Consider the following 57,671-nt stretch of genomic DNA (forward strand, 5'->3'; position numbering starts at 1 on the left):
TGCGCATTCTAGAGATCTGAGCCGCGCCGTCAACACTTAATTTCAAAAAACTGTCATATTGCGTTTGTTTGCTTATTCGGTGTGCGATCTGTTTTATTTTGCATCAGATCTGGCGCAGATCGGCTATTTAAAGGATTGGATTTTATTGCTGATGATGGACATTAGTCGGACTTACTGGTCACAGTGCTTTCTTTGCCAGCATATTCCAATGGCGCTTCTTGCTTCAGGTATTTATCGATAGCCTGTTTTGCTATATCGCTAAGTCCCGTATTTTTAAGCTCGTACACTGTTCGTTGTGCAAATGCATCCTCGGCTTGCTGGTAAAAGCGTGTTTGTTTCAACAATTGCTGTAGCTCGCCGCTATCAACCAGTTGTTTCATACCGGCCTCTATCCTTTTAGCTAATTTAGTATTTGTCTTATTAACGTAGAAGAATAATGGATTGGGATAAAAGAGGAGATGATGCGATTCTATCTTCAGGTTTTCAGTTACATCACTTTGCAATTCAAGGGTTGCTTCGTGTAGTGCACGGGGGTAAGCATCTGCATAACCATTGCGCACCGCTCTGAAACCAGCACGATAAGGATTTCTGCTTACTGAAAAATGATTGTCTTCAAGAATCAGTGTGTCCGGCCAGTCCGGTCCCTGCGTCAAAACTAAATTACGCAAACTGTCCAGTGAGAGTGTTTTTGAAAAACGCGCATCGGTCTTTTTAACCATTAGTACCCGATAGCCGTAGAGCCCACCGATAACAGGCACTGGTATCGGTCGGGCACGCGCGTCACGCTCGGCATTACTGATCATCCATATAATGTCTGCGATGCCTTTTTCCAGATTCAGAAGCTGGCGAGTCTGAACTGTTGACTCGCGCTGCGCGTGCAACTCAAAACTACCATAGCTACTTTCGGTGAGTTCCAGCGCACGCGTAAGCACCTCGACAATGTAGACGTGAATTTCGTTGGTGGTGCTCACCTCGCTGGGAATATAAAATTGATGATGGTCTTTTTGCGACGGTGCAGACGTCGCCTGCGCCAGCGAATTGATGCTGCTATAGGCGATTCCCAGTACTATCCATATACCGCGCAACACTTTCATTGTTTACTCTGTCAGCCCGCAATCAAATGAACTTTCTCTTATTCAGATTAGTTCACTTCATACACCGCTGCTAAACAAAATTGTGTTTTTTTAAAAGGAATCGTTATAAATGGGTATGTCTTTGAAACGTGGTAGCCAGATGTGAACTGACGATATTTATTGTCCGTACTGCAATTGCCTGTTTCATCTCGCTGTGCTCAGCCATTTGATAAGCGCATACCAGCATATAGCTTAATGTTTGAAGCTTTGGGATCAGCCAGGTGCCTGAGGCATCATCCAGTTCCAATAGAATCTCTGCGATATCAAATGCACAGCCAAGATAAGGAATAGAGTCAGAATAACGGCCGGCATTAAATAAATACGTCCCTTGTTTCTCATCTCTGGCAAGAAAATAAACGGCCTCATTGGGATTGCTATAAACCCAGTCTGCATGTTTGTCACATAGATACGTAGCTTGCATATCAAAATCTCCGTGATTTTGTTTTAAGTTAGTCCATGCCTCGCAAACATGCAAATAAAAATCATTATCATTTATACATATTGAGCAGCAACCCACCCTGAGCTCCATGCCCACTGAAAGTTATAGCCGCCAAGCCATCCGGTTACATCGACAGCTTCACCGATGAAATATAAGCCTTTGACGTTTCTGGCTTCCATGGTTTTAGATGACAATTCATTGGTATCCACCCCACCCAGTGTTACCTCGGCGGTGCGATAGCCTTCGGTACCCGCAGGCTGGATGCGCCAATGATGTAACTGGTCAGCAATGTTCTGTATTTGTTTATCATTGAGTTGCCTTAAGGGTACGTTTGGCAGATCGAGAATTTTGACCAATGTGTCGGCAAAGCGACGGGCAAAACAGGTCGCGATAAAGTTTTTCAGCAAGACATTAGGCTTTGCTTCTTTTTCGGTTTTAAGTTTTTCAGCAAGATCTTCATTCACATTTAAATCAAGTTCTACCGGCTGCCCGTCCCAATAGGAGGAAATTTGTAAGATTGCCGGCCCTGATATGCCCCGGTGTGTAATCAGCATATCTTCAACGAACGAGGTGTCGTTGCACGATGCACGCACCGTCTGGGAGATACCTGATATTTCTGCTAACGAAGCTTTAAGTTCCGGCGGTAAGGTGAAAGGAACAAGACCAGCTTTGGTGGGCAGTACGTGCATGCCGAACTGCTCGGCAACTTTATAAGCAAATGGCGTTGCGCCCAGCTTTGGAAGACTAAGTCCGCCGGAAGCTATCACCAATGATTCACACTGATACTCGCCCTGGCTGGTTTGCAGCACATAACCTTCAGCAACCTTCTCAACGTGTGTAATTTCACAACGGGTAGTGACTTTAACGCCCCCCTTCTGACACTCAGCAAGAAGCATCTCGACAATATCCGAAGCGCTGTTGTCACAAAAAAGCTGACCGAGTGTTTTTTCGTGATAAGCAATCTTGTGATCATTCACCAGTCCGATGAAGTCCCATTGCGTGTAGCGGCTTAAGGCTGATTTACAAAAATGAGGATTTTGTGAAAGGTAGTTTTCCGGTGCAGCATACATATTGGTGAAGTTACACCGCCCGCCGCCTGACATGAGTATTTTGCGTCCGACTTTTTTGGCATGGTCCAATACTTCGGCACTTCTGCCACGCTGACCAGCCTGCGCTGCACAGAAAAGCCCCGCGGCTCCTGCACCAATAATAATGACGTCGCGCTTAATCACCCTGCTACCCCTGTATTAATCATCGCGCCGATTATACGCAGGGAAGCAACGGAACAAAACGCCTTTAAGGAATAAGTCGGACGGGGCCAGTCCCCGTCAGGCTTGCTCACTCATATAGTTCTGAGACCAGGACAGAAGCTCTATCCGGTTACGAGAGTGCGTTTTTCTGAAAATACTATAGATATGCGTTTTTACAGTATTTACAGAAATATGTAGCTGATCGGCAATTTCCTGGTTCTGTGAACCCTTAGACACCAGCTCAATAATCGTTAGCTCACGTTTGGTCAGCTTCGGATGTGCTGTCGAATCATTGGGGCGACTCGCACGAGTATTAGAAATAGCAGGACGACGAGCATACTGACGCATTCTGCGTAATGCTTCATTGATTGAACCGCGCTTAAACCATACGTCCATTTTATCTAAACGACGCACACCTTTAAGTAGCAGTTCGGGTGAGTCAGAGGCGTAAAACGTACCTTCGACACCCGCAATTATTGCCTCACATTCATCCAGTTCGCCTGGCTGAAGATTAAACAACACCCAGCGAGCATTACCATTACGCTGATAAAAATCGCTGAGCTTATTAATCTGTGTTGCGGCGTCATAGAAAACCAAATCCTGATTGGAGGTTTCCGGTAACGCCTCGGTGCTACCCAGTTCGATTACATCATAACCGCAGGTATCCAGCAGCCCTTTGAATAGATTAACATTTGGATCCGGCTGAACATCTGAATAGCAGGACGGAGAAATTAGGTACACATTGAACTTTTGGCCCTTTGCCATAAGTACAACCCTCCATGGCCCAGCGAAATAGAAGAACGTCAGACTGTCCTGACTGACTCGAATGCGCGCTGGGTATAGGTTTACAATACGTGAAGTACTGCCTGACCTTCACCTCGGAAAGTTTCGTTATTATTCTTCGATTCTAGCAGAGTGTGTTTACTGCACCAGAAATAAAACATTAAATTTATTTCGTCTGCTAAAAACGTATTATAACGAAAGCCTGAGTGTATACGCCACAATCTCAGGCTTGGTTTAATTAAATTACTGGCTCAGAGGCTGTCCAGCATTGTCTGTGCGTCCGAAACGTCAAAACGCCCCGGATCCTCAACGTTAAGTTGTGTCACAATACCGTCTTCAACCAGCATAGAATAACGCAGTGAGCGGGTACCGCCGAACGTACCGGTATCCATATCCAGCCCGATATTTTTGGTAAAAACGGCGTTGCCATCGGCCAGCATAATGATTTCATCTGCATTGCTGGCTTTCTTCCATGCATCCATCACAAACGCATCGTTGACCGAAACACACATTATTTCATCGATCCCCTTGGCTTTCAGTTTATCGGCCAAAGCAACATAACCAGGCAGATGCGCTTCTGAACAGGTGGGGGTAAAGGCGCCGGGCACACCAAACACCACCACTTTCTTATCGCCAAACAGTGCATTGGTGTGCGGGTTGATAAGCTCTCCATCCCTGATTATTCCGAACGACACTTCCGGTAAGGAACCACCTACATTCAACATGATTTTCTCCTGATTATTTTATGTAAACATCAAAGCGATGTTTTTTACTGGCTATTGCCATTGACGGCGTTATGTCAGCAAGGCATGCCGCACTGTTAGGCCGTTTCACAATCACCCGCTTTTTAGCCAGACCGCGGGCCGGCGCTAACAACTGGTCAGCGTCCGGATCATCGCCCAGCAAATGCTGAAACATCTTCATTTCTTTTTTTACTGCTGCCGCTTTTTTACGATGCGGAAACATGGGATCCAGATATACCACATCCACATCGGGTGTTTTCCAGCTTGCCATAACCTCAATACTGTTACCGTGTACCAGCGAAAGTTTTTCGGCCTGTGCCGGGTCGGTCAGCGCCAGCCGGCGCAACCCGTCTTCCAGTAAGGCAGCAACGACCGGGGATCGTTCCACCATAATGACTTCGCAACCCAGAGAAGCCAGCACATAAGCATCTCTGCCAAGCCCTGGTGTTGCATCTAATACAGTAGGAACATTCTGCCCCTTCAGTCCTACTGCTTTAGCAATAGGTTCCTTTTTACCGCCGCCGTGCTGTCGACGATACTGAATATCACCGGCCAGAAAATCAACGTAGACACCCTGCTGTCGTGGTTGTTCGTTATCTTTAAGTTGTAGCAGATTATTGTCAATTACCAACATTAACCCTTCGGGTAAGGTTGCAGCGACGGGCAGTGCCCATCGAGACGCTATTGTCTGCGCCAATTCTTTTTCTTCGCCACTGGCATCGGGTGATAACCATAAAGGCACCGATTCAGGCATGACCATACTGCTCCTTATCGCCAATCCAGCGGTTGATGATAGCTTGCGCATGTGAGGGATACTCGCGCCACAGACGTTCTGCAATATCCTGCACCTGCGGTATCAGCGCCGCATCACGAACCAGATCCGCAATGCGTAGCTCTGCGATACCGGTTTGACGTGTGCCCATTAATTCTCCCGGACCACGTATTTCCAGATCGCGCTGAGCGATATAAAAGCCGTCGCTGGACTCTCGCAAGACGCCCAATCGCTGGGTTGCTGTTTTTGACAGCGGGCTTTGATAAAGCAATACACACTGGCTTTCCACTGCACCACGCCCCACCCGACCGCGAAGCTGATGAAGCTGCGCCAGCCCTAATCGTTCCGGGTTTTCGATAATCATAATACTGGCGTTAGGGACATCCACCCCCACTTCAATGACGGTGGTAGCAACCAGCAGATCAAGCTCGCCCTCTTTGAACTGCGCCATAACTTCCGCTTTTTCAGCCGGCTTAAGGCGGCCATGCACCAACCCTACGCGTAAATCAGGCAGCGCGGTTTTTAAGGTTATGGCAGCATCTTCTGCCGCCTGACACTGCAAGACTTCGGATTCGTCGATCAGCGTACAAACCCAGTATGCCTGGCGCCCATTTTTACAGGCTTCATGAACACGGCCAATGACATCCTCTCTGCGGGTATCAGGCACCACCACGGTTGTCACGGGTGTCCGGCCTGGTGGTAATTCATCAATGACGGACGTATCCAGATCTGCGTAAGCTGTCATCGCCAGCGTTCGTGGTATAGGCGTGGCCGTCATAATCAGCTGATGAGGAAAGCGGCCCTGCGCTTCACCCTTTTCTCTCAGGGCCAGTCGTTGATGCACACCAAACCGATGCTGCTCATCCACAATAACTAACGCCAGCTGCTGATAAGTCACATTAGGCTGGAAAATAGCGTGGGTGCCCACCAGCATCTGAATGTCGCCGTTGGCTAAACGCGCCAGCACCTGTTCCCGCACTTTTCCTTTCAGCTTTCCGGCCAGCCAGCCCACTTCAATACCCAGAGGCGACAGCCATTGACGAAAATTATTTGCATGTTGTTCAGCAAGCAACTCTGTCGGTGCCATCAGCGCGACCTGATACCCCGCCCCGATTGCTGATAATGCAGCAAATGCTGCCACAAGGGTTTTGCCCGAACCAACATCGCCCTGCACCAGGCGCATCATGGGCTGCCCGCGCTGCATATCTTGTTGGATATCTGCCGTTACTCTGGCCTGAGCACCTGTGGGTTCAAATGGCAGTCCCGCTAACAGTTGCTGAATCAGTCTGTCATCAACGGCAATAGCAATACCGGGTTGCTGGTCAGACACCTGCCTGACTTTCAAAACGCTAAGATGATGGGCGAGCAATTCTTCCAGTATAAGACGATGCTGTGAGGGGTGTTTTCCTTCTTCCAGCAACACCAGACCGGCATCCGGCGGCGGCCGATGGACCAGATGCAAGGCATCTTTAAGTGAAACTTGCTGCGCATACATCCCCTCTGGCAACAGGTCAGCCACAGCGCCTTTATCAAGCAATGCCAGCGCCTGCTCGGTAAGGTTACGTAACGTTAGCTGCTTCACCCCTTCTGTGGTGGGATAAACCGGTGTCAGGGTCGGTGAATCTGGCCCGGCATCTTCTTCGATAAGGGCAAATTCGGGGTGCATCATCTCCAGGCCCCACTTGCCGGTGCGGATTTCACCAAAACAACGCACCTGATTGCCCGGCGAAAGCATGGTTCGCTGCACTGCGCCAAAATGAAAAAATCGCAACGTGATGGTGCCGGTGCCGTCACTGACTTTAACCACCAGCATGCGTTTTTTGCCGTACTGGATATCCGCGCTTTTGACTTCACCCTGAATGCTGACATGCGTAAACGGGCGACAGCTATCTACAGCGTAAACCTGCGTTCTGTCCTCGTATCGGGACGGCAAATGAAACAGCACATCCTGAACGGTACGAAGGCCTATTTTCTCGAGCTTCTCAGCCACCTTTGCCCCTACTCCTTTCAGGGTAGTAATCGGTGTTCGTGCCAGAGACTGCATATTCAGTTTATCGTCCTGTTTTACATGGTTTAAAACGTTGAAAGTGTAAACCACCCGATAGCTAAAGGCGAGTCGCATCCACTATTAGTCAGCCTTTGTTATTTTTAACAAAGTATTTACGTTTTAAGGCAATGCAGTTGCCCGAATCACTTACCGCTTTAAGGTATACCAATCCTCATATTATCTGGTGTAGCAATGAAAAAAATTCTGCTCGCAGCCGCAATCAGCTCAACGTTCACAGCCATAACGTCATTTGCTTCCGATGAAGCATCCCCTGCCATATACCAGGATACGTCTGTCGAAATGCAAACCCGGGTAAAAGATTTAGTCTCCCGGATGACGCTGGAAGAAAAAATTGGCCAGATGTACAACGATGCACCGGCAATTGAACGCCTGAACGTTCCGGCTTACGATTACTGGAACGAAGCGCTGCATGGTGTGGCTCGCGCCGGACAGGCCACTGTATTTCCTCAGGCTATCGGGCTAGCGGCCATGTGGGATGATGAGATGTTGCATACTGTTGCCACCGCAATTTCTGATGAAGCGCGCGCCAAGTATCATTTTTATCAGCGTGAAGACATTCGTTATCGCTACACCGGGCTGACCTTCTGGTCCCCCAATATCAATATTTTTCGTGACCCACGATGGGGGCGCGGTCAGGAAACCTACGGCGAAGACCCATTTCTTACCGGCGAGCTGGGAGTGGCGTTTATCAAAGGCTTACAGGGCGACAATCCTGACTATCTGAAAACAGCCGCCACAGCAAAACACTTTGCCGTTCATAATGGTCCTGAGATCAGCCGCCATTCGGACAATTACGTGGTATCAGACAAGGACCTCTACGATACCTATCTGCCAGCGTTTAAGAAGGCGGTTGAAGAGGCGGATGTTGAAGCCGTAATGTGTGCCTATAACCGTGTAAATGGTATGCCCGCCTGTGGCAGTGACATGCTGCTTAAAGAAGTGCTTCGCGATGAGTATGGTTTTGACGGTCACGTGATGTCCGATTGTGGCGCGATTCGTGATTTTTACGATCCGAAGGCGCACAACGTGGTAGAAGCCCCTGCGGCTGCGGCAGCCTGGGCAGTGAAAAGTGGTACCGATTTAAACTGCGGCACGGGCGCACTGAGTACCTTCGCCAATCTTGGGTTTGCCGTCCAAAAGGGGCTCATCGACGAAGCGCTGATTGATCAGGCCGTCGAGCGGTTATTTATGACGCGTTTTAAACTTGGCATGTTCGACAGCGATGACAAGACAAACTATGCCGCTATTCCTATGGATGTGGTTGGCTCTGACTCCCATATGAAACTTACCGAAGCCGCCTCGGCCTCATCGCTGGTGCTGCTAAAAAATAACGGAATTTTGCCACTGACTTCGGATAAAAAGGTTGCTGTTATCGGGCCTAATGCCAACAACGAAGATGTATTACTGGGCAATTACAATGGCATTCCCATTAATCCGGTGACACCGCTACAGGGTTTAGAGACATACCTGGGCAAAGACAACATCACCTATTCACCGGGCAGCGCCATTATTGATGATATCTACGGCCATGCTGAGATTCTGGACAGCCGGGTACTGTTTCATAAAAAAGACGACGGATCGCTGGCACCCGGCCTGACGGGAAAATACTACTCGCTCGCGCAAGGTCAGATTTCTGATTATACCCAGCTGACATTCCCGGTTACTGCCAGCGACCAGCCGCAACTCACACGTATTGATAAAGCGATGGACTTTTATTTCGAGCGCTCGCCTATCGATGACAGCGTACTGGGAAATTTTGGTGTTATCTGGGAAGGGGTAATACAGCCTGAACATGATGGTAAATATCAGTTTGATAGCGATGCACAGATTAAGATAGACGGCAAAACAGTCACCGATACTGTTGCGCTCAAGGCCGGAAAAACCTATCCGATTACCATCAGTATGCAATTTGCCGACAATAAGGTAAGTAATACCTCTGCCATCACCCGAAAACAGTTTACCGTTCGCTGGGTTAATACCAGTGAAGATTTACAGCAGCAGGCCGTGGGCGTTGCTAGTAACGCCGATGTAATTGTTGCCGTGGTCGGTATCACGCCGCGTATAGAAGGCGAAGAAATGCCGGTTAAACTGGACGGGTTTAATTATGGTGACAGAACCGACATTGATTTACCTGACGAGCAGCAGGCGCTACTTATGGCCCTGAAAAAAACCGGCAAACCGGTAGTGTTAGTAAACTTCTCCGGTAGTGCCATGGCACTGAACTGGACCGATGAAAACGTGGATGCAATTGTTCAGGCCTTCTACCCGGGCGAGGCCACAGGCACCGCACTGGCAAAAATACTTTATGGTGAGAGTAATCCATCGGGTCGCTTACCGGTCACCTTTTACCGTGACCTTAATGGGTTTGCTGACTTTGATGATTATGCCATGGACAACAGAACCTATCGCTACTTTCGCGGAAACGTGCTCTATCCTTTCGGACATGGACTGGATTATAGCGACGTGACCTACTCTGACTTGCAGGCCCCCTCAACACTTCAGTCGGGCGAGCCTTTATCGGTGACTGTTACGCTGGAAAACGCCAGTGATTTTACGGCAGATCAAGTCACTCAGGCCTATGTGAAAATGCCGGATGCCCCCACCCGCGTTCCTCGCGTGGCCTTAAAAGCATTCAGCAAAGATCAGGTGAAAGCGGGGACTACCGAAACGATTACATTAACCATCGTTGCCGATGAGCTTACTTATGTTGATGATAACGGCGAGTCGGTGGCATACACTGGGTCGCTGCATCTTTTCGTCGGCAATGGTCAGCCGGCACATGCAAAAGAGAAGAAAATACAACATGCTGTAATCGATATCGCGCAATAATCGCAGCATTAATAAAAAAGGCCAGCATGATGCTGGCCTTTTTTGATTTGTGGAAAACAACCTGTTACTCAGGCAGCTCCATTATTCCATCAATTTCAATTTGTGCGCCCTTAGGCAGCGCTGCAACGCCTATTGCCGCACGGGCAGGATAGGGCTGACTGAAATATCCGCTCATGATTTCGTTCACTTTTGTAAAATGTGACAAGTCCAGCATGTAGATATTTAGTTTCACCACATCATTCATCGAGCCACCTGCGGCCTCACAAACCGCTTTTACATTCTCAAATACCTGGCGTGCCTGCATTTCAAAGTCTTCTGATACCATTTCCATCGTATCGGGCACCAGTGGAATCTGGCCTGATAGATACACCGTGGTACCGGCTTTGACCGCCTGGCTGTAAGTGCCAATAGCCTGTGGTGCATTGTCGGTCTGAATAATTGATTTAGACATAATCGGATCCTAATTTTGATTTAATGCTTTAACTGACTGTGGCGTGATACACGCTGAACTTCTGGCATGGTGCGGATTTTCTTCATGATACGCGCCAGATGCACACGATTGTGGGTGGTCAGTTCAATATCAATAAAATAGATATTACTTTCTTTTTCTTCTGTTTGTAGCCCGATAATATTGGAATCGGTACCAGAGATGGTGTTGGTCAGTGTTGCCAGCGTTCCCTGATGGTTATAAAGCTCTATGCGCAGTGACGCTTTAAACTCGCCCTGAGGTTTCTCATCCCATTGCATTGGCAGCACGCGCTGAGGCTCTTCTCGCGACAGCTTGCGAATATTGTTGCAGCCTGTCTGGTGAATAGTCATCCCCCGCCCGGGGCTTAACACCGCGACAATCTCATCGTCAGGTATCGGATGACAGCATCGCGCATAATGCACCAGTAGTCCTTCTGTTCCGCGGATAGCCACATTGCCTTTCTTATCCGGCAGCTCTTCGCTTTGTCCTAACAAACGTCTTGCAACAATGGCACTCAGTTCGTTACCAAGGCCAATATCGACCAGCAAGTCATCAAAGTTCTGATGTTTGGTTTCCGCCACTACGCGGTCAATATCTTCACCGGGAATGTCATCCAGTTTGGCGTTGCCCAGGGCGTGGCGTAATAAGCGATTTCCCATATTCACCGCTTCCTGGGAATGCTGTTTACGCAGGTACTGACGGATACGGGTACGAGCGCGGGCGCTGACCACAAAGTTGAGCCAGTTTGCGTTTGGCTTAGCTTTAGGTGAGGTAATAACTTCTACCGTCTGGCCATTTTCCAGCGGTTTACTTAAGCTGTAGTTGCGCCGTTCGACCCGCACTCCCACACAGGTATTCCCAATGTCAGAATGCACCGCATAGGCAAAGTCGACGGCAGTCGCGCCTGTCGGCAGCTCAATGATACGACCATCCGGCGTAAAGACGTAAATTTCATCAGGAAACAGGTCCGTTTTCACCGACTCGATAAATTCGAACGATGAACTGGCACTTTGCTGTAATTCCAGTAAAGTTTGCATCCATTTGCGTGCGCGCAACTGGGCGGTAGTATCGCTATCGCCGGGTTCTTTGTACATCCAATGGGCCGCTACGCCTTTATCTGCCATTTGATCCATGGCATGCGTGCGGATTTGTACTTCCACCGGGATACCATGAGGACCAATTAACGAGGTGTGCAGGCTTTGATAACCATTGGTGCGTGGAATGGCAATGTAGTCTTTAAAGCGGGTTTCAATAGGCTTATACAAACTATGGATAGCGCCCAGCGTGCGGTAACAATTATCAACGGAATCGACCAGAACTCTGAACGCATAGATGTCCATTACTTCGTTGAACATCAATTCTTTGTTGCGCATCTTACGGTAGATAGAGTAGAGATGTTTTTCACGACCAATCACGATGGCCTTCATCTTATACTCATCAATGCGGGTATCCAGCTCCTGACGAATATTTTCGATGATTTCCTTGCGGTTACCTCGCGCCTGTTTAACAGCAGATTTCAACGCTCGGTGACGCATCGGGTACATCGCCAGAAAACCTAAATCTTCCAGCTCATTTTTGACATCATGAATACCCAGACGGTGTGCTATTGGCGCATAGATTTCGAGTGTTTCAAGCGCAATACGACGACGCTTATCCGGCCGCAGGGCACCCAGCGTACGCATATTATGCGTGCGATCCGCCAACTTGATGAGGATAACCCTGATGTCCTGCACCATTGCCATCATCATTTTACGGAAGTTTTCTGCCTGTGCTTCCTGCTTGCTGTTAAAGGCAATTTTATCGAGCTTACTGACCCCTTCGACCAGTTCGGCGATCGTGTCACCAAATGCGTCGGCCAAATCGTCCTTACTGTAATGCGTATCCTCGATAACATCGTGGAGCAACGCCGCCATCAGCGTTTCGTGGTCCAGATGCATATCCGCAAGAATGCCAGCTACCGCTACCGGGTGTGTGATATAAGGGTCACCACTGGAGCGCATCTGACCATCATGCGCTTCATGCGCCAGCACAAATGCATCCTGTACCAGCTGAACACGCTCAGCCGGCAGATAATCGGAAATTTTTTGTTTTAAGCCCTCGAACAAATACACAGTATTTAACAGTTTTCCAATCTAGAGAATGAACAGACAGAATACGGGGAATTACTGTCGATGCCAATGCAAAAACGCCAGGGATCGCGACGATCACTGGCGTTTTGGACTAAAGGATTAGGCGCTGTGCAGATTATTGATCTGACAGAATGTTCGCAACTGAAGAAAAGTCAGCTTGTTCCTGCTGCTCCTGATCGCGCATCGCATCTTGCTCCAGCGTCTCAACAGTGACCAGACCTTCCTCAATTTCACGAAGAGCGGTTACAGTAGGCTTATCATTTGCCACATCTACCATGGCTTCTTTGCCTTCTGTTGCCAGCTGGCGAGCACGACGGGCTGCAACCAGCACCAAATCGAAGCGGTTACCTACTTTATTTATCGCATCTTCTACGGTTACGCGAGCCATGAAATTCTCCGAAAAATGAATTGAGCAGTATTTAAAACGGCCGCGCAGTATAGCTTACAACCGTCCTCAGTCCTAGTGTTTTGTTCGATTTTACATCATTAAACGTTAACGATCAGCGTTTTGATCGCCCAGCAGATCTTTTATCAGATCCAGGTGCCGCATTTGCTGCTTAGTAGTGCGTTGTCTTTGCGCCCGTACCACCGATTCCAAATCGCTCAGTGCCACCGAAAAATCATCATTCACCAGTACATAGTCGAACTCGTCATAATGAGACATTTCGGACACGGCCTCGCGCATCCGCGACTCAATCACATCGTCACTATCCTGACCACGGCGATTCAGACGTTCTTTGAGCACTTTGGTCGACGGCGGCAAAATAAAAATACCGCAGGCATCCGGCAATAGCTTTTTCACCTGACGCGCGCCCTGCCAGTCGATATCCAGAAACACGTCAATACCACGGTGCAGCGTTTGTTCGATGGTTACCCGGGAGGTGCCGTAGTAATTATCAAACACTTCAGCCCATTCAAAGAATACGCCCTGCTCAATCAGCTTTTCAAACTGTTCGCGACTGACAAAATGGTAATGAACGCCATCTTCTTCGCCCGGACGCGGTTTGCGGGTGGTATGAGATACTGATACTTCCATTGGAAAATCAGCAGCATCCCCATGCTTTTCAAGCAACGCTTTGATAAGGCTCGACTTACCTGCCCCGGATGGCGCAGCAAGAATAAACAAATTTCCTAATTGAGATGCCATAAGTGTATTTTTGAAAATCTAATAAGGTGGTCATTTTAACGTGCAATGGTAGCATAATCATCAAATGCCGCTACGGCTAACATTGATATGCCTGCCACTAAGTAGTGCGGGCACTGACAGTAATAAGGTGTTAAACAAGTATTATGTCTGATTCTTTAATTCCACATGTTGAAGTGAATACCGGCGATAATCCACAGGCGTGCGTTATCTGGATGCACGGTCTGGGCGATTCAGGTCATGGTTTTGCGCCTATTGTGCCGGAGCTGAAACTGCCTGAGTCAATGCCGGTAAAATTTCTTTTCCCCCATGCCCCGGTACGCCCGGTCAGCATCAATAACAATATGGAGATGCCGGCCTGGTACGATATAAAATCTTTGGATTTTAATAGCCGGGCCGATCTGACTGGCGTTGAAGAAAGTGCCGGGCAGATAAAACAGCTTTTTGATGCTCAGGTAGAAGCCGGGTTTGCTCCGGAAAAGATTGTTCTGGCAGGATTCTCCCAGGGCGGAGTTATTGCGTATCATCTGGGCCTGAGAATACCGCAGCGCATTGCCGGAATTCTGGCATTGTCCACCTATATGTGCGAACCGGGTCTTATTGCTGAACAGGCCAGCGAGGCAAACCGCAATGTGCCTATAATGGTTGCACACGGCGAGCAGGACCCGGTGGTGCCTAAAATTTTGGGCGAAATGGCGGTTAAGGCATTACAGGAAAACGGCTACGAGCCACAGTGGCACACTTATCAGATGCAGCACAATGTATGTATGGAAGAAGTGCAGCAGATAAGCAAATGGCTGCAGGCCCGTCTGGCCTGATTTGTCATAGGCCCTTCGACCCCGGGCTGGCTTCAAACAAAAACAGGAATAACTATCATGTCGGCTGAAAACCGAACAATCAGAATTGCGACCCGTAAAAGCGCGCTGGCGTTATGGCAGGCAGAGTATGTTAAATCGCAATTATTAGCGCATCATCCACAGTTGACGGTTGAACTGGTACCGATGAGTACGCAGGGTGATAAAATTCTGGATACACCGCTGGCTAAAATTGGTGGCAAAGGGCTGTTTATCAAAGAGTTAGAAATTGCCATGCTGGAAGGCCGGGCCGATATCGCTGTTCATTCAATGAAAGATGTACCGGTTGATTTTCCCGATGCGTTCGGTCTGCATGCTATATGTGTCAGGGAAAATCCGTTCGATGCTTTTGTTTCCAACGCTTATAGCGAGCTTGATGCCCTACCTCAGGGCGCTATTGTTGGCACCTCCAGTCTTCGCCGTCAGTGTCAGATTCGTAAGTACCGCCCCGACCTGCAGATTCGTGATTTGCGTGGTAACGTCAATACCCGTCTGGCGAAGCTGGACAATGGCGATTACGATGCCATTATTCTGGCCGCTGCCGGCCTGATACGACTGGAAATGCAAGACAGAATAACCCAGCAACTTCCTGCTGAGGTATCGCTACCGGCGGTCGGTCAGGGTGCGGTAGGCATCGAATGCAGAAATGACGATGCGCAGTTAATCAAACTGCTTGAAGCGTTAAACGATCCGCAAACGCATTTGCGTGTCACCGCGGAGCGCGCCATGAATACCCGGCTTGAGGGAGGGTGTCAGGTCCCGATTGGCAGTTACGCCACCCTGGATGACAATACACTTACCATCACCGGTATGGTAGGCAAACCCGATGGTACGGAACTCCTGTTCGCTTCGGCCACCGGCGACTCTCACCGCGCGGACGAACTGGGTACAGAAGTCGCCGATGCACTGCTTGCGCAGGGCGCAGGAGACATTTTAAGAGCGCTTTACGAATAGTCATGTATTTACTGACCAGGCCGGTTCCCGGTATTTTCAAAAGTCAGCACGCCTGGCAGAAGGCGGGATTGACGGTTACCTGCCTTGGCGTGGTCGATATCGTTAGCTGTGACGAGCCAATCAGCCAGCTTGAAACCTTTCTTAGGCACGTTAAACCAGCCTTGGTGATTGTAACCAGCCAATATGCAGCGCGCGCATTGGCAAACCTACATTTAAGCACTCCTGCTCCGCACTATTTTGCGGTGGGTACCGCAACCGCTGAGGTACTTGCCCGGTCAGGTATTAACGCGCAGTGCCCGATGACACCAACTTCCGAAGGTTTACTTGCGCTTCCGGCGTTAAAAGATGCAAAAAATCAGCAGATCGCTATTATAAAGGGAGAAGCTGGTCGAACCACTTTAAGCGACACCCTGAGTAACGCTGGCGCAATTGTGCAGGAATTTGCGGTTTATCGTCGAATTATCATGAAAGCACCGGCACAAACAAACCAATGGCAATGGCCTGACGTAAAAGGCATTATTGCAACAAGTGAAGAAATGGCGAAGCAGCTGTTCAGACATTATGACAGCGCATTACTAGCACCACTGCCCTGGCTAACGGTGAGTCCCAGAGTCGCTGAAACAATTCGTGCGCTGGGTGTGAGCAACGTAAACGTTGCCCCCGGCGCCAGTGATGAGCAGTTATGCCAATGGATAAAGGAAAATTGGGAGTAAGCATGGCGGACAACGATAAAAAAGAAAATGGCGCAGATTCGACGTCTTCGACAACGTCTCACAGTGATAAGCCCGCAGAAAATAAAGCCTCCTCCAAGGCCTCCTCTCCAGCACAATCACCTGACAGCAGTAAACCGGAAAAAGCCAAATCAGTTTCGGGCGCTGCTACATCTGCATCATCAAAAACAGCTGGCAAGAACCCCTCCCGGGCTAAATCAAAATCTGTATCAAATACTTCTGAGAAAAAATCGCCTTCCACCGGCGGTCTTTGGTTTTTCGTTATTCTGACATTTTTGCTCACCGTTGCCCTGGCTGGCGCTGGGTACTGGTATTGGAAACAGCGTGCGGATAATAATCAGGCTGTGCTGCAGTCGCAATCCGAACAGGCCGAGCGCATTGATGCGATGAACCGTCAGAACAGAGACCTGCAGTCAGAGTTGGCGCAATTGGCCGAGTCAAAACAAGCGCTCAATCAGGCAATTAGCGAACTGCAGAACAAAACACTGGCCCTGCAGCGTCAAAGTGAGCAGGCATTGTCACAGCTTGAAAATATGGAAGGCAAGCGTCCGTCAGACTGGTTACTGGCAGAAGCCGATTACCTGGTAAGGATGGCAGGCCGGAAAGTCTGGTTAGAAAAGGATATCAAGACAGCAGTCATGTTGCTTTCAAATGCTGATGAACGCTTATCTGAGCTTTCGGATCCATCAGTGCTGCCCGTTCGCGAGAAGATTGCCAAAGATATTCAGATGCTGCGCCAGCTAAACCCTGTTTCACGTACATCTGTAGCGCTAGCCATCTCGGGCATGCTTTCGCAGGTTGAATCGTTACCTCTGGACACGTTTGAGCAGCCAGACACCGAGTCGCAGCAGGGCGAGCTAAGTGAGTCAGTCGATGACTGGCAAACAAACCTGAAGCAAGTCTGGCGAAATATTGTTGATGACTTTATTTCTGTTACCAGAACAGAGACCCCCATTGAGCCGGTCATGAGCCAGCAAGAGCAGTGGCTTAGCCGTGAACAGCTGAAATTACAGATGATGCAGGCACAGTCAGCTGCAATAGGCGGCAATAAGTCGCTGTATGACCAGTCGCTGCAAAATGCGATGGACATCATCGTTAACAAATACGATATGGATGCCAGTGCTATAGAGCAGTATATGAACGCTCTCCAAAATCTTATTGATACGGACATCAGTCAGGAGTTACCGGAGTCGCTGGAAAGTGCTGACCCATTACGCCGTCTGCTGGACAAGCGCGTGGATGATGCCTTTGGTCAGGGGGCCCGTGCTCTATGAAAAAGCTGATTGTATCTGTATTACTGATAGCCGTAGTGCTTGCGGCGATATTGATTGCACCACAGGTCATCGGCGAAAAAGGCTATGTGCTGATTTCAATGGGTTCGTTGGTCATAGAAATGACCGTGGTCAGTCTGGTTATCAGCGTACTCATTGGCATTCTGATTGCCTGGGTGATCTGGCGTTTGGTAAAAGCCATCGTGCATTTGTTTTCAGGCTCATGGCAGTGGTTTGGTAGCCTGAGCCGCAATAAGCGTCGAAAGAATTTTTATCGCGGTATTCAGGCCTATGCCGAGGGTGATTTAGAAGCCTCTAAAAAAGCATTTCAGCATGCTTCTGACGGAGACTTCGATGGTGTTGATTTGCTGATTTCAGCGCAGGTAGCCCATGAAATGGGGGAATGGGATCGGTGTCAGTCTTTGCTGGGCCACGCCGCTGATTACCCCCACTCACGTGTCGCCGCTGCATTAATGCATGCACGCTTGTTGATGCTCAGACAGCAGCATGAAAAAGCGCTGTCAGTACTTGGTACACTTGATGAAGACAACGCTGAACATCCTCAGGTGGTCAAAACCAAGGCTGAATGCATGGCAGCGCTGGGGCATTGGCAGCAAATTCAGAATCATCTACCGCAGTGGCGTCGTACGCTTAAAAAAGATGCAGTGCCCCTGGCGCAGCGTGCTGCCAAAGGTAAGTTTGCCGAGATTGCCAGTAAGCAAGGTGCCAACGCGCTTAAACAATACTGGGAAGAATTACCTCGTAAAAAGCGCCACGATATTGCGTTTCGCGCAGCCTACGTTGAACAACTGACCGAACAGGGTATGCATCATGATGCCGAAAACTGTCTGGTAGAGTGGCAAAGCAAAGGTCCGGAAGAGACACTGTTACCGATGTTTCGTCGTCTGAAAATGCCCAATCCGACGGCCTCTGTGAAGTTACTCGAGTCTTGGATTAAGAAGGACGATAAAAACGCCACGCTTTACTCGGTGCTGGGCGAGCTGGCCTTTAACGCTGGCGATTATTCACTTGCCGAAAGAGCATTGATGAAGGCCGTTAAACTGCGTGAGAACGCCCATGATTTGATGCTGCTGGCTGAAATCAGTGAACGTCAGAACGATAACAGCAGGGCATTAGCGTTTTATAAGCAAGGCGTGGCTGCTACTTCCTGATTATCGCCATGTGAAGGTCGGGAATAGGTTTCACCCGGCCTTCACGAAAATTATTACGACTTTGGTTGATGTAAGTCGATAAAGGTCTTTATACTAATTGCTCATTCTTGTCGGAGTGCTTGTTTAACAAGCTGAGACCGCGATGCGGGATCCGTTGAACCTGATCAGGCTAATACCTGCGAAGGGAACAAGGCGAGTTGCGTAATGCTATTTCTTTTCATCCCATCTGGGGTGTGAGGCATTACCGACGTCTTTCAACCTCCAGACAAGCATTTTTTACTATTTTCAAAAGGCAAAAATGCTATGTCAAACCGTCGTCAGCAACGTGCTGAAGCCCAATCGTTTATTAATCAGCTGAAAGGCGAAGCTTATCCCAATTCGGTAAGAATCTATGAAACCGGCTCGTCTGCCGATATTCGCGTTCCTATGCGCGAAATACACCTGACCGATACGCAAATTAATACACATACCAGCGAGCCCAATGCGCCTGTACCGGTCTATGATACGTCAGGTCCTTATGGTGACCAGGCCTGTCCCATTGATGTAAATAAAGGTTTGCCCGCGCTCAGGGCTAAATGGATTGAAGCGCGTCAGGATACCAGCCCCCTTCCCGGCGTTTCATCCACCTATGCTCAGGCACGTGCTCAGGATATCGCGCTAGATGAGTTACGTTTTGCCCGCCAGCGGGCGCCCCTTGCTGCAAAAGGCTCATCGACCGTAACCCAGCTTTATTATGCCCGCCAGGGCATTATCACGCCTGAAATGGAATTTATTGCCATCAGAGAAAATATGGGTCGTGCACGGGTTCATGATGAGACGCTCACGCAGCAACATGCCGGAGAAAGTTTCGGCGCCAACCTGCCAGCCCAAATCACGCCTGAGTTTGTGCGCAAGGAGGTGGCTGAAGGTCGCGCTATTATCCCTGCCAATATCAATCACCCGGAAGCTGAGCCGATGATTATCGGTCGCAATTTTCTGGTTAAGGTTAACGCAAACATTGGCAATTCAGCTGTGACCTCCTCCATTGAAGAAGAAGTCGAGAAACTGGTGTGGGCCACGCGCTGGGGCGCCGATACCATTATGGATTTATCCACCGGACGCAATATTCATGAAACCCGCGAATGGCTGCTGCGAAACAGCCCAGTTCCTCTGGGTACGGTTCCTATTTATCAGGCGCTGGAAAAAGTCGGTGGCGTTGCTGAAGATCTGGACTGGGAGATATTTCGCGACACCCTGATAGAACAGGCTGAGCAAGGTGTGGACTATTTTACTATTCACGCCGGTGTTCGCCTGCCATTTGTGCCGATGACTGCCAACCGTGTCACCGGCATTGTCTCTCGCGGTGGCGCGATTATGGCAAAGTGGTGTTTAAGTCATCACAGAGACAGCTTTCTGTATGAGCACTTTGAGGAGATTTGCCAGATTTGCGCTCGCTATGATGTGTCGTTGTCATTAGGCGATGGATTGCGACCCGGTTCAGTGGCCGACGCCAACGATGAAGCTCAGTTTGCTGAGCTGCGTACGCTGGGCGCGTTAACCAAAATCGCCTGGAAACACGATGTGCAGGTGATGATTGAAGGGCCCGGTCATGTGCCTATGCACATGATCAAAGAAAACATGGAAGAGCAGCTTACCCACTGTCACGGCGCGCCGTTTTATACACTTGGCCCGCTGACCACTGATATAGCGCCCGGCTATGACCACATCACATCCGGAATTGGCGCAGCGATGATTGGATGGTACGGCTGTGCGATGCTTTGCTATGTCACCCCGAAAGAGCATCTTGGCCTGCCGAATAAAGAAGATGTCAAACAGGGGCTGATTACCTACAAAATCGCTGCTCATGCAGGCGATTTGGCTAAGGGCCACCCCGGCGCGCAAATTCGCGACAATGCGATGTCCAAAGCCCGCTTTGAGTTTCGCTGGGAAGACCAGTTTAATCTGGCCTTAGACCCTCATACCGCCCGCGCCTATCATGATGAAACCCTGCCTCAGGCATCCAATAAGGTCGCACACTTTTGCTCTATGTGCGGGCCAAAGTTTTGCTCAATGAAAATATCACAGGAAGTGCGTGACAGTGCTCAGGCCGAAGAGGGTATGCAAGCCATGGCGGAAAAATTCAACGAGCAAGGGGCAAAGCTATACGTTGACGCCAGTGAGGTAAGTTAAATGCGCAGCACCATTCCTGTTATATGGTGCATTGGAGGTCTGGATATCAGTGGCGGCGCCGGCTTAACCCGCGACGCCGCCACGGCCAGTGCACTTAATTGTCATGCAATGTTGGTTGCAACCACACTCAGCGCCCAGTCAATCACCCACGCACACAGTGTCATGTCACTGGCACACCATGTTGATTTGCAACTGCAGGCTGTTGCATCTCATGCTCCTGCTGCCATCAAAATTGCCGCGGTCAGCGATGACATCATCTCAGCGCTGGTACCAAGGCTCAGGGCGGTTAAGCAACAGACAGATTATGTGCCGGTAATCTGGGATCCGGTGTTACGTACCTCTGCCGGATCCACCTTAGGCACGCTGAGCGAAGCGTCTGTTAAGCAGCTGCTTGCTGTTGTTGATGTCGTGACACCGAATGATACAGAAATGACGATGCTCTCGAATCAGACTGAGGCGGGTAACGCCGCAGACTGGTTTATCGCCCATGGCGCCAAAGCTGTGGTGATAAAAGGCGGCCACCGGGCAGATGAACGTGCCACCGATAAGCTGTTTACCGGTTCAGCGCAATGGGATTTCTCAAGTCAATGGCATCCCGGATCTTTGCGTGGAACAGGCTGTATGTTTGCAACCGCCGTAGCAAGCTTTATGGCTCGTGATTACATATGTGAAGATGCGGTATGCCTGGCTAAAGCTTTGATTAATCAGGCGTTTCGGACCAGACAACATATCGCAGCGGACACCAGTGTTGCCGGCGTTATCACATGGCCAGAGCACAGTGACGACTTTCCTGATGTCAGGCTCAACGAGGAGACCTCTTTTACCGCACCTTTTGCACAATTGAGACATAAAACCCCCGGTCTCTACCCGGTGGTCAGTTCCTGTGAATGGCTTGAGCTGGTGTTAAACGCCGGCGTTCATATTGCGCAGCTTCGAATTAAAAACGCGGCGACACCAGACTTAAATAAACACATTCAGCATGCTGTTGCGCTGGGCAAGCACTATAACGCGCAGGTCTTTATAAACGACCACTGGCAGCTGGCAATAGAGCATGGCGCATATGGCGTGCACCTGGGTCAGGAGGATCTGGCGCATGCCGATTTACAGGCGATTGCCAATGCCGGCTTACGTCTGGGCATCTCCACCCACGGCTATGCGGAATTATGCCGGGCATTGGCACTATCCCCCTCTTATGTGGCGCTGGGTCATGTTTTTGCCACGAAGACCAAGCAAATGCCGTCCGTGCCCCAGGGATTAAAAAGACTGGCCAGTTACCGTAAGTTGTGTGGCGACATGCCCAGCGTCGCCATCGGCGGGATAAGTCAGGCGCAGGTTGAAAAAGTGTGGGCTACCGGCGTCAGCAGCGTAGCCATGGTTAGCGCTATCACCGACTCACCGGATCCTTCTCAGACCATTGTTGAGATCCAGCACTTGTTGCGGCAATCAGGAGCCAGTGATGACTGATTCGAAATGGTTTTCGCGGTATAGCCGACAACTGCTGATTGATGATTTTGATGACACGCATCAGCAAAAGCTGGCGCAGGCCAGCATCGTCATTATTGGTATGGGTGGCCTTGGCTGCGCTGCCGCCATGCATCTTGCTGCAAGCGGGATTGGCACTCTCAGTTTGATTGACCCTGATAGTGTCGCGCTGAGCAACCTGCCGCGCCAGACGCTTTATACCGAAGCTGACGTTGGTGAACCGAAAGTGCAGTGCGCCCGGGCTCGACTCAATGCGAACAACGCCCACTGTAAAATCAGCATCTTCGAGCAACCAGCACAGGATGAAAGCTTGCAGGCAGTATTTGCAGCATCCGATCTGATACTGGATTGCACCGATAATGCAGAAGCAAGACGCTATATCAGCAAGCAGGCCAGGCACTTCCAAAAGCCGCTGTTAAGCGCTGCCGCCTGGCCAGCAGGCCCACGTCATTCCTTTTCACTGGAATAACGATGCAAGTTGCTATGGCTGTCTGCATGCACTGGACGCGACACCAGAGGCATCGTGCTTATCTCACGGTATTCTCGGCCCGGTGGTGGCGATTGCCGGTACGTATCAGGCATTACTGGCTATCAATTTTATTACGCATCGTCATGCTCTGCCGTGGGGAATGCTGATGCAGTTTTGTGGCCGCAGCCTGACCTGGAAACATCTGCGCTTGCCACAGGCCGCAGACTGTCCGATCTGTCAGGAATAAATCATGAATATTACGATAAACGACACCCCGTATACCCTCACGGAGCCAACCAGTCTGGATGCTATTCCACAGATAATATCGTTGCCAAAAGACGCACTGGCACTGGCGGTAAACCAGTGTATTGTCCATCGCGAAAACTGGGCGAAAACCGTCCTGCAGGATGGTGATCATATCGATGCATTTACTGTTGTTGCCGGAGGATAATCAGTGCTTACCATTCATGATAAAACCTTTTCATCGCGCTTGTTTACCGGTACCGGTAAGTTTTCCTCGCCCTCGCTAATGCAACAGGCCATTTCTGCCAGCGGCAGCCAGCTGGTCACGGTGGCCATGAAGCGCGTTTCAGATAACAGGCAGGCGGATCCCACTCTGGCTGCGTTAAACGAACTGAATGTTACATTGCTCCCTAACACATCAGGGGCACGCAATGCACAGGAAGCCGTATACGCCGCCAGGATTGGTCGTTCGTTACTTGGAACAGACTGGGTAAAACTGGAGATTCACCCGGATCAACGCTATTTGCTGCCCGACTCCACTGAAACGCTTAAAGCTGCCGAACAACTGGTTGCCGATGGATTCGTCGTTTTGCCCTATTGCAGCGCTGACCCGGTATTGTGTAAACGACTTGAGGAAGTCGGGTGTGCGGCAGTCATGCCCCTTGGTGCTCCCATAGGGTCAAATCAGGGATTACTTACCGCACCGTTTTTAACCATTATTATTGAGCAGGCTGGTGTACCGGTGATTGTTGATGCGGGTATTGGAAAACCCAGTGAAGCCATGGCCGCGATGGAAATGGGGGTAGATGCGGTGCTGGTAAACAGTGCCATCGCCAGCGCCCGGGCGCCCGTGGCAATGGCAACAGCGTTCGCTCAGGCTGTGAAAACCGGGCGGACAGCGTTTGAAGCGGGTCTGGGACGCGTAACAACACAAGCCAACTCATCAAGTCCGCTAACGGGCTTTCTGGACGCATTATGACGCCGGTAGCAGATACACTCAGAAAGGTAGATTGGGAGAGCGTCAGCATGACGATTCCAGCCAAAACCCCGCAGCAGGTAGAGCAGGCGTTAGCAGCGCAGCAGCCTGACATTAACGATTTTATGGCCCTGATATCCCCTGCCGCCGAGGCTTACCTGGAACCCATGGCAGCAAAAGCACAGCAGCTTACCCGTCGGCATTTTGGTAATACCATGTCGATGTTTGTTCCTCTGTATCTGTCAAACCTGTGCGCCAACGAATGCACCTACTGCGGGTTTACCATGAGTAATCGCATTCGCCGCAAAACGCTATCGATGGATGAGATAGCTCGAGAAGCTGAAGCTATACGGAAAATGGGCTTTCGGCACCTGCTACTGGTCACCGGCGAGCATGAAACCAAAGTGGGCCTGCCCTACTTTCTTGAAGCGCTGACCGTGTTACGACCTTACTTTGATTATCTGATGCTGGAAGTTCAGCCGTTAGACACTGCTGAATACCAACAACTGCAAAACGCGGGGATTGATGGCGTACTGGTATATCAGGAAACCTATCATCGCCGCCGCTATGCACAGTATCATTTGCGCGGCAATAAAAAGGATTTTGACTGGCGACTGGAAACCAGCGACCGCCTCGGCCAGGCACAGATGCAAAAAATAGGCGTCGGCGCGCTGCTTGGTCTGGCCGACTGGCGCACCGACAGTACCTTTGCCGCCCTGCACAACGCACTGATCCACAAACATTACTGGCGCTCGCGATGTGCCATGGCCTTTCCGCGATTACGCCCCTGTGAAGGCGGTGAGGCCGCCGCTTCAATGATTAGCGATAAACAACTGGTGCAACTGATTTGCGCCCACCGGATCATGCACCCGCAGACCGAGCTTTCGCTCTCCACCCGTGAATCAGCATATTTTCGTGATAATGTGGCTCGGCTGGGCATTACCAGCATGTCAGCCGCCTCTCAAACACAGCCCGGGGGCTACAGTGAACACACCAGGCAGCTTAGTCAGTTCGATACAGAAGATCGCCGCTCTGCCACTGAGGTAGCCCATGCATTGATGCAGCAAGGGCTGGAACCGGTCTGGCAGGACTGGCTGTCCGGATTCAGTGGTTGACCTGACGATATGACTGCCTGATTATAGCAATATCTATCTTGGCCGGAGGCGTCATGCGTTTTTCAGTCGACACTTACTACGCGTTTACCCGTCGGGGCGCTGGTGGTAATCCCGCTGGTGTTTGCCTGTGTGATGCCTTTCCCGACGATACCAGCATGCTGGCGATAGCCAAACGAATGGGATTTTCTGAAACTGTCTTTGCTACCCGGTTTGCCGAAGGTTTTAGGGTGCGATACTTTTCACCCGCCGCGGAGGTGGCATTTTGCGGACACGCCACCCTGGCGCTCGGCAAAGCACTGGCTAAGAAATATGGCGATGGTGATTTCGCACTGCAGCTCAACAATGCCCATATTGATGTCAGCTGTACAGGCGCTACAGCCACGTTGTGCAGTCCGCCCGCCTCATCCAAACCACTCGACAGGGATATCCTGAGCCGCTATCTGACAATATGCCAACTTACGGATAAAGATCTGGCGATCTCCCTGCCTTGCGGGCTGGCCTTTGCAGGCAACCACCACCTTATACTTCCGCTACGTTCAGGCAGCGAGGTAGACAAGGTGTCCTATGATTTTGACGCTGCAAAGGCGCAAATGCTTAAAGACAATATCCTGACGCTGGTGCCGCTGTATGTCTCCGGTAGCGAAGTCTATATGAGAAATCTGTTTGCAGCCGGTGATGTATATGAAGATCCGGCAACCGGTGCGGCGGCTGCAGCAATAAGCGGCTACTTACGCGATCACAATGTATTGAAATACAACAGCGACGGTTATGCCACCCTGTCCTTTAAGCAAGGTGATGCCATGGGTCAGCCCTGTTCACTGAGCGCGTTGCTTTCATCCACGCCAGACACCTCTGTGCATGTCAGTGGTGAGGTTGTTGGCCCAATAAGTGACCCGGTTATAATCTAAATATTATTTAATTCGGTAGCTAACTGTATGCATAAGTAAAGCGACAGACGTTTGCTGTCCAGACAGGTATCTTTAGCCACCGAGTATGATTGAAGCCAGAATCTATCTTTACATTCTTTTCGGCGTAGCGATTATTGCAGCTGTTGCGCTGGAGAATCGGCTGCGCCACAGCCTGATCCCCTTTCCGTTGGTCTATGTTCTGCTGGGCTGGGGCATGTTCAGCCTGCCTCTTGGGTTGCCATCAATTGACTTTTTAAACAATGATACGCATTCATTATTTGGTGAGTACCTGACAGAGTTCCTGGTCATCGCATCCCTTAGCGCCGCCGGCACCGCGATAGACCGGCCGTTTTCGGTACGCTGCTGGAACCAGGTGTGGCCACTCCTTCTGATCACAATGCCGTTAAGCATCATTATGGTGGCACTTTTTGGCTGGTACGGGATGGGCCTGACGGCGGCATCTGCCATTTTACTGGGGGCGGTATTAAGCCCCACCGACCCGGTGTTGGCAGGCTCGGTACAGGTCGGCCCGCCCGGTGAATCCAACCGTAACGATATCCGTTTTAGTCTGACCGTGGAGGCTGGCGCCAACGATGGTCTGGCGTTTCCCTTTGTGCATTTAGCCATTGCGGCGGTCGGTATGGCATCACTGGGTAACTGGACCATGCAATGGGCGCTGGAAGATGTATTGTGGCGCGTAGGTGCCGGCCTTGCTGCTGGCTACATTTTCGGAAAATTTGGCGCCTGGTATTTGTTTACCTACCTGGCCAAACAGGAAGATGAAACCAGCGCGCAGAATCACCCGCTTTCCTATAGCAGTGAAGGCGTGGTAACACTGGGCGCACTGCTTTGTTCCTACGGCATGGCTGAAGCCATTCATGGCTATGGTTTCCTGGCAGTTTTTGTCGGCGCGGTTACTACGAAGCAGGCCCAGCCTGACCACGGTTACCACACTAAAGCGCATTCTTTTATGGAACAGATCGAGCGTGTACTACTGGTGATTATTTTGCTCATTCTTGGCGCCTTTGTTGCGCGCGGTGCGCTGGATGATCTTACCTGGCAGGGTGCACTACTGGGTGTGCTCATTGTATTTTTAATCCGCCCGCTGGCCGGCATGATTGGCCAGGCCCGGTGCGATTTCCCAACCTTCGGCAGGCTGACAATTGCCTTTATGGGTGTGCGTGGCATCGGCTCACTCTACTATTTATTGTATGGTCAAAACCACGGGCAATTTGGCGACATCTCCGTTATCTGGTCGGCAGTGATGTTCACCGTACTGCTGTCCATTGTTGTCCACGGTGTTGCCGCGCCTCTTCTTATGGCTAAAGCTGAACGTAAAGCCGCCCACACGTTCAGAGAGAAGACATTTGTTGAGGGCGTGAAAGGCGATTAGGACCACAAAAAACTATAATTTTTCGCGCTATTTTGCCTTAGATTTTTTGATGCAAAAAAAGTAAAAAATTGCGTTGTATTATTCAGACTTCAACTCTACAATCCGCCGGAATTTTAACCACATGGCGCAATCGTCGCCATCAAAAAAGTAGAGTAGTACGTGGATACCCTTGAGTTCATTCAGATACGAAAATTTATCGTTAAGCTGGGCAAAATGCTGCATAAGTACGGAACCCCGGCTTTTCGTCTGGAAGCGTATCTGACTGAGGTAGCGACCTATCTTGGGGTTCGCTCAGCGTTTATTTCCACACCCACCTCGCTGACCTTCGTACTGTGGAGCGACCGCCACGAAGATGAATACAACTCTGCGGTGCGCTTGCAACCGGGAGAGCTGGATCTTAATGCACTATCGCGCACTGACGAGTTAGCTTTTGCGTTACTGTCCGGCAAGTTATCGCTGTCTGAAGCCGATAAGAAGCTGGATGAGATTGATGCGATGCCCAGCCCCTATGGCAAACTCATCACCTTTTGTGCGTTCGGTCTGGCAACCAGCGCCTTTGCCATGCTGATGGGCGCCAGCGTATCGGAAATTGCCTGGTCCGGCTTACTGGGTTTACTGACCTATATCTGGTGCTTGTGGGCAACCCGGTCAAAACGCGTCAATCTGATGCTGGAGCCGGTCACTGCTTTTGTTTCCGGTCTGGCGACCAGCGCTATTGGCAGCTTTTTAGATCCGGGGATCAATATCCCATTGATAGTGCTCTCGTCAGTCATCATTTTGGTGCCTGGTCTGGCCCTGACCATGGGCTTGGCAGAACTGGCCTCCCGCAATATGGTCTCAGGGACGGCGCGGGTGATGGATGCACTGATGCAGTTATTTAAACTGTATTTTGGCGCCTTTTTAGGTGTCGCCAGTGGCTTTGCCCTGTTTGGCGCCAATAATTATGAGCCGGCCCCCTCATTGCCTTACTGGGCCACCTGGTTATCAGTGCTGTTACTGTGTATTGCATTGATCGCGATTTTTCGCACGCGTCCGAAGCATATCATCTGGGGCATACTTGCCTCCTTCGTGGCTTATGGCGCCACCGTAGGCAGCTCTCAGTTTATGGACCAAAATGTAGCTACGTTTATCGGTGCGTTTGCGCTGGGTGTTTTTTCCAATGTATTCACTCGCGTTGCCAACCAGCCAGCGACCATTGTCAGTATGCACGGTTTGATTGTGTTAGTCCCCGGCTCTAAAACCTATATCGGTCTTAACTCTTTCATTTCCGGTCAAAATTTTGTTCAGGCCGACCACATTGGACAAGATGTTTTCCTGATCTTCATGTCACTGGTGGCCGGGCTGATTTTCGCTAACGTGGTGATGCCAACCAAAAAAGCCCTTTAATCAGCTTAAAAGCTTTATCAGCGCTTTACCCAGGCGTACGTTGAGTGCGCCTGCCGCCACTGCCTCGGCTGAATTTTCCACAAAGCGCGCCGTCAGTGAGCCGCTGATTTGATTCGCAATTTCATCGCTGGCCAGATCGAAAATGCTCTGTGCGGCCAGGTTTTGCGCCAGTATGGTCATTAATCGCCAGTTTCCTGTCGTAGCGGGTCGTAGTCCATACACCTGCGCCACCCTGCGCACCATACGCAGGCTGATCCACAAAATGGCCAGTGTCTGAATAAGATGGTTGGGGCTGACAAAGGCCAGACTACCACTGACCATCGACTCTCTGCGCACCACTTCACGCGCTCTGGCGGCAACAGGCTCATCTACCACCCGCTCATAAAGCCGGACTGTCTCTTTTGCGCTCATATGGTCCTGCACACTGTGTTGATACTGACGAAAACGATGCGCGGCAAAGCTTTCTTCAGAAAATGTGGCAGCATGTTTTTTTAACGCTTTTAGTGCCTCTTCGTGAGAGGACTGTGCCAGCTCGGCCAGATCCGGCGTTCGATGCAGGTATTTATTCACGGCCCGATAGCCGCGAATCTCGCGGGTGACCAGCCATAGCAAGCAGCCGCAAAAAGCACTTAACACAACCGCAAGTACAATACTTAACACCGGTGACTCGGCATAAGCACTTTGCAGATACCAGATAGCATCGACGATGCTAAATGCAAATAATGCCAGTAATCCAAGCAGCAGCGTCAGCGTAAACAGGGAGAGCCGTCCACCCTTTGCATCCGGCTGCCACTCCTGCGCAGTAAATTTTTCCGGCATCGCATGCGTTGGCGGCGCTTCATCCACTTCGCGCTGCTGAACCTTGGCACGATACGGGGATACTGAATCACTCATGACCATCTCCTAATAAAAACTGTAACAACCGGTCCAGTCCTCTGCCGCTGAGTATTCGGGGCAGATAATCGTCCGGCACACTGGCAGGCAACACCGGGAAATGCTCCTGTGAGGACATCGCAGAAAGGCTTTCAGGCAGCGGTTCAAACTCAGCCTCTATGTACTGACCCGCCTTACCGCGGTATCGCAAACTACTGGGCGTACTGCCCGGATCGGTGGCCTGCAGTGCGCTTACTAAAAAGTGCTCAAAATGCACCGGCTTATCTTTTATTTTTGCTACCGCGCCTTCGGTAATCTGTTTCAGCAGCACCAATAGATCGTCATGGTATGCGGCAGGGAGCAAGTCCGATTTTGCTGCTACAAACGCAACTTTACTAATCGCCTGCTGGCGCAGAATGTTGCGGCTGAACCAGCCACTTTCACCATATGAGAACACCTCCGCCAGATAGCTCAAGGTTTCCTTGAGCTGATATAAGTGCTGCTTGCTGTGATTAAGCCCCTCAAACAAATCAATCAGAATAATCTGCTTATCGGCCTGACGAAACGTCCGGCTCTTTAACGGCGTCAGCCACTGCTTCTGGAAATAACGGTAATTCTTATCAAACAACTTCGTCCAGGGATGCGTCACATCACTGCTGACACTTGAAGGCAATGGTGTGAAGCCATATGAGCGCCAGTCAAACCCGGTATCGCCTAATAAAAAACTGCCCGGTTGTAACAGGGTGATGCCGTTTTGCTTGGCGTACAGCAAGTAGTTGCGATATTGCTCCACAAGCATTTCCACGCGTTCCGGCTCCGGCGGCTGGTCAAAGTCAAACTCTGCCACCACATCATGCCATTGCTCCGCATAATCGCGCTGGGGCCTGTTCATTTGCTGCGCCCACGCCGAATCTGACCATTGCGTAAAGGGTTTGGTCAGCATCGGCAAGTCTGTCAGCCACTCCCCCGGGTAATCGATAAACTCGAAGACCACATCGGTATAGGGAAGTAAGTGCTTCTTAACCCCACTGGTTTCTCTAAGTCTGACCAAAACCTTAAACCCGTAAACATCTTCGGTGGGACTTGGCCACGCTTTTTTGCCCAGCGCCTCAATATGTTGTTCCACGGGAAACATTTCAAAGCCATCTATAGGCTCAATCCACATGTGTTCGACCAGCTCAGCAGGCAAGTATTCTAATAATGGCAGACACTGATAACCGCCTTCGCTGCGATACTTAAGCATTGTCATCAGGCTGGTGAACAACGTCGACTTGCCACTGCGACTTAACCCGGTGATCGTAAAGCGGTGATGCTCTTTTAAAAACCAGTCAGCCCAGTGATTATTTTTTGCCGGATTAAACCATTGTGTAATCAATACTGCTCCTTTTTCTTCCTGCCAGTTATTAATGTGCCTGCGATATAAACAGTTTCAATACATTTTAATACTTTGTTACATCATTTCCGGCGCGTTTGCGTATGCACTCTTCAGATGCCTTCGTAATATGTTTCTGATTTTATAGGAAAAGCGATGACTACCACCCACGTTTGTTTACTTAATGATAGCGTCACTTCAGTACTGACACCGGTTATCGATCCCTCTATTCCCAGTGACGCGCTGATTATCGCAGGAACAAGCGACTACGAAAGTCATGCTCAGCAACTTATACGCCTGGCGAAAACTCGCGGCTTCAAAGCAAGTTATTTTTGTTTACCCGATACAGCGAAAACCGCGCAAATCAAGGATGCCTTTCTTGAGCTTTTTTCGCGTGTTTGCGAATCAGGCGAAGGTGAAGTCTGGCTGAATGCCTCAGCAGGTGACAGGTATCATGTACTCGCCGCTTTTGAGGTTGCGCGCGCATACGACTGCCCGGTCTTTGTGGTTGAGCCTGCCCAGGATGAACTGTACTGGCTGCATCCTGAAGACAGGGCGCCTACCCCCATTGATGACCGGCTAAAATTGCATGAATATTTTACCCTTTTCGATGCCACACTCACCGGGCAGGAAAATACGCAGGGAGTAAGCAAACCTGTCAGAGAGCTTGGTGAAAGCTGGGCAAAGGATATAGAAGAGTGTGCGCATGCCCTAAGAGCCCTGAATTACCTGGCCTCTGAGGCTGGTGAATCGTTACGGGTACCGATGGAGCAGCAACACCGGGACGATACGACCCTAACCAGCATGCTATGGGAACTTGAAGCGCTGGACTATGTCAGGATTGATAACAATACGCTGATATTTTCCAATGAAAAGGCGCGCTTTTTTTGTAACGGCGGCTGGCTGGAAGAGCATACCTATGCCGTGCTTAATGGTGTCACCACGCAGGTTAAAAGTATTCAGGACGCAGCCCATGGCGCGCAAATCACCCGAAAAATTAACGGTAAAACGCTAAGTAACGAACTGGATGTTATCGCGCTGGCCAATAACAAATTACATATTATCGAGTGTAAAACCCAGTACATGGAAGCGCTGAGCAGCACTAATACGCTTTATAAGCTGGATTCACTCAATGAGTTGTTAGGTGGTCTTGAAGGCCGCGCCGCGCTGGTCACCTATTTCGATGTCACCCCGTCTGCCAGATTACGAGCGACTGAGCTGGGTATCAGAATCTTCGGATCTCAGGAAATTCCTCAGTTAAAGCACCATCTGGCGAACTGGCTGGAGCAAGCATAAGCGCTGTACTGATGGCCGAAGTGATGAAAAATCTGCTAAGGTAAATGCCGGATAAACAGATTCAGTCGCCACTTAAAAACAATGCTAAAAAAAATATTTCTTATGCTGGCTGTGCTCATTGCAGCAATGATTACGGTCATTCTTATTCGCGGCGCGTTGTTTACGCCTTCGCCTGACGAACACCATGAAACCATTTCAGATAATTATTCGCTGCCTGCGGCAAATCAGGTTGCTACCCATCTGGCACAAAGTATTCGTTTTAAAACATTATCTGAACAAGCAGCCCCTATCGACGCGCAGGCATTCGCTGGGTTCAGAAAATGGCTGGCTGAGACTTATCCGGCAACCCATGAGGCGCTGACGCTGCATGTAATCAATACGCACACCTTATTGTTTCATTGGCAAGGAAGTCATTCTGACAAACCACCCGTCCTTTTGTCGGCACACTATGATGTGGTGCCGGTCAATCCGGACACTGAAAGCAAGTGGACACACCCTCCTTTTGCCGGCCATATTGATGAGGAAAAGCGGATTTGGGGCCGCGGCGCGCTGGATGATAAAAGCGCGGTAATCGCACTCATTGAATCGGTAGAAGCTGCACTCAGTCAGCAGTTTACGCCCAAAGCAGACGTTTATATCGCATTTACCCATGATGAAGAGCTCGGTGGTAATGCCGGCGCCAAGGCAGTAACTGCATGGTTTCGCGACAATAATATCACGCCAGCATGGTCACTGGATGAGGGCTCCTTTATGCTGGATGGATTAGTGCCGGGGCTGGATAAGCCCATCGCCAGTATCAATGTTGCCGAAAAAGGCTTTTTAACGCTTCGGCTTAGCGCTGATGGCGCTGGCGGGCACAGTTCTATGCCACCGGCACAAACCGCAGTAACCCGGATATCCCGCGCCGTGGTTGCGGTGCAAGATGCCCCAATCCCTGGTGGTCTTAGCGGTGTCACAGGCCAGATGTACACCAGTATTGCCCGGCATATGTCCTTTGATAAACGAGTCCTGTTTGCCAATCGCTGGCTGTTCAGCCCGGTTATAGAAACTGTCGTGGGTCAGTCGCCTAGCGGAAATGCCATGCTCAGAACCACGACAGCACCTACCATGATGAGTGGCAGCATCAAAGCCAATGTACTGCCGGAAACGGCAACCGCGACCATCAATTTCAGGGTTCATCCGCGTGACAGTATCGAAGGCATAGTGGACTGGGTAAAACAGGCTGTTAATGATGATAGTATTTCAATTGAGATAACCGAAGCGTTCCCTGCATCTACCGTAGCACCCGCTGACAACGCGGCGTTTAGTTTACTTGCTGCAACAGCCCGACACGTTTTTGCAGATACAATAGTTACGCCGGGCCTGACCGTAGCGGCAACTGACAGTCATCATTATGCCACGTTAACCAATGCTTACCGGTTCAATCCGATGATAATTTCCGGTAGCGATCTGGATGGTTTTCACGGCACCGATGAGCATATCACGACTGACAACATGATGAATGCGGTTAGCTTTTACAGCCACTTTCTCAGGCAGCTGTAAAAGCTGCCTTATTAGTGCCGTAGTGTGTTTGTAATAACAGGTGAAAACAGTAACCCAGCGTAAGACTCATAATCAGCATTTCGCCACCATCCTCGAGTATCGCGAAAAATGTGTTCCCCCATGGAACCATTATATGAACCATATCAATGACGATGCCAAAAAATGCGATGGCTGCCACCAGCGCTAGCAACCGGTGTGTAACTCGCCGGGCGTAGGCTCCCGCTTTAAAATAAGTAACAGCCAGGAAACTAAACAGAAATGTACCGGCAATAGCAGTAACGAGTAGCTCACCAAAATCCTGTGCCCGCAATCTGAGCGCCGGCTGGATATCAAGATTAGCTACCAGATAGCTACCACCCGCCTCGTGAACCTTTAAAGAGTCATCCAACAGCATATATCCGAAAATAAACATCCATGCTAGCAGCACGGCAGCTTTATGGCGCATAAACAGCAACGCCAGTAAACATATGACCCAGAATATTTTGAGGTACTGAAAGACTTCTGCATAACCGCGATCACGGGTGATCAAAAAGTGGGGATGAGAAACCAGATCAAGTTTAAATGCCAGGTGGGCCATTATGAAACCTAAATCCGATAACACCATGAGACCAATGATTACTGTTATCGGAAAGCCGAAACGCCATTGAGAGAACATCATGCAAATCCTATTGCTTTATAATTATCATATTGTCATAAAAATATAACATGTTTCTCACAGTTAAGATCACAGACTTTTCACCTTAGTGTTCTTTTCCCTGACCATTTTGGCAGTGCGCTGGAAGGTCAGATCAAGTCGCTCAAAAATGCCCTCAATAAGCGTGAGATGCGCGGGGCCATTAGCGTCCTGCCTGACCTGAGCTAAAACTGAATCGCACATTTGTCTGAAACGTTCTGTGGTTTTACCCTTGGCAGCATCAATAAACGTGTCAGCCAGTACATATTGCCAGTGCTTCAGAATAACGGATAAATCCTTGTCCGTTACAGTCTGCACCAATGTTCGCACCCGAATAGAGGTATGGCCCAGATTTAAGCCTGTCAGGCCCAGGTCGGTAATGACACGGGCATCACTGGCCGCTTCTTTATCGTAACTGGTGAGCCGGAGTAACCGGTCGCCCATACGGGCATTATACCAGTGCGCTGGTGTATCCTGTTCAATCAGGCGCTGCAGATCACGCCGTGTAGCATGCAGCAGTCGCCGCTGCATTGTTTGTACGCCGGGTCCGGTAATCAGCCGGAAAATCCAGTAAAGCAAACTTACCCCTGCCACAATAGCGAATGCTGCACTTAGCGTGTAATCCACAGACAAAGGTCGTGTCATATCGTTTGCAGGTTGTACCAGCAGGGTGAAAGGGATACAGAACCCCAGTCCGTAAGGCAAGGTGGCCCGCTGCGAGATCGCCATGAGCCCCAGAAAGTATGGTGCACTAAGCACCAATACCAGCAAGCCGTAATCGCCACTGCTCTGGGCCAGTAAGTTCAGCGCGTAGAAGATAGCTACCGGTATTGCCACCGCGACCCCTACCAGCATGCGTTTGAGCGACTGTTTCACTACAGCTGGCGACATCCTTGCAAACATTATCGAGAAAATAACCGGCATAATCATGACCATAATAGCAGCCGGTGATCCGGTATATAGCCACAGTAATGCGCCGCAGTTAAACACCAAAAACGTACGCAGACCGGTTGCCAGTCCTATCAGCGGATCGCGATAGGGTCGGTGTTCTGGTGCTTTAAGTACCGACGCATGGCCTTTTATCAGTGTGTTGTAGGCGCGCAAAATGAGAACAATTTCAGACAACATTTCATGCGCAGTTTTTAATAACCGGGCTTCAAGGGGAGTTACTGTCTCTGTTTGTTTGGATATTTTCAGAAGCTTGCGGCGCTGGGCCTGAGCCAGTTCATAACAGGTTTGATAATCAGACGTTTCGGCAATTTTTTTCAGGTCGCTGCGCAGTACATCAAGCAACTCATTCAATGTGCCTGATAAGACTTCCGGGTGATTGCGCTGCAGCCTGCCGAAAATCTGAATCACCGCGACCACTGACAGGGTTTTATTACCAATAACACTGGCGGCGCGCGCCCTGCCCGGTCCCTGCGGCCCTTCATAGGCAACCGCACTGGAATCATCGTTCAGTGCTGCCAGTGACTCCAGTATTTCATCAATGCACTGATGCCGGCTTTCATGTGAACCTTCCGGATCAAGTTCGAGATTGACGTAATGCAGGGTGCGGTTTATGACGGTTTTTGCCTGATTTTGTAACGAGGTTTTCAGCCGCTTGGGAAACACCAGCAGACTCACTGTCATAGCACACAGGGCGCCGACAATTATCTCGGTAATACGTGCCTGAGAAATATTGAAAATGGTCTGGTTGGTAGCCAGTTCCGGCGTCGACATGGTGAGCAGCACGATAATACAGGGGGTGACACTGGCCATGGCAAAAAAGTAAATAAAGTTAACGCGCCGGACCATGGCTGACAACGATGAGTTGAGCGCCAGCCAGACCGCCAGCACGCCCATCGCAGGCACTGGCGCAGCGTGCAGGTAGTTAAGTACAAACATACCAAACACGCCGCCCAGCAATGTACCGGTGATCTGGCTGACGGTTTTTTCCACCACCAGCCCGCCCTCAGGCCTGACCTGTAAAAAGACGGCAGAAACAACCGCCCAGTAAGGTTTTTCTAAATTGAAGTACAACGAGATGTAAAGCGCCATGGCCATCGACAACACGCCTTTAAATGCAAAGAGCACGCTGTCTTTTGAAGGCGTAAGATACGTCGCCGCTAACAGGGGCAGCTGCATGATTACTGCTCGTTTAAGTGGATAGAGGCCGTGGTGCCTGCCACCAGCCTGACATTATCAGGCACCGGGTCCAGTTCAATATCGACGGGCACCCGCTGCGCCAGCCTCACCCAATTGAAGGTTTGCTGTACTTTGGGCAGCAACTGCTCATTACGATGGATATTTGTATCAGCAATGGCTTCGCCAATACTTACGACTTTACCTGTTAAAGGCTGCTCATTACTCATCAGCCGGATTGTCGCCCGCTGCCCTTCGTGGATAAGAGATAACTTGGTTTCCTCAAAGTAGCCGGTCACATAAAACGAGCCTTTTCTGACCAGCGAGAGCACTGGTTTTCCCTGACTGACGTAATTGCCTTCGCGCAAGTCGAGATTCACAATGGTTCCTGCATGCGGGGCTTTTACACGCGTGCGCTGCAGATTCAGCTGCAGCGTGTTCAGTTTGGCATTTGCCAGATTGTACTCGGCGCGGGCGGCTTCGGCATTCATGCGCGTAATTTCCAAATCTTCCTGACTGATAGTGTTTTCTTTCGCCAGTCCTTTGCGGCGCTGATATTCATGCTGGGCAAGTTGCCATGCCAATTCTTTGGCTTCACGGGCGGCACGCTGTTCGTTGATAGCAGCTTCGTAGCGCGCATCATCAATGGTAAACAGCAGCTGACCCTTTTCTACTTTTTGATTATCACTGACGGATAACCCAGTGACCCATCCCGATACATCCGGAGAGATAGTGGTTATCTGAGCCTGTACTCTGCCATCACGTGTCCAGGGAGCGTGTAAATACCGGTCCCATACCCACCGACCGGCCAACACGGCCATCGCCACGATTATCAGGGTTACAATAATTCTTATCACCGTGCCCATAGCCGGCTAACCTCCTGCAATTAATACCACTGCTGCCAGATAGCAGATGAACAGACTGACCTCACACCATGCGGGTCGCCATAGTTTTTGATACACGCCCGCTTTTACCAGTGTCAGGCGTGTGATCACAGATATCAGAAATGCCACCGGCAGATAGACAATTAGTGGGCTGAACAGCATGCCCCCCAATGCTATTTCAGTCAGCATTGGCATTCTCCCGCTCAGCACAATGCCCTGTTACGTTTCGATCGGCTCTCATCGTTTCACCATCAACTGATTAAATCGTGCATTGCTTCAATGCCGGGCAGCTGATGCTCCGGCTGATAGAACAAGCGATTCAAACGCCCCAGGAAATTTACACCACGGCCCGGCTTATTCGGCTTTTGTCGCCGCTCGCTAGTGGTTTGCATAAACTCCCAGGCTTGCAAATTCATACCTTTTATATCTTGCTCGGTGGCACCATGATTTAATACCGTCGACAAAATTCGTTCTGTTTTACTTTCGTTAATATTGAGGATCTCGTCGCGGTACAGGTCATTGAGCGGTACATTGATAACCTCCAGTGTCTGATTAATGGCATGCCATATCTCATCATGTGAAAGATACGCATCACGAGGCGCATAATAGCCGTCAATCTCCCATTCGAGTTCAGCATTACTGACGGCAATCGAGCTTTCCAACTGCTCACATAAAGACAGGTCGGGTTTAGCACCGATATTGTATGCATCCACAGAAAGCGCCACACAGACTACAATATCGCCCAGTTTGGCAGGGTTGTAATACAGCGCTTCGAAAGCCGCTCGCTTCACGCCCATCCAGCCGTGAACACACGCGGGCTGCTGAACAAAATGCCTGACATCATCCGGCAAATCCTCACCGTAGCGTTCAATAAACAGGGGCAACGGATCCTGTGTCGGGTCATCATTGGGCATCCAGACCTCATATTCCTGTCTGTCGTCACCCTTGCCCCGACTTTTTATGCCAAATGACAGGTTCACCGGTCTGCATATACTGCGATCTTCATCTACCCGGTGAAAGTATTCCGAACGAAGCCGCTTAATAAACGGCGCACTGGTATCTGCTAGCGCAGCAGTGGGATAGCGGTAGCCGACCTCACTATTGATGACATCGGTCAGCCCGGGGATCCGCGCTCTGAGCTTTTCACGTACATTTTCCAGTACGCTGAGCTGCGGCACAATGATGCTACGCTCTGGTTCAATGGTCAGCCGCTGGCCGGATGGACTATAAAATTTTGGTGTTTTATGAAATTCATATCCCGATAACCCCATATTTTCCACCGTTTGATTACGGTAAGTGGCCAGTTCGGCGAACAGAACACTGTGGTCCCGAATATGTTTTAAAAGCGGGCGATGCGCCATACATACTTCCTACAAAAAATGGCGCAAACGGTATGTCAGTTTGCACCGTTAATGGTTATCACGCTGATTTGCTTTGTATTTACTTATACCGAGTTTTTTCACGATCCGATTTTTTGTTGAGTGCCAATGATTTTTTGGCCGGGTCGGGGCGTTTTGAATAATGTCATCAAACGGGATGCTGTTTGCCTCAAGCGGTTTTACATGTGCACAGAACAGGGTATCAAGATGCAGAGCAGCCACTCGCTTTAATGAACGCCGGTACTGGTTGGGATGGCACACCGGATAAGGCGGACACAATTGCCCTTTTACTTTTACCAGCAAGTCCGCCACGTACATTTTTCGGGAAACGGTGTGTAAGAGGGACAAATCATGATTGGTATGACCCGGTGTATATAGCACCTGCCAGTCTGAAAACCCCGGCAGCGACTGTGTATCATCAAGCAGAAGGTCTGGCTTCAAGATGGGCGAATACCAGGTCATTCGCTTACCCTTGCCCAATCGCTCAGCCACCCAGTACATCAGTGCCACATCAATAATATGCGCGGCACGCCCCATTGCACCGGCATACCACCTGGCGGCTTTGGGATGCGCTGCAATCTGTGCGCCTGTCAAATCGCGCAGCTTATGCGCTCCGCCGGCGTGATCCGGATGCATGTGCGTCACCACCACCAGCTTTAAATCGGTTAAGGGGCGTGACAGGGTGTCGGTGATGTACTCACATACCATGGTCACATCGGCGCGGGAACAGCCATCAAGCAGCAAAAGCCCGCCGGCATCCTCAATTAAGAAGATGTGCTGGATATAACCGTGCAGTGTATGTATTTGCATGATGCTTATGTCTTACCAGAACCGTTTGCTACGCTAGCAAAATACGGCTGGTAAGACCATAAAAAACACGCTTAAGAATTAGTCCTAGTAACTGTACTGCACGCTCACCATGTAATTTCTGGGACGGCCCGGAAAGTATCGGTCACCGGAAAATGATGAATAGTCTGCCCGCTCAGCATAACGTTCATCCGTGATATTATTTACTCTGGCGAACACGGTGAGAGCGTTTGTCAGTGCCCAGCTGCTACGCAAATGAAACAAATCGTGCCCTTCGTATGCGTGCAAATTTTCCGGATCGGTGTAGTAGTCAGAGACATGCTGCCACTCCAGCTGCACCCGCGCCGCTTCTGTTACCTGCCAGCCCAGACGGGTATTAATCAGGGTATCCGGCGCAGTATCAATATCGTTGCCATTAATATTGATATCGTTCAGCACTTCATCATACTCGTAGGTATGACTGGCATAAGACGCGGCCACAGCCAGGTCCCATTGGGCTGTCAGTTGCTGCATAAATTCAAGCTCAATGCCCTGATGGCGGGTTTCACCATCAGATACCGTAAAAAAGTCACTGTCACGGAAGATGACATTCTCTTTGTCCATGCTGTAGGCGGCAAGCGTGAATCGCGTGCCCTGATACTGCCCCTTAAGCCCGGCTTCAATACTGGTCACCGTTTCCGAATCCAAATCGGCCACCTGCTGATCCCGCTGTAACCGATAAAGTTCTGTGGCCTGAGGCGCGCGATACCCCCGGGCGATATTGCCATAGATAGTCAGATTATCATTGAGTGTGTAGCTGGCTCTTAATTTGGGTGAAAAATTTGAATAGTCATCACTTGAGCTAGGCGGACGCGCGTAGCGACAGCCACCCATCGGGCAGCTTGTACCATCAGCGCGGGTACGGCCAGCCGGCAGGTAGTTGGTGTAGTCGTATTCCATCGATTCAAACCGGGCGGCGGCGGTGACCTGCCAGGCCTCGTGCTGCCAGGTCAGGGCTGCAAACGGCGCAATCATCGTGGCATCGACATCGTAGTCGTAATGCAATCCTTCAGGCACGGTGGCCACCAGAAATGCCGAGCCCTGGGTTGGACCATCCTGGAACTGACTCAGACTACCTTCGGTATATTCTGCATCAATACCCGCCTGTAATTGCCATTGCTGTGACAAGTCATGCTGGTACAGCGACTGCACACCCACGCCTTGCTGGGCATTTTTCTCAAGGGGCTGTCCGGGCAAAAAGTGCATCAGAAAATCCATACTCTGATCACGATAGTACGGGGTTATGACCAATGTATCACCGTTATCCATTGACCATTGTGCTTTACTCCAGATGCGCAGCGCACGATTTTTACGAAACGCCTCCGGGTCGCCATTTTGCTGCGCCAGCGCTTCATTTTTATAGCTTTGGAAACCTTCTATATAGCCGGCAGTATCCTGATCTAAATTGGTATAGGTCAGACCGCTGGTTAATGTGACATCGGAAAATTCATAACGATGGCGCAGATTGACTTTTTCCTGATGGACACTCTCGTTTTCACGATAGCCACTATCGCGGGTAATACTGGCGTTAATACCAATACCACTGGTGCCAAAATCCTCGCCATGTCTGAACTTATAACGGCTATACCCATATGAGCCATAATCCACACCCAACAGCCCTGCATCCCGGGTGACATCCGGGGTGATAACATTCACCACGCCATGAATGGCGTTTGAACCATATAACGCCGACCCCGGCCCTTTGAGCACTTCAATTCGCTGCGCCATCTCGGTATGTGCTTCAAACAGTTCATTGATATTGCAGAACCCGGCCGCCCGCAGCGGAATATCATCTTCTGCGGTAAGCAGACCACCACACGCTCCTGCGCCGGTAAATACCTGTGAGCGTAATGCTGGCAAATACTCCTGCCCATTTCCCCGCTGCACGCCTGCTCCGGCAACAAACTTTAATACTTCCTCGATATGCATGGGGGCTACCAGCGCGAGCGTGTTTTCGTCTACATCGCTGACGATAATACCTACTGGAGATGGCTGGGCGATACGGTTGCCAGTAGTGACAATGGTTTCGATAGATTCATCACTTTGCTGTGCAATGACAGCACTAACAGGTAGCAGTGAGGTGCTTACTGCAAAACACAGTGTGGCGGGCAGTCTGGCCGGCATAAATAAAACAGTCCTTCTTTTTGTCGGTAGCTTGGTAACGCAATACAGCGCACACCTTATAGGGTGTAAGTATGCTGAAAGTTTAGCTGGCTTTTGAATTTGTGCTGTATCTCAAATGATAATGACGCGTGTCCGGTAGGCTGTACGCGGGCACAGGATACTGTAATCACCGATAAAAAGCGCCGGTTAAAACCGTACATTCTTGGTGCCGTGGTGCTTGTCGCGGTCGCTTTATCTGCCCATGCCATTATCTCCACCGAGACGGTTTCTCAGTCGGTGGACAAATCGTCATTGCAGATAGCTACGGTTAAACTGGGCGAATTGGTTCGGGATATTGCTGCCACTGGTCGAATCGTTGCGGCCAACGCCCCACAGGTTTAAAGCCCGAAATAAGGCCTCGCATTATGCTGTGATAGCAGAAGCCCATCATGGGCAAATCGCCCTGCAAAACCGCCAGGACGGCGGCTTGCGGGTGCGGGTTATATTACCCGCCCAGCAATAGGTCAACGCATATCACGCCATCAGATGTGTTTTTCATCTTTGGAGAACACGCGGTATACCCAGACGAAAAAGTATGGCGCGAAAAATACCACAAAGAGTGTGGTGGCAGTAATCCCCCCTAGCACCCCAATACTGATCGCATTTTGGGCACCGGAACCCGGCCCGGTGGCAAAGGCCAGCGGCATTACCCCTAAAATAAAGGTCAGTGAGGTCATCAGAATGGGCCGCAAGCGCTGCTTGGCAGCGGTTAAAGCGGCATCAAAGGCACTCATGCCTTCATTCACATTGTGCTGGGCAAACTCCACAATCAGGATGGCGTTTTTCGCAGCAAGCCCGATGGTCATCAGCAGGCCCACCTGAAAATACACATCGTTGGACTGCCCGGTCAGCCAGGTGGCCAGTACCGCGCCCAGTATCCCGAACGGCACCGTCAGCATAATTGAGAGCGGTATCGCCCAACTTTCATACAGGGCCGCCAGAATCATGAATACGGCAATAACGGTAATGCTGTACAGCAGCATGGTCTGATTACCGCTTTGCTTTTCCTCATAGGACAAGCCGGTCCAGGCGATATCAATGCCTTTGGGTAAAGATTGCGCAATACGCTCAACTTCCTGCAGCGCCTCGCCAGAACTGATACCCGGCGTAGTCGAGCCCTGGATTTCCCGGGATGAGCTGCCATTAAACCGGGTGAGTTTGGGCGGGCCATAAGTCCACTCGCCGGCGGCAATTTCTTTCAGCTGGACCATGCCCCCGCTTTCGTTTCTTACATACCAGTCGTTAATATCTTCGGGCAACATCCGGTACTGATCCTCGGCTTGCACATAGACACGTTTGATTCGCCCGTTTTCAATGAAATCATTGACATACGTACCACCCAGCGCGGAACTTAACGTCTGGTTGATGGTGGATACGGGAACGCCCAGTGCACGGGCTTTGATCGTATCCACATCCAGATTGTATTGCGGGTTATCTGCCAGCCCGTTAAAGCGAACGGCGGTTAACATCTGGCTCTGATTGGCTTTGCCCAAAAACTGATTGGTCGCCTGAACCAGGGCTTCATGGCCCAGACCGGCTTTATCAATCAGCTGGAACTCAAAGCCACTGGCATTACCCAGTGCGCTTACCGGTGGCGGAATCAGTGGAATAATCATGGCATCAGATACACCAGAAAGCGCTTTTGCGGCTTTTTCCTGTATCTTAAAGACACTTTTCTCCTGTCCCCGGGCCTCCCAGTCACTCATCTTCACAAATGCGATACCCACATTTTGTGCCTGACCTGAAAAACTGAAGCCGGCTGCGGTAAATAGCCCTTCCACAGCACCATCCGTGTTATCCAGATAGAAATCTTCAACCTTCTCAATCTTGTCGCGAGTCTGTTGCAACGTCGTGCTCGGTGGTCCGGTAACCAGTGTGAACATTCGTCCCTGATCTTCTTCAGGTAAAAATGAGGTGGGAATACGCAAGAATATAAACACTGCCACCGCGATTACAATGAAAAAGATGATGGGTAGAATGAACCGATTATTCAGCGTGTTCTCCAGTACCCGGCCGTGACCGGCACGCATTTTATTGAAGCCGCGGTTGAACAGTCCAAAAGGCCCGGTATGCTTTTCTTCCTTGCCCTGCTCTAAAAAAATTGCGCACAGCGTGGGTGATAACGTTAGCGCCACAAACAGTGACAGGCCCATCGCCACTGAAATCGTGATGGCAAACTGACGATAGATCACACCCACAGAACCATCAAACAAGGCCATTGGTAAAAATACCGCCCATATCACCACAGTGGTTCCCAGCAGCGCCGAAGAAATTTCTTTCATCGCCAGTCGTGACGCTTCTTTAGGCGACAGGCTTTCATCTTCTTCCAGCTTGCGCTCGGCATTTTCGGTCACAACAATGGCATCATCCACCAGCATGCCGATAGCCAGTACCAGCGCGAACAACGTCAGCACATTAATGGAATAATCAAACACCAACAAAAAGGCAAACGTCCCCAACAACACAATGGGAATAGCGAGGGCAGGAATGAGCGTGGCGCGAAAGGTTTGCAAAAAGACGTAGATAACAACAATAACCAGGATCACCGCGATAACCAGCGTCTCTACCACATTTAAAATCGATGCCTCTATGAACGGTGATATATCAATGGGATATTGCACTTCCAAGTCATCGGGAATGATACTGTCGAAATCTTTCACCCGGGCTTTAACATTCTGAATCGTTTCCAGTGCGTTAGCCGAAGGTGAAAGCTCTATGGCGATGCCCGATGCGGGCTTGCGATTCCAGCGCCCTATCACCCGATAGCTTTCCGCGCCGATTTCAATCCGAGACACGTCCCCCAGGGTCACATGGGAACCATCTGTATTCACCGACAGCAGGATTTGTTCAAATTCCTGCGGACTGGAAAGCAGCGTTTGTGCGGTGATAGTGGCGTTTAACTGTTGCCCGTCGACCGACGGTGCGCCGCCTATTTCGCCAGAGGCTAACTGAACATTTTGCTCCTGAATGGCATTTATTACATCCAGCGTGGTGATATTAAAGTTATTCATGGCGTGTGGATCAAGCCAGATACGCATTGCGTGTTCAGGACCAAAGGTCTGGATCTGACCAACCCCATTCACCCGGCTAAGCGGTTCTTCCAAATTAGAAACCAGAAAGTCGGATATATCATTTCGGCTCATATTGCCGCTTTTAGAGAAAAAGGCGACGATGAGGGCATAACTGCTTCCTGCCTTTTCTACCGACACCCCCAACTGTTGCACCACCGGTGGTAAAGAGGACTGGGCTTGCGACACCTTATTTTGTGTCTGCACCTGCGCAATATCAGGGTCTGTGCCCGGCTCAAAGGTCAGCGTAATAGATGCCGTACCTGCCGAAGAGCTTTGCGATTGAATATAGCGAAGATTATCGATACCAGTCAGGTTCTTTTCGATAACCTGAGTGACCGTATTCTCAAGGGTTTGGGCCGAAGCGCCTGGATAACTGGCCGATATCGACACTTTAGGCGGCGCGATATTCGGGTACTGCTCCAGCGGCAAGCTCAGAACACCGAAAATGCCGGCACCAACTATCAGCAGCGCGACTACAATTGTGAATATAGGACGAGCAATAAAAAACCTGGAGAACATGGTTTAGCGCCCGCCAGATTGTGCAGAGGACTCTGCTGAATTATTGCTCTGGGGCTGCCCGCTGGCTTTTTTCTTATTGGCCAAATCACTTGGCTTTACTGGCGCCCCTGGTTGAAGGTTCATCGTTCCTTCAACAATGACAAGATCGCCCTCCTCAAGCCCATCTTCAATCACCCACTGGTCTTTATAAGCTACGCCGGTTCTGACCTGACGCTTTTGCGCTTTATCGCCACTACCTACGACCCATACATGCTTGGTTCCGCCATTGCCAATCTGAACACTTTTTTGCGGCACCACCAGCGCTTTGGATGATGCAAGATCTTCTATGGATGCCCGTACGAACAACCCTGGTAGCAGCTGATTATCCGGATTGGGAAACACAGAGCGAAGACGGATGGCACCGGTTTGTTCATCTACAGCAAGATCGGTCGCATCCAGCTTGCCTTTATGTGGGTAAGGCTCCCCTGATTCTGAAAAAAACAGGCTTACCTGAAAATCTGTATTTTGCTTTTGCTGAATTCTGGACTCGATTAACCGCGCTTTAAGCTTTTGCGCATCACCCACCGATTGCGACAAGTCGACATACACAGGATCAAGTTGCCGGATAACGGCCAGCGGTTCCTGTTGTTGTTGGGTAACCAGCGCGCCCTTGGTTACCCGTGAAGGACCAATAAAGCCACTGATAGGCGCATACACTCTGGTATAGGCCAGATTAATTCTGGCTGTTTTTACCGCCGCTTCAGCCTGGCTGACCGACGCCTGGGCTTGTTTGAGTTGCATTTTAGCAGTATCAAACTCTTGCTCGCTTAACACCTTTTGTTTTACCAGGCCGTCATAGCGATTCACCACTGCTTGTGTATTTGCCACCGCGGCATTAGCGCTTTCTAAATCTGCCTGCGCCATCTCCAGATCGGCCTGATAGCGGGCCGGATCTATCTGATAAAGCTGTTCGCCTTCTTCAACCAGAGAGCCTTCCTCGAAGAGGCGGGCCTGAATAATGCCACTCACTTGTGGGCGTATTTCTGCCACACGGTAAGACACCACCCGACCGGGTAGCTTTTGGGTATAGTCAATTTTCTCAGGCGTAAGGCGAATAAAGCCCACCGGCATCGCCTGTTTCTGATCACCTTGTTGCCCGGCCCCCGCACCAGCACCCTGCCCTTTCGAGTCATCATTGTCGCTGCAACCAAAAAGCGATGTGAGACCGAAAAGAATGAAAGTGAATGTTGCCCTGCGAACCATCGATTTATACGACAAGTCGCCAACGTTTAACCAACGCGCCATGTTTTAGTGCCTGTTCAGCCTGATATTCTTACGACACCGGAAGAAGCACCGGCTCATGAATTGATTTTTAAGACGAATCAGCTACTTGCTACGCTGAACAAAAATAAGCCGATCACGATTGTGAAGATGACATTTTTGACAGACATAGCATCTATCCGGTTGGCGCACAAAAAAAGCCCGGCGCAATCAGCTTGCTTACCGGGCTTGCATGTCAGTCAGCCTGATGATTTTATGTTAGGGGAAATCCGCCTCGATGCGCTCCAGCAAAATCTGATTGTCATCATCAGAGACAAAAGCGCCATTGATTTGTAATGCGATTCGCTCGATGTTGGCTATCACACCAGCATCGTTGCTCTGAGGATTGAACGTGACCAGATTACTGCCCGGTGACAACGGCTCGACAGCACCGTAAATTCGGACATAGTCTGGCGCGCCAGTTTGCACATACCCTTGAACGCTGAGATCCGCCGTTCCCGGCGTACCATTTACCCGCAATGTGAAAGTAATGGTCGCATCGGTATAATCGCGACTTCCTACCTGCAATATATAGTTGTGGGTTTCACTGGTACTATTTGGCTGCAGACTAACAGCCTGCTGGCTAGACTGATAAGTTACCGAGGCATCCGTTCCGAATTCACCCTGCATACCTTCATCATTATCAGCAAAATCATAAATAACTGTTTCTGCCGAAGGAATGACCGTCGGTATCTCCAGTCTGACATGGGTCATTGCAACACTTTGTGTATTACCGTTGGATAATGGCCCGTTGAGCTGCACGCCCAGTCGCTCGACAATGGTCAGGTCGCCTGCAGCATTGTCCTCTGGCGCAAAAGAGATAACATTTTCTCCCGCTTGTACGGCTACCGCATCGCCATAGATTCTGGCATAAGCAGGTGCTCCGGTTTGCACAAACGGTTGAATTGTCAATCCGCCCTCCGCTTGCTCCTCGGTTACATTAAATGTGTAAGTTAACGACGCCCCGGTCAAATCAGACAGACTCACTTCTTCAATAAAGACCTGTTCGTTGCTGGCCTGCCAGTCCGGTTCCAGTAACGCTGCCGGCGTAATATTGTCATAACTTACTGATGCAGACGTGCCATAATCTCCGCGCCATCCCTGTACACCTTCGGCAAAGTTATACTCTATGACAGTGGGTGGGAGATTATCGCCGGGCACGATGATCTGGACCTGACGGGCAAAGCTGGTGTACTGGCCTTCCTGAACCTGAACATACAGATTATAGATTCCCGGTACCAGGTCGTCAGCTATCGTTAATTGCCCAGTAGTTGCATCCAGTGCAAAGCGTCCATCCTCATTGCCGCCTAATACTGCCCACATCACATCGCTTTGTGCAGTGTGCGCATTACCTGATGCATCAAATGAGGTGAAGTCAGCTATTTGCGTTCCGACTTCTGTCGTTTCATCAATGGTTATTGTGCCAGGCTGATTAAACTGAGGCGCAACTTCACGCACGTAACCTTTAAGCCACTTCAACGCTGGCTTTTCAGCTCCGTTGTCATACGCCAGTATGGCGCCCTGCGCTTCACGCCAGTGGCCTGGTAAATAACCCCATACGGTGATACCTTCGATGGCCGGATGATTCCAGTACATGGGAAATAGCCGCTGATACTCAAGCAGTTGAGTCAGTTCATCAGGGCCGTCAATATCCAGCTCGGTCATGTAAATATCTAACCCGGTTTGCTGGTCAATACGATCAACATTGTTACGCTGGGTTTCCAGCGGTCCGGTGGTTGAAAATGCATGCCCCTGAAAGCCAACAGCGTCAATGAGGTCGCGTGATTGCAGCAGGTTCGCCAGATCAATGACCTTTTGCGTACGCTCGTTGGAGTTCACCACACTGTACTCATTGAACATCAACTGGGTCGAAGATGGAAAAATGTCTCTGGCCATTTGAAACGCATTAACAATCCAGTCGTAATCTGACGCTTTTTGAGCTGCATCCGCTGGACTATCACCCTGATCAATAAAATAGGCTTCTACCTGAGTGGTTGTTTCAGGATTAAACAAGCGCAGGCCGTCGACATAATCAGGTCTGTCGTTCTGGCCATCCGGTGGAGCATTATCGAACTCATTAACGACTTCTATAAAATCAATATCCGGATAGCGAGCATTCACCAGTTCAAACCACTCACGAATTTCTGACAACTGGTCCGCAGGTTTCAGATCGCTTATCCATCCCGGCTGCTGACTGCCCCATACCAGCACATGATGCTTGTAAATGAAGCCATTATCTTTAGCAACCTGGTATGCCTCGTCCAGTGCGGCCCAATTATATTCATCGCGAGCCGCCTCAACAGATCCCCATTTCCCTGCATTTTCAGGGGTGACCTGATTCCAGTAGGCTTCAAAATTGGGACGCTGCGACCCACAGCAAACGCCACCTAAAAATTTATCCTTACCCTGTGCCAGAGGCGGACCTTCAGGTTCAAAAGGCTCAGGAGGAGGCAACCGTTCACCTGGCGCACCGTTTTCCAGTTGCTCGACGGTATAGGTTACGCCTTCAGGGGCAAACACAAATTTATCAATATCCAGGCCATCCTCACGGCCTGCGTAGCGGAAAATAGCAGTGGTATTATCATTTTCCACACTATACTGGCCATCAGAGATTTTCACCCATCGGAATGCTCCGGGCGTATCGTCACCGCCGGTATCCACTATCGCGCCGGGCGTGTATCCATCTTCACCGGGCGCAGCGTATCCCAGGATGCTATTAACGAGTACCCAGCCCTGGTTGTTTCCCAGGCCCTGTGCAATATAGAAACTGTCGTCATTGTCTCCTGCCGGGCCAATGCGGACCCTGGCATAAAGCGTATAGTCACCGGCCGATTCAAAACTTACAGCAAGTTCGCCGACCCGGTTGTCATTGGCCGGTTCATCTACACCATTAACACTGGCGGTAACAAACTGCGGCGGCCCTGCTTCTATGCGCATGTCCGCGCCTAAGAAGTTAAGTATTGCGCTCTGCCCGCCTTCTGCCTGTGCATAAACGCCTACATCCGGGTTATTTTGCTCAAGGATCGGGGTGTAAGTCAGCCGCTTGCGTTGCAGTTCAAACTGCAAGTTTATCGCCAGTGACTCCCCCGGATTAAGGGTCTCAGCGTCAATCATTACATAGGGTATACCGGAATCGGTATACCCATCAGCTTCTACCAGCGGGATGGAAGTGTCGGTAATCAGGATCCTAAGCGGTCCGGCCAGGGCTTCATCCCCACCATTAGACAGGGTTACCACCGAGTTGTAGACCCGGTTTACCCGATCTAAAGAGGCCCGGGCCGAGGCTAATTCCAGCGAGCTATCCGCCTGGATCCAGGCAGCATGCGCCATGCCGCTGCAACTAATTAGTGCAGAAAGAAGTGTAGTTTTAAACAAATTGTTCATAACGCACTCCGTTTACCCGTCCGGTTACGCGACCCCGCAGCTATGCCAGCTAATCCTAACCCGAATAAGGCAAAAGTCAGAGGCTCATTGACCGATGCCATATTCACCGAGTTGATTGCAACGTTATCAATTTGCAGGAAGGAGGCGCCAAAGTCGGTCATGTCCGTTGCATCTGCGCCGAGCAACAGCTGAAACTCGAGAGTAAGGGCATCCCAGGAAGCCAGCATATCATCCAGCATGACTTCAACATTATAGCTTTGCACACCATCAATATCCGCTTCAAGCAGGCTACCCAGTGTGCCATTTGCGTTATAGTAGGCACCAGTGCCATCACCCAGCCCCACTACAAAGTAGTCAGCGACGAAGCCCTGGTCCTGGCTGGTCAGTTCTGAGTTAACATTAAGATCAAAACTAAGCAAATACTGCGTGTCAGCCATCAGATCCACTCCCTGGAAAAGGGTATTGGCAAAAAACGCTTGTGTCTCCGGGCCATCAACAGTCAGCTGAGCAGCACAGTTGGGCGCGCCAACCTGCTGAAAATCATTACCGGCAGCAAGTTCGCCAACACCATCGGTATCTTTCTGCCAACCGGCGAAGCTGCAATCAGAAAAGTCCCCATTAGAGATAAGATTGGCCTGTGCCTGGTGAGCCGAGGTCAGCGCCAGAAGCAGGCAAGCTAAAGTAGATTTTTTCATTTATTTCTCTCTGGTTTCATAATTTTAAGAAGAAAAAACGCCACCTGTACTGCTGAATAAATAATCAGGTATCGTATTACTATCAACCAGAGCCACCCTCTTACATGTACTTTTTTAACATCCCATTAACGTTTTTACGCTTAATCAAAGAACACCAAAACAGGTCAGATCTACCTGTTTTCTTGAGCGGGTGGGGTCGGTTTGATCCTCATAAAACTGGCAAAGCGGGGGATGCCGCGGGCCGTGAAGCCGTAATACTTAAACGTAATCCAGGTGCCTACCGGCGGCGGTGACTGGCGCTGCTCCAGACTGAACCCTGTTCCGATTTTAAAGCGCACGCCCTGTCGGGTTTCTACCAGCAGCGCGCCCATCAGATCGGTGAACTTTCCTTTGCCGGGCAAAAGGCGAATTACCCTTGCCTCGTCATCATCGTATCGCTTTGCCTTGAGTAGTGATGGGGTACGTCCGTTCTCGTACATTGCCTGCTTATGATGCAGCATCAATCCTTCTCCACCCGCTGCAGTTACAGCCTCCAGCTCTGCGTCAAGCGCTTCATTACTTGTCAGAGTGTACTGGGGGATTACAGACAGATACGGACTGCGTGTTTCTGTAACGAGCCTGTTCATCGCTTCCACACGTTGATAAAAAGGCGCTCGCAGTGTCGGCAGGTCGAAAAGCATCAGACGAACCTCACGCCACCGGTTATCCGGCGTTTCAGAGAGCACCACAGAGGCAGTTTCTTCAAACTGGCCGCGCGCTATCCACAGCTCGCCGTCCATGACCGTATCCGGCCACCCTGCGATAAACCAATCTGGTGTGTGTATTTTGTTGCCATTTCTGGTAACCAGCTTTTCACCCGTCCAGCGGGCACGAATGCCGTCAAGCTTTTCGCTGACAAAATACTCACTGACCTTAACCGGCTCAGTAAGCGGTTGCGCCAGTTGCAACGGGTAAGTGACCTCATGTTGACCAGCCCCGTGTGCCGGCACAAGCAGCATCAGCCCGATAATTGTCCATTGAATAAGGTAATTCATAACAATGATTAGCAATGGTAAGAAAGCAGACAGTTTATCGGGCTGCTCAGTGATGAAAACTGTTCACAGGGACGTAAAAACAGAACATGCTTAATTGTGGTAGCGAGGTCTGACGTAAAAAAAAACCGCGCCGATGCGCGGTTTTATAAAATGCCTTGTACAATGTTAGCGCCCTGCCAGTTTCAGCGCTGCATTCACGGCAAAGATATAGGCGCCGCCAAGATTAATCACGTACTCGTTTTCACCCCATAAAAACGGCCAGTTTTCTTTGTTTTCGGGCAGATCCGGCTTCAAAATCAGCACCCCAGGTACGATGGCCCCGCTGATAAACGAGTAATCCGCACGGTTCATGCCATACGCCACTTTTTTGGATACTGTGCCTACGTTTGATACAAATGAAATATCTGAATCGGGATGGGTGCCGTATAAATAGTTTAAAGAACGATAGATAAGGTCCGCATCAAATAACTCCGGAAAGGCGCTGTGCAGGTAATATTGTGTCACAGCCATTTCAAGAATAGTGCCGTTCCCCGCCCAGCCGTGCTCGGTAATTACCACACCGTACGGATTTTGCGAGGTGGCTTTTTGCAACACCGACTGATAGCTTTTTGCCGCATTGCGGATGCGCTTTTTATAGGCGCTATCCATATGCGGCATAGCACGGATCGCCAGCACCGCATTACGGCCAAAGTCAGACTCGATGTACGTCAGTAATCCGTTCACTGCCTTTTGGTACTGTTTATCTTTGGTGGTGATAAGTAGTTCAACTGCGGCTTTAAGTTTTTCCTCTTCCAAGCCACCGCCAGTGGTGTTACCGACTTGAAACATGTCAGGCTTTTTGTCCGCTTCCTGTGCCCAGGCGTTAATCGCGGTTTCACGACTTTCCCTGGCCAGCGCCGGCTTGTAATCCTGAAGCGCTCGGCTGGCTGCAGCCAGCGCCGCCATTGCGCCATAATTTAAGGGAGTAGATTTGGAGGTGAACGCCCAGCGATCGTCAAATACACCACTTCGGGTACCGTCGGATTCCGTTTCTTTCATTCCGGCGTCATAGATGAGGTTATCGGTCATCGTGAGCCCATCACCCAGATGGGTATACTGGCTGATGTCCGGAACGATAATTCCAGGAATGGCATGGCCTACCGCTTTGTACTGCGCAAGTAATGCCAGTGTACCGTGCTCGATTTGTTGCAGGATATCGGGCTTGCCATCAGGCACATGAATATCCACAAACTTGCGCTCGTAATCCACCAGCGTGGTATCACGCTTAAGGTCAAATTCCTCCCACGCCTGGACCAGCGTTCGCACAGTACGATACTGCGTTTGTGTGCGAATATCGTAGTCGCCAGCATCATACCAGCCGCCCACGTTCAAACCTGGTATGTGCTCGCCCGGCTCGTATTGCGTATCAGTGGTCGGTCCCTGGGCGTACAGGTCGAAATGTTCATGATTGACCGGGGCCTGCAGGGCATCATCAAGGTGAGAGGCGCCGTGCCAGACCCGGTATGCTTCATTGACCAAAACATGATCCATCTGCACCGGAAAATAATGGTCCAGTGTTGGATGCCAGGCCTTTTCCAGAGCATCCTCAGCAATGGGAAAGGCAGCCGTTGTGGTCTGCCCGTAGCTAAGCTGATAAAGCCCCGGCTCAGTGATATCGCTGAAATCGAAGCTGGCGTACTGATATCTGGTGTACTGACCTTTTGACTCAGGCTGCGCCTGTTTAACAAGCGTTGAAGAACCATCCGGATTGACCCTGACAAGCCGCGCCTGATGCTTGGTACTGTCGTTAATGTCCAGCTCTATGATCGCCTGCTTTGACTGCTGAGGTAAATACCCCACCTGTGAGTGCCCGATTACCGGGTCTCGCAGCCAGTCTTCATCCGTTGCTGCCGTCAGGCGCCATGTCAGTATATCGCCGGTCTTATCCGCCGGCAGCATCCCTCTGACCACAAACCATCCGTTTTGCGCTTTTGAGCGGCCGTCATACAGCTGCAGCTGCGCATTTTCAGATTCAATAGAAACACGCTTTTGCGCGACTTCCGGCGCAAGCACCAGGTGTTTACCTGTAGCCAGCGGCTCAGGCTCATGCTCACCGATAATTTCTTTCACACCTGTAGGATAAATGGGAAAGGCACCAGCCTGTCCGTCTGCCAGATACGCAGTTTCCATATAAGTGGCGGGCAAAAACTCCATATTAAAGCCGGCCTTGCCAACTAAAGAAGCCGGTAACGGCTTTGCTGTAGACAACGTGATTTGCACGCCGTTATCAATAGGCCGGGCAGAGATTGTATAGGTGAAGTCGTGCTCAGGGTAAGAGAGCGTAGCGCTAATACGATGCGTTTTTTCATCGACCTCACGTTTCACGAAGGTAGGAATAGGATCCCACTGTTCAGGCGTGGCGCTTAACCGCACATCGCCGTTGGTCGCCGTTCGCTCACCAAAATGAATCAGCTCGACGCCACTGATTTTTGAATCACCGAACAGGCCGTTATACCAGTTGCTGAATACAACCACATCCAGACTGGGCTGACTAAAGTACTCTTTATCATTCAGCTCGGGCTTTGCCGCACTGACTACCATCGGGACCACGGATAATGCACTGGCCACGGCCATGACAATCATCGATTTTCGCAAAATAACACTCCACCTTATTTGTTAATGGTATGTTATCGAGCGACGAAAGATATAAAATTATGAATTCCGATTTCTCGTTTGTATTATCTGCTATTCGTTACTACCCAATTTTTAGTCAGCGCCCTGTCGGGCAATAAAAAAAAGAGGCCAGTGGCCTCTTTTTTTCTCAGGAAAAAGCGGATAATGCCTTATCCCTGCATATCTTCCAGCTCCCGGCCTTTTGTTTCCTGAACCAGTTTGGTTACAAATACCACCGAGATAAGTGCGCAGATAGCATAGAATCCGTACGCACCGGCCAGGCCAACACCGGCCAGCAGAATAGGGAATGACCAGGTAATAGCAAAGTTGGTTCCCCATTGCACCAGACCACTGACCGCCAGCCCTGAGCCACGAATCTGATTAGGGAACATCTCGCCCAGCATTACCCACATCACTGGTCCCCAGGACATATTGAAAAAGAATACATACGCATTCGCTGCAACCAGTGCAAGGGTGCCATAGTCACCAAGAATTAAGCGTCCCGATGGATCTTGATCGGCATTTACAAACGCATAAACCATCAAACTCAGCGTGATTGTCATCCCCACCGAGCCCCACTTAAGTAGCGGCTTACGACCAATTTTATCAATGACCATCAAAGTAATAATGCAGGCCGCGATACTAATTGCACCGCTGATAACATTGATGAGCAGCGAGTCGGATTCTGAAAAGCCCACTGCCTGCCACAGCACCGCGCCATAGTAGAACACCACATTGATACCAACCAGCTGCTGAAACGTCGCCAGTCCAATACCCACCCAGACTATAGGGCGTATTTTGCCGGTCTCTTTTTGTTTTAAATCGGATAACGTAGGCGTGTGATCATTTGCCAGTGAACGTTCAATCTCCGCGACTTTCTTATTGGCTGCAACGCTGCCATAAAGTCGGGTTAATACGGTTCTGGCTTCCTCGTTGCGTTTTTTAACCATTAAAAAGCGCGGGCTTTCGGGGATAAAAAACAGCATGATGAAAAACAAAAATGCAGGAATCAGTTCCATCCAGAACATCCAACGCCAGGCGTTAAAACCCATCCATAATTCGCTGGTAGAACCTGCGGCAGCATCAGCCAGTAAATAGTTACTTAAAAATGCCGCGAACAGGCCGCTGATGATCGCGATTTGCTGAATGGAAGTGAGCATCCCTCTGAAGCGCGCAGGCGCTACTTCGGAAATATAGGCCGGTGCCATAACTGATGCAGCGCCCACAGCCAGTCCGCCAAGGATCCGATACACAATAAACTCACCGGAACCTGTGGCAACGCCTGAACCCCAGGCGCTGATGATAAAAAAGACAGCGGCTGTCATCAGCAGTGAGCGGCGACCGTAACGATCCGCCAGACGGCCGGCGAAAAAGGCCCCTACCGCACACCCTAATAACATGCTCGAAACATTAAATCCTGTCCCTACACTTTCAGAATTAAATGCTTGTTGCAGCCCATCAACAGTGCCGTTGATTACCCCGCTATCAAACCCAAACAGAAAGCCACCTATTGTGGCTACAATACTGATGAAAACAATAAACGCAGTATTATTCATAGATTCATCGGCAGGCGTCACCGCCTGCCCGCTAAGTGTATTTTCCATAACTACTCACCCTTTTTCTTATAAGGTGCGACAGTAACAATACTGCCATCAGGACGATACTCCAGTTCAGTCATCTTCACGCTGCGTAGCCAGGTTTTACCGCCTGATAACGAGCTGTCATGATAAAACAAGTACCACTTACCCTGATATTTGGCGATGGAGTGATGATTAGTCCATCCTTCTACAGGTTCTAAAATGACGCCCTGATAGGTAAAGGGTCCGTAAGGATTATCGCCGGTGGCATAAACGATCTTATGCGTGTCACCGGTTGAATAGGAAAAATAATATTTACCGTCATATTTGTGTACCCAGGCAGCTTCAAAGAAACGACGGTCGTTATCACCGGCGGTGATCAGCTCACCGTTTTCATCCAAAATATCAATCTCGCGAAGCGGCTCGGCATACGACAACATGTCATCACTTAGCTTAGCGATACGCGGCTTGACGGCGGCTTCATCATCCGCCGGGTATTCATCTTTGGGATTATACTCTTCGGTTTGATAACGCTGTAACTGTCCGCCCCAGATGCCGCCTAAATACATATAATATTCGCCGTCATCGTCTTTGAACACGGCCGGATCAATACTGTAGCTATTGGCCATTGGCTCAGGCTGTGGTTCAAACGGACCGGCCGGATTATCGCTGGTCGCTACGCCAATTCTGAATACGTCCTGTTTATCTTTGAGCGGGAAGTATAAGTAATATGTTCCGTCCTTTTCAGCCGCATCCGGGGCCCAAAGCTGACGTCCAGCCCAGGGAATATCGTCAACAGACAACGCCACACCATGATCTGTGACCTCGCCGCCTACTTCATCCATCGACAGAATATGATAATCACGCATATCAAAATGATCGCCATTGTCATTTTGCGGAATACCTGACTCCACGTCGTGTGAAGGATAAATATAAAGTTTGCCTTCAAATACGTGCGCTGACGGATCGGCTGTATAGATATCGGTAACAAGCGGCTCTGCATAGCCCGCCGATTTGTCATCCTGACTACTGTTAGCAGTTTCCATCGATGTTTGCGTCGTTTCAGACTGCTGTGTCTGCGCTGGTGTCTGGGATTCAGCAGATTGCGTAGACTGCTCAGATTCTGATGAGGGCTGGCAGGCACAGAGAATAACGGCAGAAACGGCCAGTGAAAGTGTTTTCACTTTAAAAGATCCTAATGCCACAACGTTCTCCTTTAGTTTATGTAATCGCAAGTTAACTGGCATTTTGCAGTGAAGCGGCACGTTCAGCAATGTTAAAACATTGCAAAACAAGATAACGCTAACGGCCTGTGTAATTACATAAAATTTACATCCCTGTCTAGCTTCTCAGTTGCCATTGTGTAGTGTACACCACGGCGCTGTAAACGGTGGTTAGGTCAGTCC

At 50.1% G+C, this 57,671-nt stretch carries 47 protein-coding genes and 1 riboswitch; of the genes, 19 read left to right on the plus strand and 28 right to left on the minus strand.

The window, feature by feature from the left end; genetic code table 11:
• Nucleotides 1-161: 161 nt before the first annotated feature.
• The 7 genes from HHX48_RS17010 to recG form a co-directional block, all read right to left on the minus strand.
• Nucleotides 162-1,094 carry a type 2 periplasmic-binding domain-containing protein gene (locus HHX48_RS17010; RefSeq protein ID WP_191026537.1) on the minus strand — a complete coding sequence of 311 codons (933 nt, stop codon included), beginning with the start codon at nt 1,092-1,094 and terminating at the stop codon, nt 162-164.
• Between the two features lie 103 nt (nt 1,095-1,197).
• Nucleotides 1,198-1,554, minus strand: a complete 357-nt coding sequence (locus HHX48_RS17015) for a hypothetical protein (RefSeq protein ID WP_191026538.1) — start codon at nt 1,552-1,554, stop codon at nt 1,198-1,200.
• Nucleotides 1,555-1,625: 71 nt separating this feature from the next.
• A complete protein-coding gene (locus HHX48_RS17020; protein ID WP_191026539.1) occupies nt 1,626-2,804 on the minus strand; it encodes a BaiN/RdsA family NAD(P)/FAD-dependent oxidoreductase in 1,179 nt (392 codons plus the stop codon).
• Nucleotides 2,805-2,900: 96 nt separating this feature from the next.
• Nucleotides 2,901-3,587, minus strand: a complete 687-nt coding sequence (locus HHX48_RS17025) for a response regulator transcription factor (protein WP_191026540.1) — start codon at nt 3,585-3,587, stop codon at nt 2,901-2,903.
• A 269-nt stretch (nt 3,588-3,856) separates the two neighbouring features.
• Nucleotides 3,857-4,330, minus strand: a complete 474-nt coding sequence (locus HHX48_RS17030) for a peroxiredoxin (protein ID WP_191026541.1) — start codon at nt 4,328-4,330, stop codon at nt 3,857-3,859.
• Nucleotides 4,331-4,343: 13 nt separating this feature from the next.
• Complete coding sequence (locus HHX48_RS17035; RefSeq protein ID WP_191026591.1) at nt 4,344-5,102, minus strand: class I SAM-dependent methyltransferase; 759 nt, start codon at nt 5,100-5,102, stop codon at nt 4,344-4,346.
• Nucleotides 5,095-7,242 (minus strand): ATP-dependent DNA helicase RecG, encoded by a 2,148-nt coding sequence (recG, locus tag HHX48_RS17040; RefSeq protein ID WP_263406974.1) that lies wholly within the window; start codon nt 7,240-7,242, stop codon nt 5,095-5,097. Before recG ends, HHX48_RS17035 begins: the two co-directional genes overlap by 8 nt.
• A gap of 117 nt (nt 7,243-7,359) precedes the next feature.
• Between recG and HHX48_RS17045 the strand changes: the two genes are divergently transcribed.
• On the plus strand, nt 7,360-10,017 hold the full coding sequence (locus tag HHX48_RS17045; protein WP_191026542.1) for a glycoside hydrolase family 3 C-terminal domain-containing protein: 2,658 nt from the start codon (nt 7,360-7,362) through the stop codon (nt 10,015-10,017).
• Between the two features lie 64 nt (nt 10,018-10,081).
• On the opposite strand, the gene HHX48_RS17050 is transcribed toward HHX48_RS17045, so the two are convergent.
• The 4 genes from HHX48_RS17050 to gmk form a co-directional block, all read right to left on the minus strand.
• Complete coding sequence (locus HHX48_RS17050) at nt 10,082-10,468, minus strand: RidA family protein (RefSeq protein WP_191026543.1); 387 nt, start codon at nt 10,466-10,468, stop codon at nt 10,082-10,084.
• Nucleotides 10,469-10,488: 20 nt separating this feature from the next.
• A complete protein-coding gene (gene spoT, locus HHX48_RS17055; protein WP_191026544.1) occupies nt 10,489-12,597 on the minus strand; it encodes a bifunctional GTP diphosphokinase/guanosine-3',5'-bis pyrophosphate 3'-pyrophosphohydrolase in 2,109 nt (702 codons plus the stop codon).
• A gap of 133 nt (nt 12,598-12,730) precedes the next feature.
• On the minus strand, nt 12,731-13,003 hold the full coding sequence (gene rpoZ / locus HHX48_RS17060; RefSeq protein ID WP_139754837.1) for a DNA-directed RNA polymerase subunit omega: 273 nt from the start codon (nt 13,001-13,003) through the stop codon (nt 12,731-12,733).
• A 105-nt stretch (nt 13,004-13,108) separates the two neighbouring features.
• On the minus strand, nt 13,109-13,762 hold the full coding sequence (gene gmk, locus HHX48_RS17065) for a guanylate kinase (protein ID WP_191026545.1): 654 nt from the start codon (nt 13,760-13,762) through the stop codon (nt 13,109-13,111).
• A gap of 143 nt (nt 13,763-13,905) precedes the next feature.
• Here gmk and HHX48_RS17070 point away from each other — a divergent pair, with 143 nt between their 5' ends.
• From HHX48_RS17070 to HHX48_RS17140, 15 genes are all read left to right on the plus strand, one after another.
• Complete coding sequence (locus HHX48_RS17070) at nt 13,906-14,577, plus strand: alpha/beta hydrolase (protein WP_191026546.1); 672 nt, start codon at nt 13,906-13,908, stop codon at nt 14,575-14,577.
• Between the two features lie 57 nt (nt 14,578-14,634).
• Nucleotides 14,635-15,567, plus strand: a complete 933-nt coding sequence (hemC, locus tag HHX48_RS17075; RefSeq protein ID WP_191026547.1) for a hydroxymethylbilane synthase — start codon at nt 14,635-14,637, stop codon at nt 15,565-15,567.
• Nucleotides 15,568-15,569: 2 nt separating this feature from the next.
• Nucleotides 15,570-16,280 (plus strand): uroporphyrinogen-III synthase, encoded by a 711-nt coding sequence (locus HHX48_RS17080; protein WP_191026548.1) that lies wholly within the window; start codon nt 15,570-15,572, stop codon nt 16,278-16,280.
• On the plus strand, nt 16,256-17,572 hold the full coding sequence (locus HHX48_RS17085) for a uroporphyrinogen-III C-methyltransferase (RefSeq protein WP_223858508.1): 1,317 nt from the start codon (nt 16,256-16,258) through the stop codon (nt 17,570-17,572). Before HHX48_RS17080 ends, HHX48_RS17085 begins: the two co-directional genes overlap by 25 nt.
• Nucleotides 17,569-18,741: a heme biosynthesis HemY N-terminal domain-containing protein gene (locus HHX48_RS17090; RefSeq protein ID WP_191026549.1), complete on the plus strand. Its 1,173-nt coding sequence runs from the start codon at nt 17,569-17,571 to the stop codon at nt 18,739-18,741. Before HHX48_RS17085 ends, HHX48_RS17090 begins: the two co-directional genes overlap by 4 nt.
• 101 nt (nt 18,742-18,842) lie before the next feature.
• Nucleotides 18,843-18,945, plus strand: a riboswitch (TPP riboswitch).
• 99 nt (nt 18,946-19,044) lie between these two features.
• Complete coding sequence (gene thiC, locus HHX48_RS17095) at nt 19,045-20,910, plus strand: phosphomethylpyrimidine synthase ThiC (protein WP_191026550.1); 1,866 nt, start codon at nt 19,045-19,047, stop codon at nt 20,908-20,910.
• Nucleotides 20,911-22,374 (plus strand): thiamine phosphate synthase, encoded by a 1,464-nt coding sequence (gene thiE, locus HHX48_RS17100; RefSeq protein WP_191026551.1) that lies wholly within the window; start codon nt 20,911-20,913, stop codon nt 22,372-22,374.
• Nucleotides 22,367-22,861, plus strand: a complete 495-nt coding sequence (locus HHX48_RS17105) for a HesA/MoeB/ThiF family protein (RefSeq protein WP_191026552.1) — start codon at nt 22,367-22,369, stop codon at nt 22,859-22,861. The genes thiE and HHX48_RS17105 overlap by 8 nt, the downstream gene beginning before the upstream one ends.
• Nucleotides 22,862-22,883: 22 nt before the next feature.
• Entirely contained in the window at nt 22,884-23,108 is a 225-nt protein-coding gene (locus tag HHX48_RS17110) for a hypothetical protein (RefSeq protein ID WP_397541102.1), read from the plus strand.
• Between the two features lie 3 nt (nt 23,109-23,111).
• A complete protein-coding gene (gene thiS / locus HHX48_RS17115) occupies nt 23,112-23,312 on the plus strand; it encodes a sulfur carrier protein ThiS (RefSeq protein WP_191026554.1) in 201 nt (66 codons plus the stop codon).
• Between the two features lie 3 nt (nt 23,313-23,315).
• Entirely contained in the window at nt 23,316-24,083 is a 768-nt protein-coding gene (locus HHX48_RS17120; protein ID WP_191026555.1) for a thiazole synthase, read from the plus strand.
• On the plus strand, nt 24,080-25,195 hold the full coding sequence (gene thiH, locus HHX48_RS17125) for a 2-iminoacetate synthase ThiH (RefSeq protein ID WP_191026556.1): 1,116 nt from the start codon (nt 24,080-24,082) through the stop codon (nt 25,193-25,195). Before HHX48_RS17120 ends, thiH begins: the two co-directional genes overlap by 4 nt.
• Nucleotides 25,196-25,248: 53 nt before the next feature.
• Nucleotides 25,249-26,103 carry a PhzF family phenazine biosynthesis protein gene (locus HHX48_RS17130; protein WP_191026557.1) on the plus strand — a complete coding sequence of 285 codons (855 nt, stop codon included), beginning with the start codon at nt 25,249-25,251 and terminating at the stop codon, nt 26,101-26,103.
• Between the two features lie 85 nt (nt 26,104-26,188).
• Nucleotides 26,189-27,496 carry a cation:proton antiporter gene (locus HHX48_RS17135; protein WP_191026558.1) on the plus strand — a complete coding sequence of 436 codons (1,308 nt, stop codon included), beginning with the start codon at nt 26,189-26,191 and terminating at the stop codon, nt 27,494-27,496.
• Nucleotides 27,497-27,655: 159 nt separating this feature from the next.
• On the plus strand, nt 27,656-28,882 hold the full coding sequence (locus HHX48_RS17140) for a threonine/serine exporter family protein (RefSeq protein WP_191026559.1): 1,227 nt from the start codon (nt 27,656-27,658) through the stop codon (nt 28,880-28,882).
• Here the strand turns inward: HHX48_RS17140 and HHX48_RS17145 are convergent, their stop codons facing one another.
• Nucleotides 28,883-29,776 (minus strand): YcjF family protein, encoded by an 894-nt coding sequence (locus HHX48_RS17145; protein ID WP_191026560.1) that lies wholly within the window; start codon nt 29,774-29,776, stop codon nt 28,883-28,885.
• Nucleotides 29,769-31,130, minus strand: a complete 1,362-nt coding sequence (locus tag HHX48_RS17150; RefSeq protein ID WP_191026561.1) for a YcjX family protein — start codon at nt 31,128-31,130, stop codon at nt 29,769-29,771. Before HHX48_RS17150 ends, HHX48_RS17145 begins: the two co-directional genes overlap by 8 nt.
• 153 nt (nt 31,131-31,283) lie before the next feature.
• On the opposite strand from HHX48_RS17150, the gene HHX48_RS17155 reads away from it, so the two are divergent.
• Both HHX48_RS17155 and HHX48_RS17160 read left to right on the plus strand, forming a co-directional pair.
• Complete coding sequence (locus HHX48_RS17155; protein WP_191026562.1) at nt 31,284-32,423, plus strand: Card1-like endonuclease domain-containing protein; 1,140 nt, start codon at nt 31,284-31,286, stop codon at nt 32,421-32,423.
• 81 nt (nt 32,424-32,504) lie between these two features.
• Nucleotides 32,505-33,965: a M20 family peptidase gene (locus HHX48_RS17160; RefSeq protein WP_191026563.1), complete on the plus strand. Its 1,461-nt coding sequence runs from the start codon at nt 32,505-32,507 to the stop codon at nt 33,963-33,965.
• Here HHX48_RS17160 and HHX48_RS17165 read toward each other — a convergent pair.
• The 7 genes from HHX48_RS17165 to HHX48_RS17195 all read right to left on the minus strand — a co-directional run bounded on the left by HHX48_RS17165 (nt 33,952) and on the right by HHX48_RS17195 (nt 41,995).
• Entirely contained in the window at nt 33,952-34,623 is a 672-nt protein-coding gene (locus HHX48_RS17165; protein ID WP_191026564.1) for a hypothetical protein, read from the minus strand. The genes HHX48_RS17160 and HHX48_RS17165 overlap by 14 nt on opposite strands.
• Nucleotides 34,624-34,689: 66 nt before the next feature.
• On the minus strand, nt 34,690-36,765 hold the full coding sequence (locus HHX48_RS17170; RefSeq protein ID WP_191026565.1) for an FUSC family protein: 2,076 nt from the start codon (nt 36,763-36,765) through the stop codon (nt 34,690-34,692).
• 2 nt (nt 36,766-36,767) lie between these two features.
• Complete coding sequence (locus HHX48_RS17175; protein ID WP_191026566.1) at nt 36,768-37,628, minus strand: efflux RND transporter periplasmic adaptor subunit; 861 nt, start codon at nt 37,626-37,628, stop codon at nt 36,768-36,770.
• A 6-nt stretch (nt 37,629-37,634) separates the two neighbouring features.
• Nucleotides 37,635-37,835, minus strand: coding sequence for a DUF1656 domain-containing protein (locus tag HHX48_RS17180; protein WP_191026567.1), 201 nt, complete (start codon nt 37,833-37,835; stop codon nt 37,635-37,637).
• A gap of 62 nt (nt 37,836-37,897) precedes the next feature.
• Nucleotides 37,898-39,007, minus strand: a complete 1,110-nt coding sequence (locus HHX48_RS17185) for a hypothetical protein (RefSeq protein WP_191026568.1) — start codon at nt 39,005-39,007, stop codon at nt 37,898-37,900.
• 48 nt (nt 39,008-39,055) lie between these two features.
• Nucleotides 39,056-39,835, minus strand: coding sequence for an MBL fold metallo-hydrolase (locus HHX48_RS17190; RefSeq protein WP_191026569.1), 780 nt, complete (start codon nt 39,833-39,835; stop codon nt 39,056-39,058).
• A gap of 84 nt (nt 39,836-39,919) precedes the next feature.
• On the minus strand, nt 39,920-41,995 hold the full coding sequence (locus HHX48_RS17195; protein WP_191026570.1) for a TonB-dependent receptor: 2,076 nt from the start codon (nt 41,993-41,995) through the stop codon (nt 39,920-39,922).
• A gap of 93 nt (nt 41,996-42,088) precedes the next feature.
• Here HHX48_RS17195 and HHX48_RS17200 point away from each other — a divergent pair, with 93 nt between their 5' ends.
• Nucleotides 42,089-42,376 (plus strand): hypothetical protein, encoded by a 288-nt coding sequence (locus tag HHX48_RS17200; protein WP_191026571.1) that lies wholly within the window; start codon nt 42,089-42,091, stop codon nt 42,374-42,376.
• A gap of 140 nt (nt 42,377-42,516) precedes the next feature.
• Here HHX48_RS17200 and HHX48_RS17205 read toward each other — a convergent pair whose 3' ends face one another.
• The 8 genes from HHX48_RS17205 to HHX48_RS17240 all read right to left on the minus strand — a co-directional run bounded on the left by HHX48_RS17205 (nt 42,517) and on the right by HHX48_RS17240 (nt 57,311).
• Nucleotides 42,517-45,624 carry an efflux RND transporter permease subunit gene (locus tag HHX48_RS17205; protein WP_191026572.1) on the minus strand — a complete coding sequence of 1,036 codons (3,108 nt, stop codon included), beginning with the start codon at nt 45,622-45,624 and terminating at the stop codon, nt 42,517-42,519.
• Nucleotides 45,625-45,627: 3 nt separating this feature from the next.
• A complete protein-coding gene (locus tag HHX48_RS17210) occupies nt 45,628-46,908 on the minus strand; it encodes an efflux RND transporter periplasmic adaptor subunit (RefSeq protein WP_223858510.1) in 1,281 nt (426 codons plus the stop codon).
• 234 nt (nt 46,909-47,142) lie between these two features.
• Nucleotides 47,143-50,307 carry an endo-1,4-beta-xylanase gene (locus HHX48_RS17215; RefSeq protein WP_191026573.1) on the minus strand — a complete coding sequence of 1,055 codons (3,165 nt, stop codon included), beginning with the start codon at nt 50,305-50,307 and terminating at the stop codon, nt 47,143-47,145.
• Nucleotides 50,304-51,002 (minus strand): hypothetical protein, encoded by a 699-nt coding sequence (locus HHX48_RS17220; protein WP_191026574.1) that lies wholly within the window; start codon nt 51,000-51,002, stop codon nt 50,304-50,306. The genes HHX48_RS17215 and HHX48_RS17220 overlap by 4 nt, the downstream gene beginning before the upstream one ends.
• Nucleotides 51,003-51,172: 170 nt before the next feature.
• On the minus strand, nt 51,173-52,036 hold the full coding sequence (locus tag HHX48_RS17225) for a DNA ligase (RefSeq protein ID WP_191026575.1): 864 nt from the start codon (nt 52,034-52,036) through the stop codon (nt 51,173-51,175).
• A 165-nt stretch (nt 52,037-52,201) separates the two neighbouring features.
• Nucleotides 52,202-54,670 carry a glycoside hydrolase family 9 protein gene (locus HHX48_RS17230; protein ID WP_223858512.1) on the minus strand — a complete coding sequence of 823 codons (2,469 nt, stop codon included), beginning with the start codon at nt 54,668-54,670 and terminating at the stop codon, nt 52,202-52,204.
• A 188-nt stretch (nt 54,671-54,858) separates the two neighbouring features.
• Nucleotides 54,859-56,292, minus strand: a complete 1,434-nt coding sequence (locus HHX48_RS17235) for a sugar porter family MFS transporter (protein ID WP_263406978.1) — start codon at nt 56,290-56,292, stop codon at nt 54,859-54,861.
• 2 nt (nt 56,293-56,294) lie between these two features.
• A complete protein-coding gene (locus HHX48_RS17240; RefSeq protein ID WP_223858521.1) occupies nt 56,295-57,311 on the minus strand; it encodes a glycoside hydrolase family 43 protein in 1,017 nt (338 codons plus the stop codon).
• Between the last annotated feature and the right edge of the window lie 360 nt (nt 57,312-57,671).

This window comes from Salinimonas profundi, from assembly GCF_014750655.1.
In the GTDB taxonomy this organism is placed as follows: Bacteria; Pseudomonadota; Gammaproteobacteria; order Enterobacterales; family Alteromonadaceae; genus Alteromonas; species Alteromonas profundi_A.

Coding starts and splice junctions, on each gene's coding strand:
- HHX48_RS17010 (WP_191026537.1), bottom strand. CDS start 1,094: ATGAAAGTGTTGCGCGGTATATGGATAGTACTGGGAATCGCCTATAGC.
- HHX48_RS17015 (WP_191026538.1), bottom strand. CDS start 1,554: ATGCAAGCTACGTATCTATGTGACAAACATGCAGACTGGGTTTATAGC.
- HHX48_RS17025 (WP_191026540.1), bottom strand. CDS start 3,587: ATGGCAAAGGGCCAAAAGTTCAATGTGTACCTAATTTCTCCGTCCTGC.
- HHX48_RS17030 (WP_191026541.1), bottom strand. CDS start 4,330: ATGTTGAATGTAGGTGGTTCCTTACCGGAAGTGTCGTTCGGAATAATC.
- HHX48_RS17035 (WP_191026591.1), bottom strand. CDS start 5,102: ATGCCTGAATCGGTGCCTTTATGGTTATCACCCGATGCCAGTGGCGAA.
- recG (WP_263406974.1), bottom strand. CDS start 7,242: ATGCGACTCGCCTTTAGCTATCGGGTGGTTTACACTTTCAACGTTTTA.
- HHX48_RS17045 (WP_191026542.1), top strand. CDS start 7,360: ATGAAAAAAATTCTGCTCGCAGCCGCAATCAGCTCAACGTTCACAGCC.
- HHX48_RS17050 (WP_191026543.1), bottom strand. CDS start 10,468: ATGTCTAAATCAATTATTCAGACCGACAATGCACCACAGGCTATTGGC.
- rpoZ (WP_139754837.1), bottom strand. CDS start 13,003: ATGGCTCGCGTAACCGTAGAAGATGCGATAAATAAAGTAGGTAACCGC.
- gmk (WP_191026545.1), bottom strand. CDS start 13,762: ATGGCATCTCAATTAGGAAATTTGTTTATTCTTGCTGCGCCATCCGGG.
- HHX48_RS17070 (WP_191026546.1), top strand. CDS start 13,906: ATGTCTGATTCTTTAATTCCACATGTTGAAGTGAATACCGGCGATAAT.
- hemC (WP_191026547.1), top strand. CDS start 14,635: ATGTCGGCTGAAAACCGAACAATCAGAATTGCGACCCGTAAAAGCGCG.
- HHX48_RS17080 (WP_191026548.1), top strand. CDS start 15,570: ATGTATTTACTGACCAGGCCGGTTCCCGGTATTTTCAAAAGTCAGCAC.
- HHX48_RS17085 (WP_223858508.1), top strand. CDS start 16,256: ATGGATAAAGGAAAATTGGGAGTAAGCATGGCGGACAACGATAAAAAA.
- HHX48_RS17090 (WP_191026549.1), top strand. CDS start 17,569: ATGAAAAAGCTGATTGTATCTGTATTACTGATAGCCGTAGTGCTTGCG.
- thiC (WP_191026550.1), top strand. CDS start 19,045: ATGTCAAACCGTCGTCAGCAACGTGCTGAAGCCCAATCGTTTATTAAT.
- thiE (WP_191026551.1), top strand. CDS start 20,911: ATGCGCAGCACCATTCCTGTTATATGGTGCATTGGAGGTCTGGATATC.
- HHX48_RS17105 (WP_191026552.1), top strand. CDS start 22,367: ATGACTGATTCGAAATGGTTTTCGCGGTATAGCCGACAACTGCTGATT.
- thiS (WP_191026554.1), top strand. CDS start 23,112: ATGAATATTACGATAAACGACACCCCGTATACCCTCACGGAGCCAACC.
- thiH (WP_191026556.1), top strand. CDS start 24,080: ATGACGCCGGTAGCAGATACACTCAGAAAGGTAGATTGGGAGAGCGTC.
- HHX48_RS17130 (WP_191026557.1), top strand. CDS start 25,249: ATGCGTTTTTCAGTCGACACTTACTACGCGTTTACCCGTCGGGGCGCT.
- HHX48_RS17135 (WP_191026558.1), top strand. CDS start 26,189: ATGATTGAAGCCAGAATCTATCTTTACATTCTTTTCGGCGTAGCGATT.
- HHX48_RS17145 (WP_191026560.1), bottom strand. CDS start 29,776: ATGAGTGATTCAGTATCCCCGTATCGTGCCAAGGTTCAGCAGCGCGAA.
- HHX48_RS17155 (WP_191026562.1), top strand. CDS start 31,284: ATGACTACCACCCACGTTTGTTTACTTAATGATAGCGTCACTTCAGTA.
- HHX48_RS17160 (WP_191026563.1), top strand. CDS start 32,505: ATGCTAAAAAAAATATTTCTTATGCTGGCTGTGCTCATTGCAGCAATG.
- HHX48_RS17165 (WP_191026564.1), bottom strand. CDS start 34,623: ATGATGTTCTCTCAATGGCGTTTCGGCTTTCCGATAACAGTAATCATT.
- HHX48_RS17170 (WP_191026565.1), bottom strand. CDS start 36,765: ATGCAGCTGCCCCTGTTAGCGGCGACGTATCTTACGCCTTCAAAAGAC.
- HHX48_RS17175 (WP_191026566.1), bottom strand. CDS start 37,628: ATGGGCACGGTGATAAGAATTATTGTAACCCTGATAATCGTGGCGATG.
- HHX48_RS17180 (WP_191026567.1), bottom strand. CDS start 37,835: ATGCTGACTGAAATAGCATTGGGGGGCATGCTGTTCAGCCCACTAATT.
- HHX48_RS17185 (WP_191026568.1), bottom strand. CDS start 39,007: ATGGCGCATCGCCCGCTTTTAAAACATATTCGGGACCACAGTGTTCTG.
- HHX48_RS17190 (WP_191026569.1), bottom strand. CDS start 39,835: ATGCAAATACATACACTGCACGGTTATATCCAGCACATCTTCTTAATT.
- HHX48_RS17195 (WP_191026570.1), bottom strand. CDS start 41,995: ATGCCGGCCAGACTGCCCGCCACACTGTGTTTTGCAGTAAGCACCTCA.
- HHX48_RS17205 (WP_191026572.1), bottom strand. CDS start 45,624: ATGTTCTCCAGGTTTTTTATTGCTCGTCCTATATTCACAATTGTAGTC.
- HHX48_RS17210 (WP_223858510.1), bottom strand. CDS start 46,908: ATGGCGCGTTGGTTAAACGTTGGCGACTTGTCGTATAAATCGATGGTT.
- HHX48_RS17215 (WP_191026573.1), bottom strand. CDS start 50,307: ATGAACAATTTGTTTAAAACTACACTTCTTTCTGCACTAATTAGTTGC.
- HHX48_RS17220 (WP_191026574.1), bottom strand. CDS start 51,002: ATGAAAAAATCTACTTTAGCTTGCCTGCTTCTGGCGCTGACCTCGGCT.
- HHX48_RS17225 (WP_191026575.1), bottom strand. CDS start 52,036: ATGAATTACCTTATTCAATGGACAATTATCGGGCTGATGCTGCTTGTG.
- HHX48_RS17235 (WP_263406978.1), bottom strand. CDS start 56,292: ATGGAAAATACACTTAGCGGGCAGGCGGTGACGCCTGCCGATGAATCT.
- HHX48_RS17240 (WP_223858521.1), bottom strand. CDS start 57,311: ATGGAAACTGCTAACAGTAGTCAGGATGACAAATCGGCGGGCTATGCA.